General features: G+C 50.7%; 49 protein-coding genes and 1 pseudogene (2 of these 50 cut by a window edge). 25 read left to right on the top strand and 25 right to left on the bottom strand.

Annotated elements, in window-relative coordinates:
- Positions 1–765 carry the 5' portion of a GNAT family N-acetyltransferase gene (locus tag AC27N8_RS05780; RefSeq protein ID WP_487064864.1) on the bottom strand. 42 nt of this gene lie to the left of the window's left edge, so only the first 765 of its 807 coding nucleotides appear in the window; the start codon lies at positions 763–765; the stop codon falls past the left edge of the window.
- A gap of 496 nt (positions 766–1,261) precedes the next feature.
- On the opposite strand from AC27N8_RS05780, the gene AC27N8_RS05775 reads away from it, so the two are divergent.
- Positions 1,262–2,716: an APC family permease gene (locus AC27N8_RS05775; protein WP_487064862.1), complete on the top strand. Its 1,455-nt coding sequence runs from the start codon at positions 1,262–1,264 to the stop codon at positions 2,714–2,716.
- A 127-nt stretch (positions 2,717–2,843) separates the two neighbouring features.
- On the opposite strand, the gene chrA is transcribed toward AC27N8_RS05775, so the two are convergent.
- The 5 genes from chrA to AC27N8_RS05750 form a co-directional block, all read right to left on the bottom strand.
- On the bottom strand, positions 2,844–4,052 hold the full coding sequence (gene chrA / locus AC27N8_RS05770; RefSeq protein WP_487064860.1) for a chromate efflux transporter: 1,209 nt from the start codon (positions 4,050–4,052) through the stop codon (positions 2,844–2,846).
- 52 nt (positions 4,053–4,104) lie between these two features.
- Entirely contained in the window at positions 4,105–4,869 is a 765-nt protein-coding gene (locus AC27N8_RS05765) for a HesA/MoeB/ThiF family protein (protein WP_487064858.1), read from the bottom strand.
- Positions 4,870–4,871: 2 nt separating this feature from the next.
- On the bottom strand, positions 4,872–5,681 hold the full coding sequence (locus AC27N8_RS05760) for a HesA/MoeB/ThiF family protein (protein ID WP_487064856.1): 810 nt from the start codon (positions 5,679–5,681) through the stop codon (positions 4,872–4,874).
- 176 nt (positions 5,682–5,857) lie between these two features.
- Positions 5,858–6,043: a hypothetical protein gene (locus AC27N8_RS05755; protein WP_487064854.1), complete on the bottom strand. Its 186-nt coding sequence runs from the start codon at positions 6,041–6,043 to the stop codon at positions 5,858–5,860.
- Positions 6,044–6,076: 33 nt separating this feature from the next.
- On the bottom strand, positions 6,077–7,237 hold the full coding sequence (locus AC27N8_RS05750; protein WP_487064852.1) for a hypothetical protein: 1,161 nt from the start codon (positions 7,235–7,237) through the stop codon (positions 6,077–6,079).
- Positions 7,238–7,720: 483 nt separating this feature from the next.
- Between AC27N8_RS05750 and AC27N8_RS05745 the strand changes: the two genes are divergently transcribed.
- From AC27N8_RS05745 to AC27N8_RS05720, 6 genes are all read left to right on the top strand, one after another.
- A complete protein-coding gene (locus tag AC27N8_RS05745) occupies positions 7,721–8,182 on the top strand; it encodes a hypothetical protein (RefSeq protein ID WP_487064850.1) in 462 nt (153 codons plus the stop codon).
- A 101-nt stretch (positions 8,183–8,283) separates the two neighbouring features.
- A complete protein-coding gene (locus AC27N8_RS05740; RefSeq protein ID WP_487064848.1) occupies positions 8,284–8,556 on the top strand; it encodes a MoaD/ThiS family protein in 273 nt (90 codons plus the stop codon).
- A gap of 184 nt (positions 8,557–8,740) precedes the next feature.
- Positions 8,741–9,898 carry a molybdopterin-synthase adenylyltransferase MoeB gene (gene moeB / locus AC27N8_RS05735; RefSeq protein WP_487064846.1) on the top strand — a complete coding sequence of 386 codons (1,158 nt, stop codon included), beginning with the start codon at positions 8,741–8,743 and terminating at the stop codon, positions 9,896–9,898.
- Positions 9,899–10,142: 244 nt separating this feature from the next.
- On the top strand, positions 10,143–10,646 hold the full coding sequence (locus AC27N8_RS05730; RefSeq protein WP_487064844.1) for a MarR family winged helix-turn-helix transcriptional regulator: 504 nt from the start codon (positions 10,143–10,145) through the stop codon (positions 10,644–10,646).
- 221 nt (positions 10,647–10,867) lie between these two features.
- Positions 10,868–12,130, top strand: a complete 1,263-nt coding sequence (locus AC27N8_RS05725; RefSeq protein WP_487064842.1) for an ROK family transcriptional regulator — start codon at positions 10,868–10,870, stop codon at positions 12,128–12,130.
- Positions 12,131–12,368: 238 nt separating this feature from the next.
- Complete coding sequence (locus AC27N8_RS05720) at positions 12,369–14,339, top strand: RICIN domain-containing protein (protein ID WP_487064840.1); 1,971 nt, start codon at positions 12,369–12,371, stop codon at positions 14,337–14,339.
- Positions 14,340–14,477: 138 nt separating this feature from the next.
- Here the strand turns inward: AC27N8_RS05720 and AC27N8_RS05715 are convergent, their stop codons facing one another.
- Both AC27N8_RS05715 and AC27N8_RS05710 read right to left on the bottom strand, forming a co-directional pair.
- Positions 14,478–15,026, bottom strand: coding sequence for a DUF6939 family protein (locus AC27N8_RS05715; RefSeq protein WP_487064838.1), 549 nt, complete (start codon positions 15,024–15,026; stop codon positions 14,478–14,480).
- Positions 15,027–15,132: 106 nt separating this feature from the next.
- Positions 15,133–15,699, bottom strand: coding sequence for a TetR/AcrR family transcriptional regulator (locus AC27N8_RS05710; RefSeq protein ID WP_487064836.1), 567 nt, complete (start codon positions 15,697–15,699; stop codon positions 15,133–15,135).
- 167 nt (positions 15,700–15,866) lie between these two features.
- Between AC27N8_RS05710 and AC27N8_RS05705 the strand changes: the two genes are divergently transcribed.
- The 4 genes from AC27N8_RS05705 to AC27N8_RS05690 all read left to right on the top strand — a co-directional run bounded on the left by AC27N8_RS05705 (position 15,867) and on the right by AC27N8_RS05690 (position 20,068).
- Positions 15,867–16,826: an LLM class flavin-dependent oxidoreductase gene (locus AC27N8_RS05705; RefSeq protein WP_487064834.1), complete on the top strand. Its 960-nt coding sequence runs from the start codon at positions 15,867–15,869 to the stop codon at positions 16,824–16,826.
- A 325-nt stretch (positions 16,827–17,151) separates the two neighbouring features.
- Complete coding sequence (locus AC27N8_RS05700) at positions 17,152–17,361, top strand: ferredoxin (RefSeq protein ID WP_487067909.1); 210 nt, start codon at positions 17,152–17,154, stop codon at positions 17,359–17,361.
- A gap of 5 nt (positions 17,362–17,366) precedes the next feature.
- Positions 17,367–18,758, top strand: a complete 1,392-nt coding sequence (locus AC27N8_RS05695) for an NAD(P)/FAD-dependent oxidoreductase (protein WP_487064832.1) — start codon at positions 17,367–17,369, stop codon at positions 18,756–18,758.
- Positions 18,759–18,802: 44 nt separating this feature from the next.
- Complete coding sequence (locus AC27N8_RS05690; protein WP_487067908.1) at positions 18,803–20,068, top strand: cytochrome P450; 1,266 nt, start codon at positions 18,803–18,805, stop codon at positions 20,066–20,068.
- Positions 20,069–20,138: 70 nt separating this feature from the next.
- Here AC27N8_RS05690 and AC27N8_RS05685 read toward each other — a convergent pair whose 3' ends face one another.
- Positions 20,139–21,701: an FAD-dependent monooxygenase gene (locus tag AC27N8_RS05685; RefSeq protein ID WP_487064830.1), complete on the bottom strand. Its 1,563-nt coding sequence runs from the start codon at positions 21,699–21,701 to the stop codon at positions 20,139–20,141.
- Positions 21,702–22,009: 308 nt separating this feature from the next.
- On the opposite strand from AC27N8_RS05685, the gene AC27N8_RS05680 reads away from it, so the two are divergent.
- The 3 genes from AC27N8_RS05680 (at position 22,010) to AC27N8_RS05670 (ending at position 23,919) form a co-directional block, all read left to right on the top strand.
- The gene (locus AC27N8_RS05680) at positions 22,010–22,651 is read left to right on the top strand and encodes a hypothetical protein (protein WP_487064828.1); all 642 of its coding nucleotides are present in this window, start codon (positions 22,010–22,012) and stop codon (positions 22,649–22,651) included.
- A 126-nt stretch (positions 22,652–22,777) separates the two neighbouring features.
- Positions 22,778–23,305 carry a helix-turn-helix domain-containing protein gene (locus AC27N8_RS05675; RefSeq protein WP_487064827.1) on the top strand — a complete coding sequence of 176 codons (528 nt, stop codon included), beginning with the start codon at positions 22,778–22,780 and terminating at the stop codon, positions 23,303–23,305.
- Between the two features lie 71 nt (positions 23,306–23,376).
- On the top strand, positions 23,377–23,919 hold the full coding sequence (locus tag AC27N8_RS05670) for a transposase (protein WP_487064825.1): 543 nt from the start codon (positions 23,377–23,379) through the stop codon (positions 23,917–23,919).
- A gap of 30 nt (positions 23,920–23,949) precedes the next feature.
- Here AC27N8_RS05670 and AC27N8_RS05665 read toward each other — a convergent pair whose 3' ends face one another.
- The gene (locus tag AC27N8_RS05665) at positions 23,950–24,819 is read right to left on the bottom strand and encodes an IS5 family transposase (RefSeq protein WP_487064823.1); all 870 of its coding nucleotides are present in this window, start codon (positions 24,817–24,819) and stop codon (positions 23,950–23,952) included.
- A 256-nt stretch (positions 24,820–25,075) separates the two neighbouring features.
- Between AC27N8_RS05665 and AC27N8_RS05660 the strand changes: the two are divergent.
- Positions 25,076–25,950: pseudogene (locus AC27N8_RS05660) on the top strand (IS5 family transposase).
- Positions 25,951–26,020: 70 nt separating this feature from the next.
- On the opposite strand, the gene AC27N8_RS05655 reads toward AC27N8_RS05660, so the two are convergent.
- From AC27N8_RS05655 to AC27N8_RS05645, 3 genes are all read right to left on the bottom strand, one after another.
- Entirely contained in the window at positions 26,021–26,629 is a 609-nt protein-coding gene (locus AC27N8_RS05655) for a hypothetical protein (protein WP_487064821.1), read from the bottom strand.
- Between the two features lie 123 nt (positions 26,630–26,752).
- Entirely contained in the window at positions 26,753–27,550 is a 798-nt protein-coding gene (locus AC27N8_RS05650; RefSeq protein ID WP_487064819.1) for a hypothetical protein, read from the bottom strand.
- A 131-nt stretch (positions 27,551–27,681) separates the two neighbouring features.
- Positions 27,682–28,524 (bottom strand): hypothetical protein, encoded by an 843-nt coding sequence (locus tag AC27N8_RS05645; protein WP_487064817.1) that lies wholly within the window; start codon positions 28,522–28,524, stop codon positions 27,682–27,684.
- Positions 28,525–29,462: 938 nt separating this feature from the next.
- On the opposite strand from AC27N8_RS05645, the gene add reads away from it, so the two are divergent.
- Positions 29,463–30,452 carry an adenosine deaminase gene (add, locus tag AC27N8_RS05640; protein WP_487064815.1) on the top strand — a complete coding sequence of 330 codons (990 nt, stop codon included), beginning with the start codon at positions 29,463–29,465 and terminating at the stop codon, positions 30,450–30,452.
- Positions 30,453–30,482: 30 nt separating this feature from the next.
- On the opposite strand, the gene AC27N8_RS05635 is transcribed toward add, so the two are convergent.
- Positions 30,483–31,973, bottom strand: coding sequence for an AlkA N-terminal domain-containing protein (locus tag AC27N8_RS05635; protein ID WP_487067907.1), 1,491 nt, complete (start codon positions 31,971–31,973; stop codon positions 30,483–30,485).
- Positions 31,974–32,174: 201 nt separating this feature from the next.
- Here AC27N8_RS05635 and AC27N8_RS05630 point away from each other — a divergent pair, with 201 nt between their 5' ends.
- The 4 genes from AC27N8_RS05630 (at position 32,175) to AC27N8_RS05615 (ending at position 35,517) form a co-directional block, all read left to right on the top strand.
- The gene (locus AC27N8_RS05630) at positions 32,175–32,678 is read left to right on the top strand and encodes a methylated-DNA--[protein]-cysteine S-methyltransferase (protein WP_487064813.1); all 504 of its coding nucleotides are present in this window, start codon (positions 32,175–32,177) and stop codon (positions 32,676–32,678) included.
- A 120-nt stretch (positions 32,679–32,798) separates the two neighbouring features.
- Positions 32,799–33,683 carry a cytochrome c oxidase assembly protein gene (locus AC27N8_RS05625; RefSeq protein WP_487064811.1) on the top strand — a complete coding sequence of 295 codons (885 nt, stop codon included), beginning with the start codon at positions 32,799–32,801 and terminating at the stop codon, positions 33,681–33,683.
- A 106-nt stretch (positions 33,684–33,789) separates the two neighbouring features.
- Complete coding sequence (locus AC27N8_RS05620) at positions 33,790–34,746, top strand: oxidoreductase (protein WP_487064809.1); 957 nt, start codon at positions 33,790–33,792, stop codon at positions 34,744–34,746.
- Between the two features lie 159 nt (positions 34,747–34,905).
- The gene (locus AC27N8_RS05615) at positions 34,906–35,517 is read left to right on the top strand and encodes a TetR/AcrR family transcriptional regulator (RefSeq protein WP_487064807.1); all 612 of its coding nucleotides are present in this window, start codon (positions 34,906–34,908) and stop codon (positions 35,515–35,517) included.
- 167 nt (positions 35,518–35,684) lie between these two features.
- Here AC27N8_RS05615 and AC27N8_RS05610 read toward each other — a convergent pair whose 3' ends face one another.
- The 4 genes from AC27N8_RS05610 to AC27N8_RS05595 all read right to left on the bottom strand — a co-directional run bounded on the left by AC27N8_RS05610 (position 35,685) and on the right by AC27N8_RS05595 (position 43,879).
- Complete coding sequence (locus tag AC27N8_RS05610; RefSeq protein ID WP_487064165.1) at positions 35,685–35,861, bottom strand: hypothetical protein; 177 nt, start codon at positions 35,859–35,861, stop codon at positions 35,685–35,687.
- A 140-nt stretch (positions 35,862–36,001) separates the two neighbouring features.
- Positions 36,002–37,330 (bottom strand): zinc-ribbon domain-containing protein, encoded by a 1,329-nt coding sequence (locus AC27N8_RS05605; protein ID WP_487064805.1) that lies wholly within the window; start codon positions 37,328–37,330, stop codon positions 36,002–36,004.
- Positions 37,331–37,677: 347 nt separating this feature from the next.
- Positions 37,678–42,423 (bottom strand): beta strand repeat-containing protein, encoded by a 4,746-nt coding sequence (locus AC27N8_RS05600; protein WP_487064803.1) that lies wholly within the window; start codon positions 42,421–42,423, stop codon positions 37,678–37,680.
- A 496-nt stretch (positions 42,424–42,919) separates the two neighbouring features.
- On the bottom strand, positions 42,920–43,879 hold the full coding sequence (locus AC27N8_RS05595) for a hypothetical protein (protein WP_487064801.1): 960 nt from the start codon (positions 43,877–43,879) through the stop codon (positions 42,920–42,922).
- A gap of 497 nt (positions 43,880–44,376) precedes the next feature.
- On the opposite strand from AC27N8_RS05595, the gene AC27N8_RS05590 reads away from it, so the two are divergent.
- The 4 genes from AC27N8_RS05590 (at position 44,377) to AC27N8_RS05575 (ending at position 47,670) form a co-directional block, all read left to right on the top strand.
- Positions 44,377–44,709 carry a hypothetical protein gene (locus AC27N8_RS05590; protein ID WP_487064799.1) on the top strand — a complete coding sequence of 111 codons (333 nt, stop codon included), beginning with the start codon at positions 44,377–44,379 and terminating at the stop codon, positions 44,707–44,709.
- Positions 44,710–44,737: 28 nt separating this feature from the next.
- Positions 44,738–46,213, top strand: a complete 1,476-nt coding sequence (locus tag AC27N8_RS05585; protein WP_487064797.1) for a cyclic nucleotide-binding domain-containing protein — start codon at positions 44,738–44,740, stop codon at positions 46,211–46,213.
- A gap of 29 nt (positions 46,214–46,242) precedes the next feature.
- Positions 46,243–46,947, top strand: coding sequence for a hypothetical protein (locus tag AC27N8_RS05580; RefSeq protein WP_487064795.1), 705 nt, complete (start codon positions 46,243–46,245; stop codon positions 46,945–46,947).
- Between the two features lie 147 nt (positions 46,948–47,094).
- The gene (locus AC27N8_RS05575; RefSeq protein WP_487064793.1) at positions 47,095–47,670 is read left to right on the top strand and encodes a GNAT family N-acetyltransferase; all 576 of its coding nucleotides are present in this window, start codon (positions 47,095–47,097) and stop codon (positions 47,668–47,670) included.
- 37 nt (positions 47,671–47,707) lie between these two features.
- Here AC27N8_RS05575 and AC27N8_RS05570 read toward each other — a convergent pair whose 3' ends face one another.
- Complete coding sequence (locus AC27N8_RS05570) at positions 47,708–48,043, bottom strand: hypothetical protein (protein WP_487064791.1); 336 nt, start codon at positions 48,041–48,043, stop codon at positions 47,708–47,710.
- Between the two features lie 111 nt (positions 48,044–48,154).
- Positions 48,155–49,198 (bottom strand): LacI family DNA-binding transcriptional regulator, encoded by a 1,044-nt coding sequence (locus tag AC27N8_RS05565; protein WP_487064789.1) that lies wholly within the window; start codon positions 49,196–49,198, stop codon positions 48,155–48,157.
- Positions 49,199–49,423: 225 nt separating this feature from the next.
- On the opposite strand from AC27N8_RS05565, the gene yicI reads away from it, so the two are divergent.
- Complete coding sequence (gene yicI / locus AC27N8_RS05560) at positions 49,424–51,790, top strand: alpha-xylosidase (protein ID WP_487064787.1); 2,367 nt, start codon at positions 49,424–49,426, stop codon at positions 51,788–51,790.
- 219 nt (positions 51,791–52,009) lie between these two features.
- Here yicI and mgtA read toward each other — a convergent pair whose 3' ends face one another.
- The 5 genes from mgtA to AC27N8_RS05535 all read right to left on the bottom strand — a co-directional run.
- On the bottom strand, positions 52,010–54,583 hold the full coding sequence (mgtA, locus tag AC27N8_RS05555; protein WP_487064785.1) for a magnesium-translocating P-type ATPase: 2,574 nt from the start codon (positions 54,581–54,583) through the stop codon (positions 52,010–52,012).
- Between the two features lie 52 nt (positions 54,584–54,635).
- Entirely contained in the window at positions 54,636–55,670 is a 1,035-nt protein-coding gene (locus AC27N8_RS05550; protein ID WP_487064783.1) for an NAD(P)-dependent oxidoreductase, read from the bottom strand.
- Between the two features lie 63 nt (positions 55,671–55,733).
- Complete coding sequence (locus tag AC27N8_RS05545; RefSeq protein WP_487064781.1) at positions 55,734–55,976, bottom strand: hypothetical protein; 243 nt, start codon at positions 55,974–55,976, stop codon at positions 55,734–55,736.
- Complete coding sequence (locus AC27N8_RS05540; protein ID WP_487064779.1) at positions 55,973–56,296, bottom strand: hypothetical protein; 324 nt, start codon at positions 56,294–56,296, stop codon at positions 55,973–55,975. The genes AC27N8_RS05545 and AC27N8_RS05540 overlap by 4 nt, the downstream gene beginning before the upstream one ends.
- Positions 56,278–57,671 carry the 3' portion of a phosphoketolase family protein gene (locus tag AC27N8_RS05535; protein ID WP_487064777.1) on the bottom strand. The gene runs 988 nt beyond the window's last position, so only the last 1,394 of its 2,382 coding nucleotides appear in the window; the start codon falls outside the window, past its right edge; the stop codon is at positions 56,278–56,280. Before AC27N8_RS05535 ends, AC27N8_RS05540 begins: the two co-directional genes overlap by 19 nt.

The following is a 57,671-nucleotide window of genomic DNA, read 5'->3' as shown; positions in this document are numbered from 1 at the left end:
GACAATCTCAAATCCCAATTTGGCACATATAGGTGCAGATGTTGTCTTGACTGCATGGATGATGGCGCTTGTCGCTCCCAGGGAGCGTGCATCTTCTAACCGCTTTGCTACCATGGTGGAGTAGATACCTTTTCCTCGATGATCTGCAATGGTAGCGGCTCCCCCCAATGTGATCACACTTTTATCGTTATCCAGGAGGGAGAGAGAAAATGCAATTGGCTCATTGCGCTCTGGTGCGTAGGCAAAATAGATTTTGATCTGTGCTCCAAGAGCCCTATGTAAGGAGCCTAAGAGACTGGCGACCTCTTCTGTGATAGTGGATCCGTATGCGCGTACTACCATAGAAACATTTGCATCCCAATCAGCGGGCGTTACCTGCTCTATGCGAATTTCCGGATTAACTGCTATCGGAATATTTAAATCACGCAATACCATCCCCCACATAGCTTGCTCTTTGACGTGGGTGAATCCTGCGGAGACAAGATGGTTTCCTAGATCGGTGGGCTGACTCGTTGGTCCCACCAACCACCCAAATACCTTTCCCTCCTGTCGATATCGTGCAATCACATTCTGAATTCCGTCATCTACATTTGCCTCAGTGAACGTAGCCATCCCAACCATATTTGTGATAGGGCTCTGGGTGGTAGATATGCGAGCTTTCACGCCAGGTAGTGATAGAGGCCAGATTAATCCATCGAGATAGGTCTCCAGTCCTACGCTGGAACAAGTTTCATCGATTTTTTTTAATAATGTGATGTCGTCCATTGTAGTTATGCTCCAACCGTGAAGTACTAGATTAGTAGAACGAAGTTATCGGACTACTAAGAATAATCATTTTGTATGCTGATAAAGTAACGCATCATAGTTTTGTTTGTCAAGATAAAAACGGATAAATAAAAATATAAGGTCTTGAGCATATTATTTTATATAAAAAAAGTATAAAAGCGCATATGCATTGATAAAAGGATGATTTGAATTGTTTTTATGTCAGATATAGCAGTGCTGCAAGCATTTTTACTGCATTCCAGGCTGCATGATTGGATATTTCTGGAATTATTTGCATAAGGATGAGCTCTTGTGGCACTATTGATTTATACTATTTTGCAATAGATCATGATGTACTGTACTGGTATTGTCGGCACGTGATTGAAAATGCATCGTCTTAATTGAGATGTGTCAGGTCGGTAAGAGGGATTTTATTTGTTTTGTAGTCGGCGCTTGTTCTGGATGAGATGCAGGATAAGCAGAAACGAGGAGTGGCATGGATACGCATGAGAAATTCTTCCCTATCCCCTCGGATGACGAAAAGAAGACTGTTTCGGATGGCTCCATACGCCTTGAGCAGGGAGTATTGAAGCTGGTCGATATCGCTACCTCGACGATGGCTAATATTGCTCCAGCTATGAGCTTTTTTTTCAGCTCGGCACTGATCGTGTCCGCTGCTGGTATCGCTTCGCCGCTTACTATCGTGCTGGCGGCGCTGGCGATTGCTCTGCTGGGGAATACGCTGGCCGAATTTTCGCGCTCAATTCCTTCAACTGGTTCCTTTATTACCTTCATTGGCAAGACGTTTGGTCCAGTGATGGCTGTCACCACGACGATCGTGATTGGCATCGGGTACATTGTGGCGATGTCTTCGGTGGTCGTGATCTCGGGCGGTTGGACACAAATTATTTTTCAGCGTTATGTCGGGATCGATATCCCGTGGCAGTTGTTGTCCTTGCTCTTTGTAATCCTGGTCTTTTTATTGATGGTCCGAGGAGTGCATCTGTCAACGCGTTGGGCGGGCTACTTCTTTGTGCTCGAATTTGCTGTCCTGCTGCTTGTCTCAATCATCATCCTGGCGACGAACATCACGCATCTGTCGCTGGCTCCTTTTAATCCGGTGAATATGAAGGGCGGATTGCAGGGACTTGGCCTGGGCTTTCCGATCGCTGTCTATATGTTTGTCGGCTGGGAGAACTCGGCTTCACTGGCTGAGGAGACGAGCGATCCTCGGCGCAACGTGCCGCGTGCTATCTTTGCCAGTGTGCTGCTGATGGCTCTGAGCTATATCCTCTTTACTTACGCCATCGTTGTGGCTTTTAATTACAATGTTGATGCCCTGACGTCTGCCGAGGTACCGTTTGTGACTGCGGCAGAGAAGATCTCGGCTATCCTGGCCATCCTGGCGTACATCGCGGGCTTCACCTCGACCATGAGTGCCATGATTGCAGGTTCAAACTCACAGGCTCGCCTGATCTTTAACGCGGCTCGCGAAGGGATGTTGCCAGCCATCTTAGCCCGCCTGACTCCTCGGACACACACTCCATGGGTGAGCTTCTTGCTCTTCTTTGTGATCAGCCTGGGGATTGTCTATATCTTCGGCTGGACGGTGCTCCCTGTGACATTCTTTGGCGAGATCAGTACGCTGGGGACGATCTTGATTGCTCTGACCTATCTGGTGACAAATATTGCCTTGCCATTTTACTATCGGCGTTATCATCCCGACCAGTTTTCGCTCGTCAAGCATCTCATCTTGCCCGTGCTGGGCATCATCGCCATCGGCTTCCCGCTGTGGGGACTGGTTGAGCCTGGACAGCCAATCCCATTTAATCTCTTTCCCTGGATCAGCCTGGGCGTGGTCCTGGTAGGGCTCATCTACGCGTTTATCCTGACGCGTCGAGATCCTGATCTTGGCGAACGCGTTGGCTCGATCGTTGCGGATCGCGAATAGCTAGCCGCGCTCAAATCCCTGGTTGGTATCGTGCCTTTTTTCATCAATAACTACTCCTATGTTATGGGGAGTAGTTATTTTCTGCCTGATACATAGTTTCGACTGGAATAGAGTCTTTTTGCGCTTGCTAGCTATGCAAGAACAGAAAGAAGTGCAGCATTCCCAGGCCAAGGGCGCTGAGAATTAAAAACGCGGGATGAATTTTCCAGCGTGACTGAAGTAATAGAATCAGACTTATCGCCGCGATAGAGAAGGTCCATATGTCGGTGATGGCTGTCTGTCCAAGCATAAGTGTTGTGGCAATTAGCAGACCAATGACGGCGGGTGTTACGCCCTTCAAAAATCCATGCACCTTTGGCGAGTGCCGATACTTGATCAGGATGGGGGTCAGCGTCGACATCAAGAGAAACGAAGGAATAAATACGCCTGCGGTCGCCAGGAAGGCTCCGGGGAAAGCTGCCTGACGATAGCCAACAAAAGTCGCAATCAATAAAAACGGTCCGGGAGTAAGCTGTCCCAAAGCCACACCATCGAGAAGTTGTTGAATGCTGAGCCAGTGCAGACCATTAACCAACTCCTGTTGTAAGAAAGGAATCATAATGAAGCCACATCCAAAGATTAAAAAGCCAATCTTTAAAAATTCCACGAACAGCAGCATGGCACTTGAAAAACCATCAAACAATATTTGGAGAGGGAGTAGGAGAGGAAGAAACATGCTGTGCAATGTGACTGATGGCGTGGAAGGCTTGACTGCTGGTGCTGGAGGGAGTGGAGTCTGCTTCCCATAGAGAATGATCCCGAGAGAGCCTGCACCCAGGATAATGATGACTAAGTTAAATTCATAGGGAAAGATAGCGGCCTGCATCAGTAAAAAGGCCGCGAGCGCGATGATCCAGCCAATGACGCTCTTGCGCGCATCTTTGCTGATATCGAAGAGTGTATTCAAGATAATCGCAATAATTACTGGAGAAACCCAGAGAAAACCGGTTGCGAGTGTGGTGGAAATTCCATACTGAAAGTAAGCCCATGAGAGAGCGAGCATGAGGAGAAAGCCCGGTAGGAGAAAGCAGAGTCCACTGAGCAAACCGCCTAGCGGGCCGATATAGACATAACCAATGTAGACAGCCATCTGCATTGCCATTGCGCCAGGCAACATATTTGCCAGAACAAGACCATCTTTGAACGATGCTAACGTTAGAAACTTCCGTCGGTAGACGCAAGTTTCTCTCATCAGGCTCAACGAACCGAGTCCCCCGCCAAAACCTATCAGACCGATGTAGAGAAAAACCACGAACACCTGTTTTAAGCGATACATGAGACTCGATTCTTCCCACATGATCGTATCCTCCTGCGACAAAAAGCGTCTTGCCTCTTTGATATTCAGCACATTAGCGTTCACTACAAACGGGACAATCGAAGCGACGTTTAATTTGAAGATGGCGTGTCATATTATTTTGGAGGTCAAGAAACCAGAGCACATCTTTTAAGGGAGTTCCAAAGTTGCTGGCGATCTTGATCGCCTCCATGGCGGCAACGGCACCGATCATATCCGAGCAGGGACCAAAGACGGGAAAAGCCTGGATCGAGTTCCAGTTACTCGGTTTTTCGGGATAGATACAAGCCAGACAGGGGGTTTCACCAGGAATAATTGTCGTGACATATCCCTCGGTGCTGTACATGGCAGCCATGACGAGCGGTTTATTCTGGCGAATCGCCTCTCGATTTAGCAAATAGCGTTCCTCAAAAAGTGGTGCCGCATCCACAATCAGGTCTGCCTGCTCCACCAGAGCAACGACATTGCGTTCATTGATATTATCCGCCAGGCCGGTCAACTTGAGCTCAGAATTCATAGCTTGTAGCCGTTCGAGAAAAACATCCATACAGGGACGGCCGATGTCGGCTTGCATGATCAATGGCCAGCGATTGAGATATTCTGGAACGATTGATCCGCCGTGAGCAAGCACAAGTTGACCAATCCCGGCGTGAGCCAGGCGCATAGCTACCGTACCACCAACGCCTCCCACTCTTGATATCAGAACGCGCTTCTGCTTCAGGAGTTGCTGTCCTTGTAGGCCAAAGCCGGGAATGCGGATTTGACGTGCATAGCGCTCAAGTTCGAAGGAACTGATATCGACCAAAGAAAGATCTCTCATGTCTATTCGACTCCCTGCCGGGGTGTTGCGACAAGATGGCTACAGACTGAGCAATCGCTGCGACGTGTGATCTGCATCTTGCGAAACGTATTGGTTGTGAGGTCGCCATAAAAAAGCTGATTTGTCAGGAGTTGGCCGCAATCGGTGACTATCTTAATAACCTCCATCGTTGCCAACGTGCCGACAAATGCCGCGCTTGGAATGATCACAGGGAATCCCTTGATCTGCCAGGAGGAGGGGGGCTTGGGATACAGGCACGCCAGGCATGGTGTCTGGCCGGGAAAGATTGTCGTAAGGTAGCATTCGAGGCCGAACATCGCCGCCATAATAAGTGGCTTCTTTTGTTGTACCGCCTCCAGATTCATCTGATAGCGTTCTTCAAAAGCAGGTGACGCGTCCACCACAATATCTGCCTCGTTTACCAGACGCGCAGAGTTTGAGGCATCAATGTTTTCAGTTTCAATGATAACGTCAACGTCGGGATTGACACGTTGGAGCATGTCACGGAATGCTTCTACTCTGGGACGGCCGATATCCTGGCGAAATGTGAGTAGCATCCGATTCAAATTTTCAGGTTCCACGATTCCATCATGGGCGAGCACCAGGCGACCAATCCCAGCGCGTGCCAGTTCCAGTGCTACCGTTCCACCCAGGCCACCTGCACGTGATATCAAAACAGAAGTATTTTTGAGACGCGCCTGACTCTTAGCATTAAAACCTGGTAGAGATAGCTGTCGCTCATAGAGTTGGTATTCAAAAGCAGTTAGATCTGGCAATTTTTTTTCAACGTCTGCCCCATATGCATGTATCAATGTAATGGATACTCCTTACTTGCACATATGCAGAGGAGATGCCTGACACGAGAGCATGACCGGGCATCTCCCTCCCACTATCAGTCTTTACAGCAAGGTACTTGTTTCACATATAAACGCAACAGCGTTTATATGCTTTAAGCTTTTCAAGAAACGTTCAAACGATGCGGTCGTCTCTATGCCTGGGACGTGCAGCTGGCACATGCCGGAGAGACTACTGCAAGTAAACTGGGGCTGACGAGCATCATGGCGCGATTGCCATCGAGCTCTTCCAGATCAAAGGTAAAATCCTTCGCGCTGGTCGTATCGAAACGTGAAGACTCCTCATGCACATCTACTGTGCGCTCATTCGTTGGATGCATAAAACACCTCCTTGAGTGTTCATAACTGCTGCCTCAGAAAAATCGAGACAGAACAAAAACGACAACTTTAAAAAGAAATTCGCCTGCCACAAAACAGATCCAGAGTGTGAGCAAGACATTTAATGCGCCGTACGTGGCCAGAATAAACTGTTGATGCCATGCTGACTGCTCTGGTGGTCTGCCCGAGAACAGGCGAGAGAATGTGTGCCAGAGATACTGATAGGCTTTGCGATCAAGATTGGGAATACGTAACCAATCAGAGAAAGCAAAGTAGCCATCTGTGCGGAAAATTGGAAACAGATTATAGAGTGCGGTGAGTATACCAGCCACCATCAATGCGGCCGCCCATGGCTTCAGGGCATCTCCTGGGGGAAGCACTTGCCACAGGATTGTTCCCAGTGAGCCGCATAAAAAAGAGGCCAGTGGGCCAGCCAGACTGACTGCGACCCGTGCCCAGCGGGAACTTAAACGCCATACCTCGCCGATCTCGACATAGCAAAAAATGCCTGCCCAGGGGCAAACGGCCACGCCAAAATAGCCAGGCTGGCGTCCGAAATGCTGGAGCGTCAGTCCATGAGCTGTTTCATGTAGAATCATGGTAAAGAAAAGCATCAGCAAAAATTGTCCCCAGGTGACCAGAGAAACTTCTGCATAGAGTTGCATGACCTCCATCATGACCCCTTGATTCCATCCACCCTGCCACAGCATCCAGCTTGCCAGCAGTCCTAGCAGACAATATCCGGCCAGAGCCAACGGCGAAAATAACCAGGATGCGGAATTTGTGAGTGGTTTCAAGAGAGGTTCCGTCGGGAAAAGCCGCCAGCGTCTGGTAAAACGCTTTGGCGCGATCAGATCTGCAAGGCGAGAAATCTTGCTGGCTCCAGGATCGGTAGTTATCTCTATACTGCTCTGAAAAAAGCCCTGTCTGGCGAAGCGATGTAGCGCTGCCTCCAACTGCTCCGGACGCAAAGCAATGTGTGTCTCCTGAGCGTACTGCACTAGCAGATCGTTTGTCGTATGCTGTCCATCGCAGAGGCAGAGGAGTGCATATAACGACGCTCCGCATTGCCAGTAGCGTTCGAGCGCGGGATCCTTGATCAGGTAGCGAAGGGTATCCCCGTCTTGCTGCTTCTCGATAATCAGATCGGAGCGCAAACATGGATGAGCAACTACCCTTTCTGAGAGCGCCATCATGAAATACAGCCTTTCTTGAAGCCAGAATATCTTACGAAATTTCCATGCCAGGTCAGTTCATACCTGTTTGGTACAGCAACGCTTTTTTTATTGTACCATATGATTGTTGCAAAAATCAATAGTTGCGTCATGCAATTGTTTGGGGAGAGAAATAAAGATCCAGAGTATAATCTATAGATTTCTATTTCAGCTTTCTCTCCTAAAGTAAGGAAAAATGAGCACTACCATTTGTACTGATTACACAGGTAATAGATAAACATACCAATAAACTATTGATTTTCACAAAAAACTAGAGTACACTTCCAGGTATAAATCTTTGACCATTAGGATACAGTCCTAAGTAGAAATACTAAGCGATCCCAAAAACTAACCCCTCGCATTTGTGTCAGTTATTATATGTCAATATATCTAGTAGCATTTTGTCTTTTATAGATGTGTAGAAGCATAAAATAGCCTTGCTCTCGCTAAACTAAGGAGAGGTTTATGCAAGTGAAGCAGCTACATTTGTTGAGGTGGAGTATTGTTCTGATGCTGTTTGGCTTGATTGGCTTAACTGCTTGTATCGGCCAATCGCCCTCGTATCAGGATGTAACTATCACGCTGACCGGGAAAGCCATCCAGTCTTCACTGGATACATTTGATGTCAATACGGCCTATAGATTCACCGTGACCAATAAAGGGAAAACGAGTAGTGAATTTCTCATTATGCCTCCTCCCAGTCATACTCAGCAGACGCCTGAGGAACATCTGTATACTCTTGCTCTCGCGAGCGTACGCTCTATTGCCAGTGGAGAGACAAAAACGCTCGATTTTACTTTTACTCATAGTGATGTAATGCGTTACAGTACAGGTATGGATATGCGTGGATTTGAATTCGCCAGCCACTTACCTGGACAGTATAAGGCAGGTATGAAATTACCTATTTCCCTTGTTCCAAGCCAATAAGCCGTTTTCCATACAGTAATGCTTGTTTTCATTGTTATATACTCATTAATTGCCATGCTTATGCGAGTAGTGATGCTTGATTATCAGGAAGGGAGATCCTTATGATTAACATACTCATACCGAGCTCAATGCGTGAATTAACCGACGGTCAACCGATGTTGCAATCGACAGGTGAGACTATTATGCAGCTCTTTGAGCAACTGGAGCATCGCTGTCCAGGACTCAGTGCGCGTTTATATGATCAAAAAGGCCAGATTAATCCTTACATAGCTGTCTTTGTGAACGGTCAATCGATTCGCGATCTCCAGGCACTATCAACGCCTTTGAAGGATCACGACGAAGTACAAATTATCCCCGCTATCGCTGGGGGGTGATCCCTTCCTCACACCCGCATCCTGCTCACCCTGATTGAAAGTGCTTACTTTCAGTTATCCATCTCTCATAGATTGCATCTTTTCTGTTGAGACAGTTTGGAACATGATACATGTATCTCATTTTGTATGCTGTGATTTTGCTATTCCGCTGTATATAGCGCGATAAGGAGTACTCCAGATAATCATGGATAGCTTAATACAGATGAGCATGAGCACGAGCGAAATTGCTCGATACAGTCGCCATCTCCTCCTGCCGGAGGTTGGTATGGCAGGCCAATTAAAATTAAAGCGAGCGAGCATGCTTTTAATCGGCCTGGGAGGACTGGGCTCTTCCCTGGCTCTCTACCTGGCGGCAGCCGGTGTTGGCCGTCTGGGCCTGATCGATAGCGATGTGGTCGATGAGAGTAACTTGCAGCGGCAGATTCTTTATTCCACTGACATGGTGGGACAGAAAAAATCGCAGGCAGCGCGTGATCGCCTGACGAAACTGAACCCTTTTATCCAGATTGACACGTATGAGACGCATCTTTGTGCGGAAAACGCGCTAGAGATTCTCTCCCCTTACGACATCATCATTGATGGTACTGATAATTTTCAAACGCGCTATCTCACCAATGATGCATGTGTCTTGCTGCACAAACCGAACATCTATGGCTCAATCTTCCGCTTTGAAGGCCAGATTGCTCTCTTTGGCTTGCCGGATGGCCCTTGTTATCGCTGTCTTTATCCTGAGCCTCCTCCACCCGGACTCATGCCCTCGTGTGCTGAAGGAGGAGTACTGGGTATTCTCCCAGGTATCGTGGGATTACTTCAGGCAACCGAAGCCATCAAGCTCGTGCTTGGACAGGGAAAATCAATGGCGGGACGCCTGCTCTTTTTCGATGCACTTCAGATGCGTTTCAGCGAAATGAAAATTCAGAAGAGCTCTACCTGTCCTGTCTGTAGCGCTCATCCCAGTATCACCACGCTGATCGATTATGACGCTTTTTGTCAGATCGATACGCCTTCTGAACCCCCTTCTCTGCATGAAAACATTACGCCGCAGGCTCTCCAGCAAGCCATGCAGCTCGGACAACCAATCACTTTGCTCGATGTCCGCGAAGCTCATGAGTGGGATATCTGTCATTTACCCGCTGCTCAGCTTATTCCGCAGCATACGCTTCCCGCTCACTTACACAAACTTCGTCAGGATGAAGATATAGTTGTCTATTGTCGCAGCGGTGTACGTTCCGCCAAAGCCATGAAGCTCTTAAAAGAGGCTGGCTTCCCGCACGTGCGCAGCCTGGATGGAGGGATTTTGCGTTGGGCACAGGAAATTGATCCTCAGATGCCTACCTATTAAATCAGTAGCGTCTTAAATCAGTAGCGTCGCACGCTCGCGTGCGATGTCCCACTCGACGTACGATCAGGCCCCAGCGTGGCGCGCCGAGATCCTGTTGGCTCGTACGAGTCACAGGGACATCGCACGCGAGCGTGCGACGCTACTGAATCGCATCTTTTGTATGATGAATTGTTGAATAGAACAACAATCATATGGTATACTATGCTAAATACTATACTCATCGGGAAAGGGAGAGTACTCGCTCGTGACTATCCAGGAAAAATTATTGCAGCAACAAATTCAAGAATTTACGCGCCGCTTTGGACTACTGGCCCAGGATGTCACGCCTTGTAATTATCCCATCTCGCCTTCACAAGCTCATGTGCTCCAGGTGCTCACGAAAAACGAAAAAATGACGCTGCAAGCTCTGGCTATGCAACTCAATCTGGATAAAAGTACCGCTAGCCGTCTGGTGACGCAATTGGTTAATCTTGAATGGATTGTCCGTACTATCAATCAAGACAATCGCCGGGAAATTCATATTACTTTGACTGATGCTGGACGTGCCATTCAAGATCAAGTACTGGAAGCAAGCGCTGGAAAATACCACAACCTCTACGAACGTCTACCCTCAGAAAAACGAGCGGACATTATCGAAGCGCTAGCCATGCTCAATGAGGCACTCTGGGCTGAACAAACAGCTTCAACGCGAAAAAGCAAGGTCCAGGGTGAGAGCCTGGAAACTTCTACACCCACCTTGATAAAATGAGTATACTGACCTGCTCAATTGAACCCCCGCAGCCTTTCATGGAGAGCTACTCTTCTCTCTTTGCTGATGTCTGTGCATCCCGAATCATACTATTTGAGATGTAAAGGATTGACATGACACATGTCTATGATTATACTTGTTTTTAGAGAGTAGTTAAAATAACTCTTAAATAAAGTTGTTGCGTAGATTGAATCAATGGTTGGAGAGGAATCTTTACCTCTATGGGGCTTAATCTCACCGCGCGTGATCTCAGGCGGATGAACCGTCGTACGGTCCTGCAAGCGATGTTCTCTGATGGGGTCATTAGTCGGCTTGAGTTGAGTCAGCGCTCGGGTCTGAGTACTGGAACCGTGACAAACGTGGTCGCGGAACTGTTAGCGGAAGGCATTATCCAGGAATCAGGATTTGAGGCGTCCCAGGGCGGACGGCGGCGGACGGTACTGACGCTGAATCGCGAGTATGGCTACTTTCTGGGTGGCGAGATCGGGGAGACGGATGTGGCCGTTGAGCTTTTTGATATCACATTGCAGAAGCTTCAATCAGTACGCTATCCCTTGCCGTTAGAAGATAACCATCCGGCTCAAGTGATCCGTTACGTCGTTGACGGCGTGAAATTCTTATTACAGGAAACTCAAATTTCGGCGGAGAAGATCTTAGGTCTGGGACTGGGCTTACCTGGCATCGTAGAACATACGGAGAAGGAATTGGTCTCCGCTCCCGCCTGGAACTGGGAACCGGTGCCTTTGAAGTCAATGTTGCAACAGTATTTTTCATTTCCCTTGTATATCGAAAATGGGGCGAAGGCCATGGCAATTGCTGAGATGCGTCTGAATCCCGGGCTTCCACGCGAGACGATGGCTGCAGTCCATCTTGGTACCGGTGTCGGTATCGGTATTTTCTATGAAGGGAAGCTCTATCGAGGGGCGACAAATAGCGCTGGCGAATGGGGTCATACGATTGTGGCTCTGGACGGGCGTAGCTGTCGTTGTGGACATCAAGGCTGCCTGGAAGCCTACATAGGTGCGCCAGGAATCTTATATCATCTCAGTGAAATCGATGCACAGCATCCATTGCTATCCGGTAGCGATCGCAATGAGATCGGCACGCTCCTGGCTCTGATCGAGATGGCTCGCGCTGGCGATCCCGTTGCCACGCAAGTTATCAACGATACACTCCAATATCTGGGTGTTGGTATCGCCAATCTGATCAACCTCTTTAATCCGCAACGCATCACTATCGGGGGATGGTTGGGGCTGCAATTAGGAGATTTCATCTTTCCCGCATTACATCAAGTCGTCAAACGTTACGCTATCTCGCCCGCACTGGAGATTGCAACGATGAGCTTGAGCACTCTGGGAAGGGATGGCGTGAGTATTGGATCGGCTATTCTCTGTCTGGAGGATTTTATTGAGACTGTCGGAGGTGGCAAAGACGTCCCTTCGCCTGAGACTCTTTTCCCTGTATCGAAGGAGCGCGTTGGATAAGGGAAAATATCCTGTCGCGTATCATCTACTTTCCCATCATTATGAGCCAGCTGAGAAGCGTACTTAATGGTTTCTTTGTGATGGTGGTTATCTAGACAACTTAACAAATGGATGTCCCGTTGAACCGACATCCGGGAAAGGGGCGTGCTGAGAACTTCCCTATGGTAGGGAAAAGATGTCGTGGATTGCATCATCTTAAGAAGTTTGAAGCTTTTCGTAAACATATCAAGGAGGATATATGACTCAGAGATTGAAATCTCGCATTGGTATTTATGCATGTGCCTGTGCTCTCCTGATTATTGCACTGGTCTTCTCAATTTTCCAAAATATGACCGGTGCGCATGCCAGCGGTGAAGTCGTCTCCGTATGGTTGACCACGCCTGATCAGGCCCATCTCCTCGCCTCCCAGGGTAATCAGACCTTTTCTAACACGGTTAGTTCGAATGCGACCACGATTACCGTGAACGAAGGCACCACCTATCAGAAAATGACCGGCTTTGGTGCCTCGATGACTGACGCCGCGGCCTATCTTATCTATGACAAGATGAGTACGGCACAGCGCACAACCTTGATGAATAATCTTTTCAACGCCTCCAGCGGCATCGGACTCGATTTTCTGCGCCAGCCGATCGGCGCTTCGGATATGTCCTTGAGCGAGTATACCTATGACGATCTCTCCTCGGGAACCGACACAAGCTTATCCAAATTTTCGATCGCGCACGATAACTCGTACATCATCCCGGTTCTCAAGCAGGCGCTTCAGATCAACCCCAATATCAGCGTCATGGGCACGCCATGGACCGCTCCCGCCTGGATGAAATCGAATAATTCGATCAATAGTGGTGGCACACTCAATTCAAGCGACTACTCGGTCTATGCCCAGTATCTGGTTGATTTCATCAAGGCGTATCAGGCGCAGGGCATTCCGATTACCTTCCTTTCTCCTCAGAACGAACCTCTCAACACGAACAACATGCCCACCATGAGCTTCCCCGCTGGCAGTGAGACGACTTTTATTGCCAACAATCTGGGACCGGCGCTGGCAGCAAATGGACTCTCAACCAGCATCCTGGGCTGGGATCACAACTGGGATGTGCCCAGTTATCCGACTACGATTATGAGCAACTCGACTGCCAATAGCTACACTCCGGGTACCGCCTGGCACTGTTACGGTGGCGATGCGAGCGCGATGACGACCTTTCATAACTCGTATCCGAGCAAAGACATCTATGAGACTGAGTGCTCCGATGGAACCTGGATCGGCGCGAACTGGCCTACCGGCTTCCAGAATACTATCGAGCTCTTGATCAATTCGACGCGTAACTGGAATAAGAGTGTGGTCCGTTGGAGCATGGCGCTCGATACCAATAACGGCCCTTATGTCAATACACCGGATGCCTGCTCAACCTGTCGGGGAGTAGTCACAATTGATCAGAGCACCGGTAACGTTACCTACAATTCGGATTATTATGGATTGGGTCAGGCCAGCAAATTTGTCACTCCCGGAGCCTCGCGTATCGACTCAAACTCCTTTGGCTCTGGCAACCTTGAAGATGTCGCCTTCAAGAATACTGATGGCTCGAAAGTGCTTGTAGCGTACAACGGCGGCTCGGGTAGTAATACGTTCCAGGTCAAGTGGAACAACGAAGCCTTCTCCTACACGCTGCCAGCGGGAGCAGCAGTGACCTTCAAATGGTCCGGCAGCACGACCGCGACCACTCCAACGGCCACCGCGCCGACCGCGACGCCGACGTCTACCGGGACGGGACCAGTTGTGGGTAGTTACTACTACATCACCAACAAGAACAGCGGTAGCGTCATCGATGATACCAGCTGGTCGACCTCCAACGGCACTGTCATGCAGCAGTGGAGCAAAGTCGCTGGTCAGACTGATCAGCAATGGACCTTTGTCCCTGCGGATACAGGCTATTACTATATCAAAAATCGCTATAGTGGATTAGTCCTCGACGACACGAGCTGGTCGACCTCAAACGGAAACCCGATCCAGCAATGGAGCAATGTCACAGGCCAGACCGATCAAGAATGGCAACTTGTCTCGGGCGGTGGGGGATACTACTATATCCTCAATCGCTACAGCGGCCTGGTGCTCGATGTGACTGGACAGTCGACCGCCAATGGAGCCGTGATCCAGCAATGGGCCGAGGTCAGTGGTCAGGCGAATCAATTGTGGAGTCTGGTACAGGCATAGCCAACTATCAATGGCCTTCACAAGGCTTAGCGATCCTGTTGCTTGAGTAGACGGACGCGTAAGAACAATTTAGATGCTGATCCATTACGAGTGTATGAAGCTTGTAGTGGATCAGCTTGTTTTTACTGCATAAAAACTTTATTGAGGCCAATTTCCTTCGAGATACAATTTAATCAGCCCGGCATGCGAAAGTGGCTTTGTGAGCACATTGATATCGCAATTCGTCTCATAATCGAGCAAAATAATCATTTTATCGTGCTCAATCTGCTTCAGCTCGGCAAGTTGATCTTGTAGATACTGCTCAAGTATCCAGCGATAGCTGGGCAGATAGATAAGATGGCGTGCATCCAGATAAGATAGTAATTGCTCCCCCGCCACCCCCTTGCGATGTCCAAGCACCCTGCCATTTGATCGCACTGAGCGCTTGATACTTTTCATCGTCGTAATGCCAAACTTCCTTGTATCGACATCGGCCTGCTCGAACACCTTCAGCCCCTGCCAGATGCCCTCCACGCTGTGACTGATCCAGCCCTCCGAAAATGGCACCGGGATGGCTTCATGTGGATAAAAAGGACTAAAGCGTACCCATGGTTCAGCGCCGCGTGACGTCACGTCAAAAATGCTGGCCTGTGGATGAAGGCTCTGAAGCTTCTCCAATGATGTCCGCCGATTGTAGATCGCGATCACTTTTTTCCGTCCTCCAACTATACATAATTGCAGATAGGTTGTGTAGATATATAGAATCTGACATGTTTATCTTCTTTTTCTTGCTGATAAAAACGTGCATCAAAACTTATTTTTTGGGTTTGATTGAGGGGCCAGCCATGGCAATGCTGATCTGGACTAGCCAGTCGGCGAGCTGCTCAGGTGAACAGGGCTGTTCCTGCTCCAGCCACCAGGCTACGGCACCAAGACCAGCGTAAGCAAGACAACTGAGTCTCAGATCGACAGGAGACTCATCAGTTCCTTGCATTGTGGGCTGCTGGGCGGAAGCAGAGCGGAAGCGCTTTTCTGTATTCTGGCGGAAGCGTTGCGTGAAGAGAGGATCTCCTTGTGGACCGAGCATCACACGGTAGAAGTCGGCACGTTGCTGGATATGTTTCAGCAAGTTAAGCGGACCTGGTGCATCCTGGCTGGCGGTTAACTCGTAGATCTCGTTCAGATATTGTTCGAGCAGGTCATATTTGTCCAGGTAATGGCGATAAAAGGTTGATCGGTTGACCATAGCTCGTTCGGTAATGTCGCCTACTGTCAGCGATGCAAATCCCTTCTCTGCTGTGAGCTCGATGAAAGCCTGCTGGAGCAGTTTGCGGGTGCGACGGACACGTATATCCTCGCTGGCATCTGACTTTTGCGTCAATTTCTCCTCCTATGTTGGATATGCAACAATTTCAGTTTTTTTGCTGATTGACCCTTATTCTATCTCCTGTTAGGCTGGTTTTGCAACAGGACGTTGACTAAACAACGCTACGATGTGTAAATTTATGAAGAATGTTCTCGAAAGAGAAGATAGAAAGGAATGCATGTATGGAACAAAAGCAAGAAGTCCGTTCTTTACGAGAACGTGTTGGCCTCTCAGTTGCGCCAACAGATCCAGCCACGCTGGTTGCGACTCTGGTCGAGATTGATGGGGCAGGTGTTGATCACATCTGGGTGGGCGGTCCAGCCTGGAATCCAGATCTGCTCACGACGCTGACAGCTGCAGCCATGCGCACAACGCATCTTATATTGGGAACAGGAATTGTGCAAATTTTTTCGCGTCATCCAGTGTTCCTGGCTCAGCAGGTTGCTAGCTTTAACTCCCTGGCCAAAGGCCGGCTGCGGCTCGGTCTCGGCACTTCATCGCCAGTGTTTGCCAAACTTGTCTATGGAGTAGAGATGGAGTCTCCACTGGCCTATTTGCGCGAATATGTTCAGGTACTGCGCCCTCTGCTCCAACAGGGAGAGGTCCATCACCAGGGGCGTTACTTTACGGTTGATGCTTCTCTGCAAGGATCATCGCAAGTTCCCCTGTTCATTGCAGCCCTTGGACCAGTGGCGTTCCGCCTTGCTGGCGAAATTGCTGATGGTGCTCTGCCAGCCTGGTGTCCAATCCCTTACTTGCTCAAGACCGCTCTTCCTGCACTCAGCGCGGGAGCCGCAGCAGTTGGACGCGCCCGCCCACAGCTTGTGGCCCATGTGCCGGTCGTCCTGACTGAGGACCGCGAGATCGCATTCCAGGTTGGACGGCAAGCGATGAGCTTTCCTGCTTCTCTCCCGAACTATCGCAAAATGTTTCTTGCGGCAGGCTTTTCGGAACAAGAGATTACAGCGGTCTCAGATCGCCTGCTTGAAAGCGTACTCGTTTTTGGGAATGAACGCCAGATCAAAGATCGCTTGCTTGAACTGCTCGGAACAGAGATCGATGAGCTGACAATTGGGCATATCCCGGTCTCTGATGCCGCCCGAGAAGGAATTCGACTGGCCGAACTTATTGGTCAATTGTGAATGCCTGCTTTGCGTGTCTGTGGGATGCATCTTTCAGAGTGATCAGAAGTGACCATCGGTAGGAAGCTCAAGGAAGTAAGAAACTCCTCATAAACACATGAGGAGTTTCTTACTTCCTTTGATGTCTCGTTGGAAGTGGTTAAGATGTCACATTTGGCTGCGTCAATTCGTGGCAGGGATACAAGTGCGCTGTGCGCTTGATGGATGGATGGATGAAAGCAAAGAGGGGAACTCTATGGATCAACTATATCGAACATCATCGCCAGTGAAAGAAACGCCATCGGCTCAAAATGAGGGCGATGATGACGGCTCGCGGGCAGGTCGCATGCGTATTGTTGTCGATCTGAATCGCTGCCAGGCGTACGCGCAATGCTGCTTCCTCGCGCCGGAGGTGTTCCAACTGCATGGCGAGGAGGCGCTTGTCTACAATCCCGAGCCAGATGAGGCCAGGCGTGATGAGATCTTACGAGCGGCGGCTGCCTGTCCTGTGCAAGCGATTATTGTTGAGCAGTTCGATGCCCGGGGGATGAGATGAAAGCAATGCCACAATATGGCCGCATGGCGTTACTATCCGACGATGCTCGTATCGTGATCGTGGGAGCTTCACTGGCTGGCCTGCGCGCTGCGGAGCAGTTGCGCAGCGAGGGCTTTGGTGGAAAATTGACGCTGATCGGGGATGAGCCGTACGAGCCGTATGATCGTCCTCCGCTTTCCAAGCAAGTCCTGCTCGGATGGGCTTCGGCTGAGCATACCGCTTTGCCGCATCAGATCAAATTGAATGCCGATTGGAAGCTGGGAGTGGCGGCGGTCAAATTAGATCTTATGACCAAAACTGTTTATCTGGCCGACGGTCAGGAGATCGGCTTTGATCGCTTGCTGATTGCGACCGGCACGCGTGCCAGGCTCTGGCCCAACGAGAAGGAGGCCGCTCTCGATGGGATGTTTATGCTGCGCACGCGTGATGATGCCAGTCGGTTACGCGAGAGGCTGGCGGCCAAACCGAAGCATGTGCTCATCATTGGAGCAGGCTTCACGGGTTCAGAGGTCGCATCGGCTTGTCGAGAACTTGACTTGCCAGTCACTGTAGCTGAGCGTGGAGAGTTTCCTCTTGTAAGTGCGCTCGGTGGAGTAATTGGAGCTGTGGCGGCAGATATGCAGCGCCAGCACGGAGTTGATCTCCGCTGTCAAACCACGGTGAGCGAGCTGATGGGGGATGCTCAGGGACGTTTAAGTGGCGTGCGTTTCTCAGATGAGAGTACGCTTGAGGTTGATCTGGCGGTAGTGGCTCTGGGAGCTGTACGTAATACCGAATGGCTGAATGGCTCTGGGCTGGCTGCTGGCCCTCTGGGAGTGGCCTGTGATGCCGGTTGCCGGGCCTTTGATCTGAATGGGATTGTGACCGACGACATTTTCGTGGCCGGTGATGTGGCACGTTTTCCGCATCCACTCTACAATTACCAGTTGATTGCGCTTGAACACTGGGGAAATGCCGTCACGCAGGCGGAGATTGCAGCCCATAACATGATCAGCCCTGAAGCTGATCGCTGTCCTCACATATCGGTGCCAGCCTTCTGGTCCTCCCAATTTGGCAACAACATCAAATCCGTGGGCGTACCCGGCTTTGCCGATGCGGTGGCGATTGTGCAGGGATCGGTCCGAGAGCGTAGCTTTATCGCCGCCTACGGACACAAGGGTCGTATGGTAGCGGCGGTCTCCTTCAATCATGCCAAATGGTTGCAGTTCTATCGTGAGTTGATAGAGTCGGCCGCCCCATTTCCGCCCGATATGCTCACCGTTGAGGATCGCACACCTGAGCAGTCGGTGCCCGCAGCATTCCCGCATCCGGGAGTGGCCACGCACGATGCTCAGATCATGTTGACCGGCTATGCGCCTAACCAGTGGCGGGCAACTTTTATCTCGCCGCGCACATAATTCACCAGATCAAAGTGTGAAGGAGATCGATGATGACGATGACGATATCTCAAGGGACTTTGCTCAAGCAGATTTTTCAGTATGAAAGCCGTGCTAATCCCTATCCACTTTATGCTCAACTGCGCCAGACGCCGATCTCTCGGCAGGATGACGGTACGTACGCTGTGAGCACCTATCGAGAGATTGTGGCGCTGCTGCACGATCCGCGCATCAGCTCGGACCTGACGAAGCGCACACCTGCTGCCGCGACGGATGCATCTACAGATCCACAAAAAGCCGTCGGGGCCATGTCACCTGATATGGATAAAATGCTCCCTCCCAGCTTTCTCCTGCTCGATCCACCTGAGCATGATCGCGTGCGCCGTCTGGTGATGCGCCAGTTTGGTCCACCGCACAGCCCTGATCGGGTCAATAGCATGCGTCCTGACCTCGTGAAAATGGTTAATAGCCTGATTGACGCCTTTCAGGGACAGCATCAGATCGATATCGTCGAGAACTTTTCGTATCCGTTTCCCGTGACGGTGATTTGTGAACTGCTTGGCGTGCCGCGCCAGGATGAAGCGTTGTTCCATGGCTGGGCCGATGCGATAGTTGGCTCGATCAATGTGGCCGGTGTGGAGGACGGAGAGGCGGCCTGGGCGCAAGGTCTCCAGGCGCGTAAGGATCTGGGCCGCTATATGGCGCAACTGATCGAGTCACATCGAGCGCATCCCGGTAACGACATGCTCTCCGGCCTGGTGACCGATGATGGCCCTGAGGGGAAGTTGTCTATGGGTGAGCTGATATCGACGGCGATCCTCTTACTGATCGCCGGACATGAGACGACTGTCAATCTGATCTCCAATGGAGTGCTCACGCTGCTACGCTATCCCGCAGTGCTTGCCAGATTGAAACGCGAGCCGGGACTTATCGTCGGCGTCGTAGAAGAATTGCTGCGCTATGAACCGCCTGTGCAGCTAGTGCCGCAGCGCACACCTCTGGAGGATATCTCCATTGCCGGAGTGACCATCCCCAAAGGCGTCCCGCTGACACTGGTGCTGGCCTCAGGCAACCGCGATCCACAACGCTTCTCAGATCCTGACATCTTTGATCCCGATCGCAAAGACAACCAGCATCTCGGCTTTAATAGCGGCATTCATAACTGCTTCGGAGCACCGCTCGCCCGTCTGGAGGCTCAGACAGCCCTGACCGAACTTTTCCGTCGCCTGGAAAATCCGCGCCTTGTGGTTGATCCCCCTCCATATCGACAAAACACCGTACTGCGTGGCCCGCAGCATCTGCTTGTAGCCTTTGACAGTGTAAAGCAGTAGTGTAGGGCCTTGCAATTCGCTTGAGCGCGACGTTATTGAGGTATCTCCTGTTGCGAACGCGATGTCACTTTTATCGACCGGTTACCCTGTGCAGATAATCGTTGATCGGCTGCACATCAAAGCCGCCGGTGGTCAGGCCGATATACCCATCAGGGCGAACCAGAATCACCGCATCTCGCCGGATACCATAGAAATGGTAGGCGTAGCCATCGATGTCAAGCAACGCATGATCGGAGGGAACCAGGATGGTGCCTCCACGCGTGATGGTATACGCATGCACAATATCTTTGTAACGATCCGATAGTTGTGGCGCGGCCTGATCTGCAAACGTCAGCAAGGTGAAATGTGTCCCACGAAACAGCTCGAAGAGTCGGCCTTGCCGCCCATCTGAGGAAAAGATGAAGGGTGCCTCGGGAGCGCGATCTCCTGCGCGAATGGCGGTCGCGTCATCAAGATCGCAAGCCAGGGGACCACCTCGATAGCTAATGTCAAGTTGCGAGAGATCAGTATCTCTACTGAACGAGACATCGATAAATTTTTGCGTATTATCAGAATTGGGACGAGCCAATTTCTCATGAGAAATCGTTGTAGAAGCCAGCACGCCCTGGGCCACAGGAAAACGTTCAGCATGGTAGCTATCCAATAAGTCCTCAGGAGCACCATGCAGCACGGCAGCCAGTTTCCAGCCAAGGTTGTAGGCATCGCCAATGCCGGTGTTCATACCCTGGCCACCCGCACCAGAGTGGACATGGGCTGCATCTCCGGCAATAAAGATACGGCCATGGCGATACTGCTCAACCATACGGACGTTTGGTCGCCAGAGAGAGGCCCAGTGCAGATGGCTGATATGGACATTTGGTAGTCCTGCACGTTCGTCGAAAATGCGCTGGCAAGTTTCCAATGAAAGATCGTATGTATCCGAGCTCAGACGCGCCTGAAGCACCCACTGATGGTCATAGCGCATGTGTGTAAAACCTATTAATCCTTCCGGTGCATCCATCCAATAGTGTCCATAGTGAGGGTCCAATCCCTCTACATCGACGCCGGCGTTGAGAAACCACTCCCCTTCCAACGTCTCGCCCAGAAACGAGAACTTACCGAGGTGACGCACGGTGCTGTGTCCCCCGTCGCAGCCCACCAGATAACGGGCTTGGATCGTTTCCATCTCACCGGCATGGACAACCTGCGCCAGTACGCAGTGATCTTGCTGTGTCAGAGTTAGCAGATGACTATCGAACTCTACCAGCACATTCTTCTGAGCCAAACTCTCTTCTAACACGGCCTGAGTACTATTTTGCCCGATCATAAAACTACCACGATAAGGTATATCAACAGTTGGTTGATTCACTGCCTCGGATGCGCGATCAACCTCACGCACGAGTCGCTCTCGCTGATAGAAGCGCATTTGTATGTTCCGCTGACCGCGTACATGAATCTGATCCAGTACACCCAGGTCCTCGAAGATCTCCTCCGTACGCGGCTTCAGCCCTTTCGCACGCACTTCGATCTGCATAGCGGCACCCTGCTCGATAATGCGCACAGTAACACCGCAGCGGGCAAGACTATTTGCCAGGGTCAAACCAACCGGCCCGGCCCCGATAATTAACACATCGATACTCGATTTTTTCTCCATGATCTTCTTTCCTCTTTTTTCAGTGATCGTTCGTTGAGACAAAAAATGTTTGTTTGACTTTCTTTTCTCCGAGCATGAGCGCTCTCTTTACGGTACAAAATGTATCTTATTCGGGATAAGTATACCTGATTTTGAAATAAAGTACAAGATGTATCTAAATGGGCCACTATAAAAGAATGTAGTTGGAGTCAATAATGCAAGGCTCGATGCTACTTTTGGTGCTTGTTCTGTCCATACACAGCACTATATAATAAGTGGATAAATTTGATTGCTGCTGATTGTTGTTAAGAATGTTTGCGAAGGAACGTATGGAAGAACAAGCTGAAGACAATAATGTGTTGACCACATCCTCATCCCAGGATGGAACTGCTACGAGGATCGCGCATATTATCTCTAATATAACCAACCCCTTATTTCTTTTCCTCCCGACGACTCTGCTTATAGTCATATATACAGCGTCCGATATAGGAAGCGCCTTGCTCTGGTGGTTTGTGATGGTAGTTGGAGTTTCGTTTGCCCCTCTTTTATTTATCTGGCGTGGTGTGCGTCGTGGTCACTATAGTGATCACCATGTCAGCCGGCGTGAGCAGCGCCTGGTGCCACTTTTGTTTGGACTCGCATGCATCTTGATTGTCTTTGTCTTGCTCCTCCTGCTTCACGCCTCACGCCCGCTGCTGGCGGTACTGGTCGCGCTCATCCTGGTCTGCAGCATTGCGGTCGTCGTGACGCAATATTGGAAAATTAGCTTACATCTTGTCGGCATGGCTGGCGCTGTGACTTCGCTCGGTTTAATTGTTGGACCCCTCTTCTACTGGCTGGCTCCGCTTGTGATTGTGGTTGGTTGGGCGCGCTGGCAAGTGCGTGCCCATAGTATCTTACAGGCGGTTGCTGGAACTGTCCTGGCCGTCGGCGTGACTGTTGTGGTCTGCAAACTGTTTGGTGTGTTTTAGCTTCCAGTTATGTGCCTGTATTTGCCCATTGACGTAGCGCTGTGCTCTTGTGTCGAACACGGTGAAGGCAGAGAGAAATCTCTCTTCGCCCTAGTGCATTCTCAACAAAGGTAGTCTGAATGTAATATGATAGTATCTATGAAACCTATCTTTATCCGTCCCTTGAGCGAGGACGAACGAAAACAGATCCAGATCGGATTACGTTCATCAGAAGCCTTTGTCTTACGCCGTTGCCAGATCCTTTTGGCTAGCGCACGAGGCGAACATGCCATCGGTATTGCAAACCAATTGGGCTGCAACGACCAAACAGTGCGTCATGTGATCAAAGCGTTCAACGCCACCGGTCTGACGGTGTTGCAAGCGGGTTCCTCGCGTCCGCATCGACTGCGCACAGAGATGAGTACTCAAGCTATCGCCCAACTTCCAGCACTCTTACACCATTCACCTCGCGACTTTGGCAAAGACCAAAGCCTCTGGAGTTTAGAACTCGTGGCCCACGTAAGTTTCGAGCAGGGACTCACCAGCAGGGTGCTCACCATCGAAGGCATCCGCAAAATTCTCAAACGTCTGGGCATCAATTGGAAACGTGCCAAACACTGGATCAACAGCCCCGACACCCACTATCAAGTAAAAAAAACGCCCGTGACCGGTTGATAGCATGGGCGAGCCAGCAATGCTCTTGGGCAATTGGCTTTCTCGATGAAGTCTGGTGGAGCAGGTTTGCTTTGCCATCAGCGCATGCCCGGCAAGGCCACGATGATCCCGTTCACTTCGAAGAACAATCCTGGCAAAAGGACGATCCTGATGCGAGAGCACTGGCCTGTTATGGGGTGCTGTGGCAACGAGGTTCGGCCCATAAGCCCATTCGCGATCAGATGTCGCTGCGTTTTGTCTCGGGACGTCCAGTCAGTGACATCACCACACAATTTCTGGAGTGGTGTTGTGCGCAACTCCAGGCGCAAGGCAAAACAGCATGGTTGCTCATTTGGGGCAACGCTTCATGGCATATCAGCAAGATCGTGCGCACGTGGATTCGTGAGCACAATCAGCAGGTCAAAGTGACAGGAAAAGGCGTTCGTCTTTTCCCTTTTCGGCTCCCAACACAAAGCCCCTGGCTCAATCCCATTGAACCAAAGTGGGTTCATGGCAAACGAGCTGTAGTCGAGCCAGATGGATTGCTCTCTGCTCAGCAATTGGCTCAGAGGATCTGTGTCTATTACCATTGTTTGTACGAGGATCATTTATTTCTTCCAGAAAAGGTGAGTTGAGGATGCACTGAGGGTGTCCGAAAAGGTTTCTCAGGCTGCTTGAGGGTGTCGAGCCCGTGTTTCAGCCACTTTGGCAAGCCGTCTCACCATCAGCCGAATCATCGTCAGAGAGATCATGCTCTCGCTGCTACTCGTCAAGTATTCATAATCCTTACTCATTCTTCGATACCGTCCAATCCAGCCAAAGGTTCTCTCCACCACCCATCGGCGGGGAAGTACGTGAAAGCCCGGAGGAATGATCTCATCCCAGTTGATCACCGCATCCTTTGGAGCCCACACGCCTCGAAGACCAGACCAGGAATGGCGGACAATCTCAACGTCCCATCCCATCTGCTCTTTGATCCATTCTCTTCCCTTGCCAGTATAGCCTTGATCCACCCACACCTTCTTCAAGCGAGGAAACGTCCCTTTGATTGGTGAAAGCAGCAACGGCACGCCTTCTCGATCTTGGATACTGGCCTTATGAACCACGGCTTTGAGCACGAGTCCCGTCGTATCAACGAGAAGATGCCTTTTGCGGCCATTGACTTTTTTGCCTCCATCAAAACCATGTGGCCCGCCTCGTTCCGTCGTTTTTACGGATTGGCTGTCGATGATCCCGGCACTTGGAGTCGCTTCGCGTCCGGCCTGAACACGGCAGCGTTCTCGTAACGTGGTCATCATGTGCTCCCACACACCCACATCGCGAAAAAGCGCGAAGTAGCCGTACACCGTTGAGCGTGGCGGATACTCGCGCGGCAGCATGCGCCAAGCACAACCGCTACGCAGTACATAAAAGATCCCATTGAGGACGGCCCGCATCTCAACCTCTCGTGGTCGTCCACCTGGCTTTCCTGGCGGAATAAGCGGTTCCAGAATCGTCCATTCCGCATCGGTCAGATCAGAAGGATAGATTTCCATGAGCGTCCCAACCTTTCTTGCAAATAGTATACCCTTTCCACATCTTTTCTCTCTTATTCTATCATATCCACCTTTTTTCTTGCATAAAGTTCTCCATCGGTTCTCCAAGCCTTTTCGGACACCCTCTAGGTACCAAAGCGAGTCAACGTAGAGGCTATGTCATAAGCCACGAGACATCGGAGAAAAATGGTAAAAGAGAGAAAAACAAGGAAGAAAAACATGCGGCAGGGATCGTTGTGTCGAAAAGAAGCAGTGTATGAAACGACGATCCTATCCAAGTGATATCAGTGATGAAGAATGGAATATCATTGCACCATATATTCCTCCAGAACAGCGAGGTGGGCGACCCAGAACAACAGATATGCGTGAAGTGATCAATGCCATTTGGTATGTTCTCCGTACGGGTTGTCAGTGGCGGATGATTCCGCATGAATATCCTCCTTGGTCGACAGTATGGCATTATTTTCGCGTATGGCGTAAGGCAGGCCTCTGGGAAAAGATGCATACGGATCTCCGAGAGCGCTTGAGAAGCTCACTTGGACGAGAAGCCACCCCAAGCGCAGTCATCATCGATAGCCAATCGATGAAAACAAGCGCAAAGGGGGGCTCGTGGATATGACAGTGGGAAGAAAATCAATGGACGGAAACGGTATATTGTAACAGATACGCTGGGTTTGATTGTACGAGTGATCGTCCATCCGGCCGATCTGCAAGATCGTGCCGCTGTTCCATTGGTCTTAGAAGGGATGGATGAACGCTTTCCACGCGTCTCTCATATCTGGGTTGATCAGGGGTACAATGGGTCGGGAAAGCGATGGATCGAAGAACATCTTCCTTGGAGTGTGGAGATAGTAAAGCATATCACAAAGGCACGTGGAGAATGGGTTCCGATTGGAGATCATCAATGATATCGCGAACCTGCGTTTTGAGTGGCACTGCATCCCACCTCAGCGGACGGGGTGGCGTGGTGCCCTTCCCCGCCGAGGGGTGGTGGAACGAACCTTTGCATGTTTCACCTTTAATCGTCGATTATATCGTGATTATGAGTTCTTACCTCAAAGTAGCGAAAATTGGATCTATGTCTCTATGATCCATTTAATGACCCAGAGGTTGGCACGAGCCAGCCTCTAAGGCCTTATGACACAACTTCTAGCGCCAGAGTCTCATGTTGCGATTAAGCGAATTGTGCCTGGAGATCATTTCATGCATGAAGACTTTCACCATAGTGTTCCATTGTGCTTCCTTCAGGCACAAGGAGTTTTTTCAAAGCGTGGGTCACTGGTTTGTATAGTGCGAAAAGGGTAAGTGAGAGAACTAACGTAATGAGTATATATGGGAGAAAATCCCCGGGTGTTGACATACCATTATTGCGAAGAACATCGAGTGGAAACCAGAATGAAGCACTTATGCACCATAGTGTTGCTTGCAAGCACCAATAGATCAGACGAACACGCTCAGAAGTAAGGGCAATAAGAAAAGCTCCGATGCTTACATACAATAGCGGACCTGGCAAAAAAGCTCCAGGTAGAAACATTGTGAGTAAATCATTGCCGGGCAAGATGGGATTTGCAGGTAATAATCCTCCAAAGAAGATAGAGATTAACAGTTGCCTTGAATCTCCAAAAATTAATGGGCCGCTATAGTCAGAGGACCTAAATTGTGCTGTAAGGGCGCGAAAAACAAAATACAGCCCATAGAGAAGAATTAATCCTCCCACAAAACGCAGAGCCGACTTATAGGAAACGGATCCGGTGAGCATAAGAAAGTACTCCTTTGCATCAATGCGTGCATTACAATGATATCTTGCCATACAAAAATCCGGTAAGGGTCATGTTTTTCATATGGCATTGAAATAGCTTGTGTCATACGAGGAAAATCTCAAGTAAGATCCTGCGATTTTCCTCGTAATTAGTTCTGTAATAGAACTTCTTTTTTACCACATTGGGGCTGAATAGAAACTTTGATCAGCAGTGCTACTTCCACCTATGATGCAAGAAATACTGCCTGTTCCAAGTCGCCAAAAAAATATTGATTGTGCTTTAGTTGATATAGCTACATAAGCATGTAGATCATTGTTTGCTACTAAATCGTTTACGTTTGGACCTAAAGGACATGTTACTGTAGTACCATTCTCAATTCCTACTCCATCCCAATATGCCGCTGTAACTACTGGATTGAAACCTGTCACTTCTTCAGAGGTAGTAATTACCTGTGCACAATTTGTTGATACATGGTAGTCTACTGCAAAAACTACGTGTGTTCCATAAAAAACATCGCCTGAGCTTGTCTCTGCATCATAACCACACGTAGCAGAGGGCTGGAACTTTTGTAGCGATGGTGTTTCAAGTGCATGTTTTTTTGCATTGACTAACTGTTGTACCTGACTTGACCACTTGACCTCGGCGCTAAGTGATGCATCAGCGGTGAACAATGGAATATATTCCTCATGCTGAGCCCTTGCAATAGAAAGGGGTATGGTTTCTGTCTGTATATATGTACCTGCAGGGCAGTGTGTTGTTGTCTTTGATAGCATAATATGTGTTGTATGTGATTTCACTGTTCTTGTTATCCTACATGTAGGAGATGTCTGGTCAGTAGCAATAATAACAAGGGGATCATTAGTGATACCTGTTGCATGAGCAATTTTTGTACTCAGACTAGTTTCTAAAACAGCGAAGACAATAAAGCACAAGGTAATCAATAACGGCATCTTATGAACTGTTTTGTTCATGTGAATCAGCACCAAACTTCCTTGCTAATTACTTGTCTCTGTATTAAAGGTACAGAGACAAAATAGACGACAATAGATTCATGGAATGAATTCAGTGAGCAAAATATACTCTGTACTAAATTATACTAAAACTAGTTCAAAAGGATATTGCACCAATGAAATTCGGTTGAACTCGTTATATCCGATATCCATTCTTCATAGTAATACCCCTTTGGCTGAGTATCTACATTTATACCATGATAGTAATCTTGCCCTGCTTTGTTGAAGTAAAAAGTACCCCCTGGTACATTATATGTAGCGCTAGCGTATTGATCCCAAATCCAATCATCATTACCTGAATCACCTAATATATATTTGAAGGAATTAACATGTAGACCAGCAGATTCAATAGCTATTGTATTACAATTTGGATTTGGTAGAACGTAAAACGTAACTCTGGAAGTGAGGTTTGCGGTAGCCCAATTTGAACTGTCAGTCAAACTCCAGGTTTGAGTGTATGTTGGCGTACTATCACAGGCTGCCGTAAAAGGCGAAACGACTTGAGCGCCATCGGATTGAAGCTTTAGGGCTGTTTGCTGATTTTTTAGCTGAGTTGCAAGTTTGGTTATTTCTGTATGTGAAGGAGTCGTGGGCAGTATTGCATAGGTCTTATTGAGTGCCAGTGCTTGGGAACGTGAAATGATTTTTGCTTGCCAAACCGAACCATTGGGGCAAGGTTTTGTCTTTGTTATTTGTACTCCTGTATCTGTTTTGTAGGTCATGGTACGTGAACAGTTTGATTCTGGAGTTGTGTCAGTAACAACAAGAACATTAGGATTACTAGAAGTACTACTTGCATGAGCTGGTAATGAATAACTTGGCAGGATAACTAAAAGTGCTATAAAGAAACCAGATGCAAGCCACCTATGAGTCATCCCGAATTTTTTACGGTCTGATAAATTATAGCTTTTGCTATATGTGAAGGGCACTTTCATGATTAGAGTCCTTTCTAATGATTAAAGTGTGGTAACAAACAATTTGATATCTGTTATCAATATAGGGATTTTTCGTTTTTATACTCAAAAATCTTTCTTGAACGTATATCTCACAGTAGTTAACTACTGTGAACATATTAGAAGCCTGGCAATAATTTATCAGTTAAATTTGTATTTTCAGCTAACTGATACCTTGTAACAAAAAAGAATATTTGAGCTTAAAATGATTGACTTGGAATCCGAGAAAAGATTTTTGCGATCAAATTGTGTTGTTAGTGACATGAATGTTGTTTGATATTCCTATGTTATGATGGAGCTTGTTTCTTTCTTTTACCTCCTTTATGAATCACATAAAGAGTATGAATCACATAAAGAGACAAATCATCATATTTATGTAATAGTTATGTGATTAAAATTATCGTTGCTTAAAGAAATCTAAAGCAACTGTTGTTTGTCGAGAATTTTACCATGAACTGATATAATAATACACGAGAATAATTTGACGTGTCAATAGTAAATGTAGGAGTTTCAATCCTTGCAAGTCAATTGTGATATATTTAATATTTCCTGTAAAAAGGTGGTATTTCTCAACACTTCTAGTTAGCTTGGTACGAGTCATTCCAGATTTTTTGCGATATATTTTGTATTTTGAAAGAATCTCTAGAAGTTTTTGCCCCTAAAAGCGAGGGCTTTTCATGGGTGGGGACCAGAGAGGGTGGAAAAGCCTGGGTTGATGACAGGATTGGTAGTTATAGGATGTGCTCTATTACATTGGACAAACCCCACAGAAGTTCCTGCCGCCCTACTACTTTTGGGTTCTCCATGTTGATGTGTATCCGGCCTGGATGTATGGTAAAATGTAATGCTACTGCCTGACGCAAGAGCTTATCTCTTTCACTGATAGCTATGGTGGGTGTGGTAGTGGAAGGATGGTTTGTATGGATTTTCAAAGGTTTCCCAAGGTTGAACTGCATCATCATCTGGATTGTTCCTTGAGCTATGCGGTTGTGCAGCGTCTTGATCCTGCGATTACGCTGGCGGATTTTCAGCGCGATTTTGTCGCTCCTGCAAAGTGTCTGGATCTGGTAGATTTCTTGCGCTATTCTCCGCATCATTTTGCTCTGATGCAGACTCCTGAGCAGTTGCGGCTGGTGACGCTGGATGTACTTGAACAATTGCATCGACAGCATACCGTTTATGCGGAAATTCGCTTTGCGCCTTTGCTCCATACACAGCGAGGGTTATCGCCGGAGGATGTGGTTTCGGCTGTGAACGATGCGACTTCCGAGGCTCGAAGCGAGTGGGGAATTGAGGGACGTATCATCCTTTGTACGCTGCGCCACTATTCTGAGGAGGAGAGCTTGCAGACGGTGAAGCTGGTGGAGCAGTTTCAGGGAACGAATGTGGTCGGTTTCGATCTGGCGGGTGATGAGGCTGGTCGTCCGCTAGCTCCTCATATTCCGGCCTATCGCTACGCCAGGGAGAAGGGACTCCACTATACGGCGCATGCGGGCGAGGCCAGTGGTCCGCAGAGTGTTTGGGAGACGTTGGAATATGTTCGTCCGCGCCGGATTGGGCATGGGGCGCGTAGCATTGAAGATCCTCGCCTGGTTGCGTGTCTCAAGGAGCAGCATATCCATCTGGAGATCTGTCCGAGCTCCAACGTGCAGACCAATCTCTGTGCCACCTATGCGAATCATCCTGTTGATCAACTCTACAAAGATGGCGTCTCGTTGAGCATTAATACTGATAGTTATACGATTACCGATGTAACGATGAGCAAGGAATATGAGCGTCTGCATACCACCTTTGGCTGGATGCCAAACGATTTTCTGCAGAGCAATCTCAACGCCTTAGAGTTTGCTTTTATCCCCGATACTTTGAAGGCTCAGTTGGAGCAGCGTATTCGTGCGGGTTATCAACCATAGACTGCTCCATACTCTTGCGAGCCAGGCTCCTCATGTTGTGCGAGGAGCCTGGGCGACCAGATCGGCGTGGCTGGCCCAGAGATGGTAGGTGACATAGGCACGCCAGGGACGCCAGGCTTCCGCATGTCTGGCCAATTCCTTTGGATTGGTGGTGATGCCATGCAGCTTGAGGGCTTTTTGGATCACCAGATCGGTGCCGGGGAAGGCATCAGGATCGCCGAGCGCACGCATGGCGATGTACGATGTTGTCCACGGTCCGATGCCCGGAAGCTTGAGCAACTGATCGATGGTTTGTTCCCGATCTGCATCGCGATCGAGGATCAGACCTCCTGCGGTTACGGCACGCGCAAGCGCTTGTAGGGCCGCTGCTCGGGTGCGTGGGATTCCCAACGTGGCCGGATCAGCTTGCAGGATCTGTTCCGGTGTCGGGAAATAGTGTGTCAGAGCTCCCTGCGGCTCGGCCAGACGCTCTCCATGGGAGGCGACCAGACGCCCGGCGAGCGTTCTGGCTCCGGCGATCGAGACCTGCTGTCCGAGGATCGCTCTGATGGCGAGCTCGAAGCCGTTGATGGTGCCAGGAATCCTGAGTCCTGGACGCTTTTCTACGAGCGGCGCTATGATCGGATCGGCTCCCAGGATGGCGGCGATGGCGGCCGGATCGGCGTCGAGATCGAACAGGTTGCGACAGCGCTGGACAATCTGGCTGAGGTCGCTGAGATCATCGAGGCTGAGATGCACTGCGAGCGCGTGAACCTCCTGTAACGGCTCAATCTCCACTATCCCTTTTGATCTGGGAAAGGCCAGCGTGCGTCGATAGCGTCCGTCGACGACCTCCTCGATTCCTGGGATGGCACGCTTGCTGAGATAGGCGAGGAGCTCTGCGGCGTTGAATGGTGGACGATATTGCAGGCGGAGCGTGAGACGTCCGTCGGAGGGTCGTCCAGATGGCACGTGTCTGCGCAGCTCCGATGGCGCACAGCCGAACGCTTCCTGCATGGAGTCGTTGAATTGACGAATACTGGAAAATCCTGCTGCGAAGGCGATGGTGGTCAATGATAGATTTGTCTGATCAATCAATAAGCGCGCTGTCTGAGCACGTCGACTCCGTGCCAGCGCCAGGGGTCCAACACCTATCTCGGCAGTCAGTTCACGATGCAGATGGCGCTCGCTGACAGCCAATCGCTGTGCCAGACCAGCGACTCCATCGGTATCGACAGTTCCATCGGCAATCAAGCGGAGCGCACGTGCCACTATATCGGCACGAACGTTCCAATCTGGCGAGCCGGGGCTGGCTTCGGGATGGCAACGACGACAGGCTCGAAATCCTGCCGCCTCGGCGGCCGCCGCGCATGAATAAAAGCGTACATGCTGCGCCTGTGGCGTCCGCGCCGGGCAGATCGGTCGGCAATAGATGCCTGTCGAGGTGACCGCCGTAAAGAAGCGTCCATCGAAGCGAGCATCGCGACTGCATAGAGCCCGGTAGCAGAGATCAAAATCTGAATGAATGTATCTTGTTTCCATGACAGTATCGTACACGAAATCTTCTCCATTCACTAGCGGTTTTCGGACATTGCCGTCGATCCTGATGGCGTGAGTGACGTTGTCTGCTCCATCACAATGTCTGAAAACCGCCAGTCTCTCCTCTCCTGATGGTCTATGATACAGACATGACAAGCGCATATAGCGACTGTGTTGTTTGATAGCATTCATGAGGAACACAGAATGAAAGAACTTCTCCTTGACTCTATTGACTCTCCTATCGGTACCGTTTTGATTGTGGTGGATGATGATAAGCTCTGTTCGCTTGACTACTCCGACTATGAGACGCGTATGATGATGTTGCTCGAACGTCGCTATGGTCCCGTCCATTTCACGCGGACCAGCGATCCAGGCGGAATAAGTCGGCGTGTGCGTGCTTACTTCGCGGGCGATCTGGCGGCTCTTGATGCTATACCTGTCCAGACTGGTGGTACCGCGTTCCAGCAACAGGTCTGGATGGCTTTGCGCTCGATCCCTTCCGGGACGACGCTGACCTATGGAGCTCTGGCGGCTCAGGTCGGCAAACCGACGGCCTACCGAGCAGTTGGGGCGACAAATGCTCTCAATCCAGTGGCGATCGTGCTGCCCTGCCATCGTGTCATAGGGGCAAACGCGGCGCTCACAGGCTATGCTGGAGGATTGGCTCGTAAGCAGTGGCTGCTCCAGCACGAGGGTTACACCGGTTAATTTAATCAGGTCTTCGCCCGATGGCAATTATTCTGTACCTGTCCTACAATATAAGTCATGCAAAGATAATTCTCCCACGGATGCAGATCGTGGGATGCTTTTGAAGGAAGGTACTTTTTTATGCCGACAAGTGTCCAGGAAGCTCAGGGATGGCTCTCACAATGGAACTGGAATCCCGTTGCTCTTATTCTCTTAATCCTCTTTGTGGGAGCTTATTTTTATAGTATTGGACCGCTGCGGCGCAAGTATCAGCTGTCAGACACGGTGCCTCGTGGACGCGTGGCGGCCTTCTTGCTCGGAGTGGTGGTGATTGTGCTCTGTGTGATCACGCCACTTCAGGCGATCGCCCATATCCTCTTCACCGGCCATATGGTCCAGCACATGCTGCTGGCTCTTGGAGCGGCTCCGCTGCTCGTAGTAGGTATCCCTGACTGGCTAGCGCGCTTCTATCTGCGCCCGCGCCTGCTTCTTTTCGTCTGGCGCTGGGCGACGATGCCTTTTATTGCCGCGCTCCTCTTCAATGCCAACATGTGGATCTGGCATGCCCCCTCCGTCATGAATGTGATGATGAATGAATGGGCACATTACCTCTCGTTGGTGCTCTATCTGGTCACAGGACTCCTCTTCTGGACACCGCTCTTTGGTGCTCAGGTGGAGGGACTCTTTTCGCTCAATGCTGCTGGCAAGTTGATCTACATCTTGCTCAGCGACATGCCAATGGTCCTGTTGGGCGCTGGACTCACGTTTACGCCACCGCTCTATCCCATGTACGCGGCCACCGCACACATGCTTGGATGGTCTCCGACGCTTGATCAGCAGCTCGGCGGACTGATCATGTGGATTCCGGGTGGACTTTATCTGATCGTGATGGCCAGCATTGTATTGATCCAGTGGTTCGCGCAGATGGAGAAGCAGCAGCGAGCTGAGGATGCCTCTCTCCTGCTTGAGGAGGAAGGGGAGGAGGAGAGAAAGCAGCCGAGCGCAAGCGTGGACTTCTCGCTCTAAAAGGACGCGGTGCACAATACGATAGCAGACAAGTAAGCAGTCAACCTCTTCGATATGATATTGTTTCATGTAGGAACTATATTTTTATTGTGAGGGGAACCTGCTAATGAGTAAATGGACATCTAACGATATTCCCGATCTACATGGACGTGTCGCTATCGTCACAGGTGCCAATAGTGGCCTGGGTTTTGAGGCAACGCGAGCGCTGGCGGCCAAGGGTGCGCATGTTGTCATGGCCTGTCGCAATCTGGATAAAGGGCGCAAAGCTCTGGAGGAGATTGTTGCCGGTGACGCTGATGCCTCGCTTGAACTGGTCCAGCTTGACCTGGCCTCGCTGGGTGCTGTACGGCAATTTGCCACGAGCTTCAAACGCTCTCATAACCACCTGAACATCCTCTTTAATAACGCGGGCGTGATGGCGATCCCGCGCTTTGAGAGCCAGGATGGATTTGAGATGCAGTTTGCCGTTAACTATCTGTCACACTTTGCGCTCACCGGTCTGTTGTTGCCCATCCTGCTTGCCACACCTCAAAGTCGGATCGTCACCTTATCGAGTGTTGTGCGCCGGTTAGGTAAGATCGATTTCAATGACTTGAATCGGCAGTATTCCTATTCGCGTTGGGAGGCTTATGGGCAGAGCAAGCTCGCCGATCTGCTTTTCGCCTTTGAGTTGCAGCATCTGCTCGCCTCAGCGGATGCGAGTACAATCAGCGTGGCCGCGCATCCGGGATTTGCCCGCACGAATCTGCAATCCACAAGCGCGACCACCTCGAAGGCTGTTGTCGAGACGATTGGTTACAAGCTCTTCATGCCAATCGTGGCGCAGTCACAGGCGATGGGAGCGTTGCCGGAGCTCTATGCCGGAACAGCCTCTGATGTCCATGGTGGAGAACTGATTGGTCCTGGTGCCCCTGGTGGAATGCGTGGCTATCCACGCATCGAGACAAAGGCCCAAAAGGAGTATGATCAATCGGTCGCTACACGCCTCTGGGAGAAATCAATTGAACTGACAGGAGTTGACTACGCTGAACTCAATCAGATAGCCCGCGCCTCAGTGGACTAATCGCTGGAATAACTCCACCATACTTGCCGCCCGTTGCTCGTTCGGGTAGCAAGTATGTAGCTTAATTTCTTTTGAAATTGTGCTATAATATTCCAAAAATTCATAACAGGAGATATGTACGCTTGAGAGACTTGCGTTTTCAACCGTAGCAGCAGAAAGATGATGGTGGAATTGAACAAAGCGAGCCGGAATACACGCAGACGCGGAGACGTGCTGACAGAGAGCATCTATGACGCTACGGAAGAAGTGATGAAAGAAGTTGGCTATGCTAATCTCACGTTTCAACAAATTGCTCGTGCCGCAAAAACGAGCCGCACCGTCATGTATCGCCACTGGGAAACGCCATTTGACCTGATTCGCGAAATTATGCTCTATAAATGGACAGGTGCACTGGGTGGTGCACTGATCGATAGAATAGAGGATACAGGAAGTCTCCGCGGAGACTTGTTGCATTTGTTGACCCTCTATCAAGGCGCTTACGTGGAAGTTGGCCCGGAGATCATGAATGCGTTCTTATTTGAACTAGGTCAGAACAATGAAAAGCTTTTGAAGATTGAGCCGAACGCAGAAACCGCGAATATTTTGATCATGCAGAAATTACTGGGGTTCGCAAAGGCCAGAGGTGAAAAAATAAAGGAGGTCAGTAATACGACACTGACCCTGCCTTTTAATCTGGTTCGGGCGGAATATTTCCAGGGCAAAGGCCCTATTGACGCGAACAGACTCACATTGTGGGTCGATGAAATATTTCTCCCAGTTTTCGCAGCGTAACCCACTCCTCCTTTCGAAGCCATCAAACGCATCCCGCCCTCGGGCACGATGTCCCACTTGATGTACGATCAAGCAGGCCAGCGTAGCTCGTCGAGATTCTACTGTCTCGTACGAGCTACTGGGACATTGCACGCAAGCGTGCGACGCTACTACTCTGCCAAAGATCATCACGCCTCTGTCTCAGAGGAGATATGTTCCCAAAACAGATCCGTGAAGTCGTGGGGTGAGACGCCCACCGACGTAGCGGCGCGGCTCCGCCGTGCTGTCACTTCCCGCACGACACCGTCCCACGTGCCGATGGAAGCAACGCCAACAAGACGCTCCACGGTGGGAAGATTATGCAATGGAACCTCATGAGGAGCATGGTCGGACGAGTCACAGACAGCGCGGCGGAGCCGCGCCGCTACGTCGGTGGGCGTCTCACCCCATGAGGTGCATATCTCAGATGAGAGATCGATGCGATGATCATTGACAGAGCACTACGTTATGGGATCTGGAAGTCAGTTGATGCCTGATTTGGTGCATCGTTGTCGTTGGATGGCAGGAAGACGAGTGTAAAGTCTTTGCTGCCCTGCGGCATGACAAAGGTTAAAGTAGTGGCAACATTTGTCTGTCCGCTTGAAGCGTTCGCGATGAAGTCGGCTGGCGGCGTAGTGGTGGTGCCAGTTTTTAGGCGGATACTTGTGAGGCTACCGTAAAATGCATGTGATGAGTTATTGTTGATAATCATGTTGATGGTGACATACATGGTGCCTTTGTCCGCCTGAGGTCCATTATTGCTGAGCGAGGATGTGGCATCCTTGATGATGAAATCGACTCCTCCATAGGTGAATTGCTTGTTGGGACTCGCTTTTCTGGATGCATATTGGCTTAGATCGGCTTTGCCAGTGAGCGGTATGGCCATCTGTGCTTCTTTGACCGTCCCGATTTTTAATGTGTACTGGTTGACCTGTATATTTTTTGCGATCGGGAAATCGATCCAGTTGTTACGCGTTGTCGAGGCGTCTGGATTATAGCCATGTTGCATCTGGGAGGGGCTAATGGTTGTACCATTGGGGGCGACCAGTTGAAAGGCAGTTGAATAGTCAACACTGGTACCATTGAGCTCGCCTGTCTGTTCTTTCAGGTCCAGTCGGAGTAGTCCCTCGCTGTCTGGTTCGTCATCATCGGTGAAGGAGGGAGCTTGCTGCGCATCTAAGACGTTGATGGTTATTCCTGAGTACACAATGGTTGCATGGATTGGATCGCTGGACTTTTTGATGTTGCTGACCGGCGTGCTCTGGTGGGTGATGTTGTTGATCGAGTTGCTGATCTGATGGTTGGATGACGCTTGACTTACCACAAAACAGATAATTACAGCGGCGATAATGATAATCCAGACAAAGCATCCGGCGATCCAGCTTCCCGCTCGGCGCTCCGCTCTTCTCAACAACATGAAACCTAAGATTGCTCCGATAATTCCTACGCTGTTGTCGTTAGCATTTTGTGGTGCCTGTGCATATGAGGGGATCTGTTGATACGGTTGCTGATAACCGCCTTGCTGATAGGGTCCCTGCCCGCCCTGTCCATAAGGTCGTGGCCCGCCTTGCGGCGTGGGAGGAGGGCCGCCTTGCTGATAGGGTGGATTTCCATACTGCTCGGCGCCCGAGATATTCTGACGTGGTGGCTGAGCATATCCCGAGGCTGGCATGGTGCCATCGATATTGGGAGTAGGATTTGCTCCTTGATCGGCACCACAATTTGAACAAAATCTCTGATTCGCCGGGAGCGATGTCCCGCACTGTCCGCATGCTTTGTAGGGAGGTTGAGACATAGATTCTTCCTTTCGCGTCCTGTTTATTTGTATGCTCTATTGAGCATTTAGCTCTTTTTTGACGGTAGCTATAATATTTTTTATATCATATATAGATGATTTCATATATGAATATGAAATTAAATGAATATATTGTTATTGTGAGATATTCATTACATACTCAACGTTTCTGACTTCATTTTTTTGCGGGTGATTTCCTTGTTTCTGGTGTGGAGTAGATGGCTGGCGTAGTAGAATACTCGGAACATAATCGATGGTGGGTTGGAAGAATTATCGAGAATATATCAATGCGGGAGAGTGTCTCACGAACGTGAGGCGCTCTCCCGCATGAGTCGGATTCAATGACGCTACTTGGTGGCGACGGAGAAGATGTGCATCTGTCCGCCGGTCACGGTGGTGGGTAAGCTGACACTTTGTACGGTTTTGCCGGCGATGATGGTGACCTGTGCATAGAAGATCGCCGGTTTATGTGCTGCTTGAGCTCCTGCTGGTGTGTTGCGATAGGGGGATACCCCAATGGTTGTGTTGCCAAAAGATGGTGGATCGGTGCCATCGCCTCCCAGCGTCCAGTCGCTCATGCCTAACGTAAAGGTCTGCTTCGTGCCATCGGTGTAAGTGATGGTCGCTGTTCCGCTGGCGGAGCCTCCAGTGGATGCGCCGAGGAAACCGATCGTTGTGGTGCTGGTACCGTTTTGCTGGCGGATAGGCAAGACTTGTCCGTTGGCGACGTAGTTATTGGGATTCCCGGCGGTTGCTCCGGGCCAGGTAAAGTTGATGCTATTGACGCTGACAATGCCTCCAGGTGTGATGCCGATCTGGCTCAGGGCCTGCCTGGAATAGCTATTGGCCCCATCAAAGCTGCCTGCAGATGGATTGGCATCATCGCTGGTTCCGACGTTGGTGTAGGGAGCGGCGGGATTGGTAGTCGTGCTTTTGGTGGAGATGGCAAAGATATGCATCTGTCCACCGGTCATCGTCGTTGGTAAGGTGACGCTCTGGACCGTTTTCGTGGCGTTGGAGAGCGTTACATCGGAATAGAAGACGTCTGGAGCATTGTTCGCATCCTTACCCGACGGCGTGTTGCGATAGGATGTGGCGGCCACAATTTGATTGCCAAAGGACGGACTATTGCCTCCTCCACCCAATGTCCAGTCGCTGAATCCCAGCGTAAAGCTCTGGGTTGAGCCATCGGTATAGGTGATCAGCGCGGTCCCGCTGCTATTGCCATTGATAGCGGCTCCCAGGAAGGCCAATGTTGTAGCGCCGCTGACAGGTGTAAGTGAGATGACCTGTCCCTTGGCGGCATAGTTATTGGCCGATCCTACGGCGACGTTGGGCCAGATGAAATTGACGCCGTTGAATGTGACGGTTGCTCCAGGCGTGATATTCGTTTTTGTCAGAGCTTGCGCCGAGTAGCTATTCACGCCGTCGAAGTTACCAGGAGCGGTATTGCTATCGTCACTGGCTCCGACATTATTGTACTGTACGGTCGTGGTTGGTGTTGCGGTAGGGATCGGCGTCGGAGTGGGTGTCGGTGTGACGGTCGTTCCCGTACCGGTTGCTATTGTAAAGACGTGCAGCTGTCCACCTGTGGTCGTGGCGGGCAGGGTGACACTTTTGATCGTCTTTCCTGCCTGCAAGGTGACCGAGGCGTAAAAGATGGATGGCTTGCTCGTCGTTTGTTTTCCCGTGGGTGTGTTGCGATAGGTCGTTGTGGCGACAATTTGATTGCTAAAGGAAGGAGCATCGGTTCCATCGCCGCGTGTCCAATCGCTCATGCCCAGGGTAAAGGTCTGCGTGGATCCGTCGGTATAGGTGATCGTAGCGTTCCCGCTGGCGGGTCCACCGGCGGCCGCTCCCAGAAAGGCGAGCGTGGTAGCATTGGCGACAGGCGTGATGGGGAAGACCTGTCCATTGACGACATAGTTATTGTTGGAGCCGGCCGCGACGTTGGGCCAGGTGAAATTGATGCCATTGAACGTCACGATGGCTCCAGGCGTGATGTTGAGCGTCGCCAGGGATTGAGCTGAATAGCTATTGGCTCCGTCAAAGTTGCCAGCAGATGGATTGCCGTCATCGCTGATGGCGATGTTGTTGTACTGTACGGCTGGCGGATTGGGTGTCGGCGTCGGTGTTGGATTGGTGGTTGGCGTCGGTGTTGGAGTCGGCGTTACGACTGTACCTCCACTGGTGGCGACCGTGAAAATGTGCAGCTGTCCACCTGTAATCACCACGGGCAAGGTGACGCTTTTGATCGTTTTTCCCGCCTGCAAGGCGATCTCAGCATAAAAGATGGATGGTTGGACTGTCGCTTGCTGCCCGTTCGGTGTATTGCGATACGCGGTCGTGGCCGCGATCTGATTGCCAAAGGAGGGAGCATCATTGCCGCTCCCGCCGCGCGTCCAATCACTCATGCCCAGAATGAAGCTTTGCGTGGAGCCGTCGGTATAGGTGATCTTGGCGCTGCCACTTGCCGGTCCGCCAGTGGCGGCACCCAGAAAGGCGAGCTTGGTAGCGTTGGTGACAGGTGTGATCGGTAAGAGCTGTCCATTGGCGATATAGTTATTATTGGTGGCGGATGCGGCACCGGGCCAGGTGAAATTAACGCCGTTGTACGTAAAAGTGTGTCCTGGTGTAATTCCCACCGTGCTTAAAGCCTGTGCGGAGTAGCTATTGGTGCCATCAAAGTTACCATTGACAGGGGCTGTATCATCGGTCGTGCCAATATTGTTGTAGACAGCGGGCTGTGGGACATTCAGAGTCGAGACTGCGAAGACGTGTAGCTGTCCCTGATTGACCGAGGACGGCAAGGTGACACTTTCTACCTGCTTGCTGGATTGTAGTGCCACATCTGTATAGTACAGGTAGGTGTTGGCATAATTGGTACCACCTCCTGAGTTATAGTAGGTCATCTGCGATTGAATGGCGTTGCCTGGATAGAGTGCCGAGTTATTTCTATTGCGTAGCCAGTCAGTGAATCCTAGCGTAAAGTATTGTTTACTACCGTCGGTATAGTTGATGGTGGCGACGCCGGAGGAGGGTCCGTTGCTGGCTGCTCCCAGGAAGCCCAGCAGGTTTGCATTGTCCATCGGAGTCACCGGGATCGTTTGACCGTTGGCGACGTAGTTGTTGTTGAAACCAGGCAAAACATTTGGCCAGGTAAAGACCATCTTATTGCCATTGTAGAAGGCGTTATCGCCAGGATTGATACCGACATTTTGCAGTGCCTGAAGTGAGTAACTGGCGTTTAAGCCATCGAAATTACCCGTTTCTGGAGCTGAGTCGCTACTCACGCCTCGATTGTTGAAGGTCACAGGTGTTGGCGTCGCTGTCTGTGTCCCTGTCGTTATCGGAGGATCGGTTGGATCCAGCCCAAAGATGGTCAGGGTATCGGATGTGCCGACAAAAACCTGTCCATTGGCAATGGTCGCCGTTGAGAACTTTACATAGCTATCCAATGCATCACGCGCGGCATTCTCATTGCTATTGTAGAGCTCGGTGGCGAGATTATTGGCATCATAGGCACGCAGGACGCCGGTTGGATCGATAATCCAGACGATACCGGTGCCAGCCTGAGTGCCGTTTGCAGAGGTACTCGGATTTCCACCTGTAAAGCCGAAGCTTGTGGTTGTCTGAGAGGTGGCTGTAGTCGAGAGTGTCCCGTTTGCCTGCAATTTAAAGGCCTTGGTCGAGCTGCCCGCACCGGGAAAGTAGACGTATTCGCCATTGGGACCATGATAGTAGCCGGGATTGCCATAGATGCCGCCAACGGTGCCTGGCAAAAATTCCTGCACCACTTTGTCGATATCGTTGCGATTTGGCTCGGTGGTATCGCAGTTCAAATTGGGATCGGCCGTATATTTGCCAAGATTATTGGTGTTCAGCACATAGAAACGTCCCTCTTTACCACCCGTAAAGAGTTCATTGTAGGATGGCAAGATCAAAGGTCCGCCGGAACTGAGATCGGCGTCCCGATACTCCAAACAGGAGGCATTGAACGGTGTGAAGTAATCGGTGAGTTGCAACTGAGCATTGAGCTTAATCACCGAGTCACCGGCATCAGCTCCACCTGTATCGAGGTCGGCGTCGCCGTTGCCGGTTGAGACATAGAGGTTGCCTTGCAGATCGGCAGCTACCGATCCGCCCGCCCCCCAGATACCGTTGCCGGTGCCGTTTGGTGAATCGTTATAGATCTCTTGCTGCTGTAATGTGGTGCTATTGTATGTATAGCCAAACATCCAGCCATGATAAGGACCGTTGTCACAGAACGAGCCGAAGGGGATGTAGATCTGTCCATTCACGACGGTGAGCGCGGCTCGTTGACGTTGATGGACGGGCAGGAAATTAACGACTCCATTAACTGATCCATCGCCGACACCAGGTGTTGAGCCACTAATCACGGTGGGACTGCCTTGTTTGTCCTTGCCGGTGGTGATGTCGACAGCGTGCAGGCGGTAAATCAGATCGCCGCCTTCGTTGGTGAAGGCGACCAGATACATCGTATTGGTGCCGAGATCGATATACGGTGTGCCGGTGATACCTACTTCAGGAATCATATCGCTACATCCGACATCCGTATACGCCACACTTGTCGCGCCATTGGTTAGATAATTTGTCTCCCAGAGCGGATCAAGCGTTGTTTTCGAGTCTGCATCGAAGGCGTAGACTTGATCATGCTCGGTGGCGACGATGACGACGTTGTGGCTGACTCCGTTGATGACAAGATTGGGCACGTATAATGGTTGAGCGTAGACTTGCCCCTGCACCGGATAGGTGACGCGTTTGCCAAAAGTCGAAGCGTTGACATTGCTGGTATTGAGAATCGTCTCGTGGGCATTGAGTCCTGTACGCTGCTGATCATTTTTGAAGGTCAAAACGGCTGTGTTGGCTGGTGCGGCCGCTGCGGCCATCGCCAGCGCACTGCTTGAGTGCGAGATGAGTTGAAATAGGAGTGTTCCGCCGCTCGTCATAAGAAGCATGAAGATACCAAGCAGCGAATAAATGCGAGAGGTTTTTGTGAGTCGTTGACCGATCAATACTGAGAAATGCTTTGTGGGTGCTGATTTATCTCGCTTGCGCACACGTAATTGCATCCTGCGTCCCCTTCATATAGATATATGTAGATTTAGATGTCTATGGCATTGAAGCATGACACTATGGTTATCAGTAAAATGAGTGCTTGAGGCGGTACAAGCTACAGATGGATGGAAAACTGGCAGCGATAGATTATAGGTGCTATCTTATAGAGTGTTTTCCCTTGTGATGCGTGCCTCCATGATAAATCCTTTTAAAGTCTCTTTTTTATAGTCAAAAGATATAATGCTTCCATGCGCTTATACATTGTAAAAGATAGTATAAGAGTGCCTGCTTTTGGGATATATCGGATATATCAGGTATATAGGGTAAAAATGTGAGTAGAAGTGCGCCATGGACTTGTCAGGGAAGGGGCTTTCCTCTTCGTCCTCAGCTTTGGGGATGTATAGCTCTTCCTCGAGCTAAGTATACACGATTTTCTTTAACTATGCGATTCTTTGTATACTAATGGCAGAGCAGTTTGCTATGAAACTGCCCTGCCTGCATGTGAATACGCTAATCTGTGACAGTGAAGTGTACGACTTGAGCGAGCTTACCGTCACTACAAGTCGATGTATGACACCAATACAGCTCGGCAGCACCAACATCGGTAGGCTTATAGTAATCGGCGCTAAAGTAGCCATTAAAGTTATCGCTGCCAATTTTCAGAGGATCATCCTTCAGTACGCTCTTCGAACCAATATAGAAGCGTACATTGATATAATCTGCCTCTTTTGACGCATCAAAATTTTTGGGATTGAGATCAAACGTGACATAGATCGATGAGTATGTCTTGAATGTCGTGCTGGTCTTTCCCTTGACTGGCGCTAACGTTTCTTTATCGATGGCCGTGGCTGTCTGTGGATTAATGATAATCGCAGCCGCTTGAGGATCGATGGGCGTGCCCGAGGGCGTGCTTACCGTTGCTGTTGTTGGTGTTACATTGACGGCGGTTGCTGTTGACTTGTTGTTGTTGTTGTCTGTCTTCGTGCCTGCCTGTGATCCAATATACGCGAGTACTGATGTTCCAATACATAAGACGACCAGTGCGATGGCGATAATTCCGATGATCAGTCCAACACGCGATTTGGGCTTTTGCGTTGGCGGAGCATATCCTGTTATCTGCCCCGGGTAGGGAGCATTAGCACCGTATGGGACTCCCGGCTGACTGTTCATCGGGGCTCCATATGACTGCTGGTAAGGCTGATTGTAAGGAGGTACTCCTTGCGCCGGATAGGACTGATTATAAGGCGATGATGACGACTGTTGATACGGTGGTGGCGTTCCATACGTTGGCGGTGGTGGTATCGCTTCCGTGGGACTGGCATACGATGCCTGAGCTGGATTGATATCAGTCGTGCTGGCATACTGAGTGGGCTCATTGTATCCCTGTGCACTCGCATCGACCATGTTCCCACAGGTTGGACAGGCACGAGCATCCAGGGGCAAAATTGATCCACAGAACTTACATGGCATTGGGTTTCTCCTTATGCTAATAAGATTGATACTTATGGTTTTCAAAGCTAAAGGTCAAAATAAGTACCCTCGAACGTATATATATGCAGATGAAAGAATAAATCCAGGTACCTATGCCGTTTCAAAGATCTTACATTTAATATATAACGTTATTCTAATCGTAATATTAAAAAAAAGCAATAAAATTAGCTCTGATTTCTTTTCTCCCTCGTGAAAGTGTGGATATAATACAAGAAATCAAAAAATTCGTTTTATAAGTGACTGCTTGCTTAAATGATCGATTAGTACAGGGATTTTATGCTCATAATGCACAGAGCATATCCTCTCCTCTGCCTGAGGAGAGGATATGCTCTGCTTTTTTGCTGTCCAAAAAGAATAATAGCGTAACGGGTTTGAAAATCAAAGTAAATTCTCATCGGATAATACATGTTAAAATGCATATTTGGATACGTCTATATTGTGGAAGCATGAATGGCTGATGTTAAGGAGGAATGTCTATGCGACCTGACGATCCGGGTGGAACATCGAATAGTGGTAAGATAAATTATCCTACAGAGCGTATGCGGACCACAGCGGGGAAGATGATAGCCAATGCCAATACTGCCCTGACTCAACATGAGGCCCATTGGTCAAGGATCAGTGGTTTTGTCGAAAGTTTTCCAGGCTTTATGCAAGAGCCAGTCTGGGCGGTTCTGCGTCCCTATGAGAGTCGCCTGCGGGCTTCTTTCCAGTGGCAGATGGATTTTGCGAAGACGTTGGCTCAGTCGGCCAGTGAGATGGAGAATACTGATAAAGATATCGCTCAGTACTTCGATGGATATGATAAGTGAGTACGCTAGTTGAGAAGGTGAATGTTGGATGGATCCTGTTTCTGTCTTAAAAGAATGGGTCGCCCCGATTACAGAACCCTTAAGTGGTTTTCGCTCAACGACGCAGTTACTGGCGACCAATCATCAATCATCGGTGAGCACCTTTGATGATCTACTGCGTGAGCTAACTGAAGGAGACGATGCTTTTAGCGGACCAGGGGCGGATACCGTGACGACTCTGGGCGAAGACTATACCCTTTCCGAGTTTTCTCTCTCGGGGAGTGTTGGAGAACTGGCTGGCCCCCTGCTTGAATCCTCTGAAGCGTGTGAAGCGGCCTTCAACAGTATCATAGAAGCCTCCTATGCGGCGGCTTCTGAAGTATCCGACGCGGGACCCCTCATGGACGCCACAGAAGTCCTGGTTGTGACGGATATTGCTCAGGGCGGCGTCGATATCCCTGAGGACCTGCTGACCGCAGGCGTTGCGCTGATAGATCTTGGAACGCTGCTGGTGATTCTGATCCAGTTGGCGGCCGCAATCTTCTTCGCCTGGCTGACCTGGAAAGAGGTGATGAATTCGATCGCAGGTACCGCTCAGCCCAGCCTGCCAAAAGATCCTCAGCCAGTCCCGCCGATGGCCAACAATCTCAGTCCCGAGGTGCAGAAGTGGGCCAACGAGTATCCAGATGTCCCCATCGAATATATCGAATGGGTTCTGCGTAAGAAGGGCCTGACCGAGGCGCAGATACGTGCCTGGCTCGATAGCTTCCGTCAGTTGCGTAAACAGTATCCCAATGTGCCGCCAGAATTTATCGTGGCCTTGATGATCAAGGGCCATTTCCCGGCTGAGGTGCTCAAAGACATCTTAGCACACTATACGGCGAAGCCAATCACACCCGCTCAGATGACTGCGGCTGAGCAGGCGTTATATAATAAGCTCCTTCAGGAGTTCCCGGACGTCGATCCGAACTTCTTGAGTCGCTTGATTGCGGCTCGCTGGGTGAACTCGTTGAGCGAGAGTCAGATACGCACTTTTTTAAAAGAGCATTCAAATGATATTGGTTATATCACGATGCTGTATGCTCAATTGCAGGATATTCCTGGTGTAGATCGTGTTCTAAGAGATATGGCTAATGGGGTGCTGGAAGTTTATAAGGGATCGTTATACCAACTTAAGTGGGGCTTTTCTGTCAAACCAGATCTGGATGAGTTAGAGGTAATGATATTAGATCCGGCTGATGGCAGATTTAAAAAGGCGGCCGATGCTAGATTAAAAAATGGCACGATTGTGGTAGATGTGAAGTCGTATAATTGGTGGGGGAAAAGTTCTTCGTACGCTAGTAAAAAAGGCAAAGAGTTTGCTCAGCAAATAAAAGAGACATATCTGAAGAAATTTCCGGGCGCTCAGATTGAGTATATCTTTGACTCAGATGGTGGTCCGGTACCTGAAGAAGTTGTTAAGGCATTAAGAGAGGCTGATCCTGATATTATCATTAAAGGCTTCCCTGATGGGACTACGTATTAATAGAAGAAGTGAGACAAAAGGAGAAAATAATGCCTGATTTGATCACAGTTAGTTTCTATATGCGTACTGGCGATGATATCTATAATGTTGAGCTGTTGCATGCTTTTTTGACGCGTCTTTCTGAACAAGGGCATTATCTTGCTGGATCTGATCGTGAGGCCGTTATTGATTCTCAGAGTCTCTTTGTACCTACTGTTATGCCAGCGTTGTGGCAAGATGTGGAAAAGTTTACCAAGCAGCGAAGTATTGATGAACTGTCTGTGTTGGTTCGCTCCGTTCCAAAGGATGATTCGTTTTACCTGTTTAAATGTTCACTTACTTTCTATGCCCGGGATAGCCAAATAGATGTGACTATGGTTGATGATACAGATGGTGTTGAGGATCTTCTGCATTATCTGGATATACTACAACTCGTTTATACAATTTGGCATCCTCTCTATGGTTATCAAGATGATCCTACGGGCGATGTAACCTCGCTAGAGGAGGTACGTCAGCTTGATATTACCTGGCTATATAGTATTAATCTGTTTGGGCCAGAAATAGTTGATCATCTGGGGCGTGAGCGTGTCCTATCAACGCCTGCATGGCTAATGAAGTCACTTGACGATGCGGGCATACTGCTTATCCCCATGCTTTATCGCAGCGGTGGGCGCGATGAGGAGTATGGGTTTAGTCGGCGTGAAGCGGCACAGCATCTGGGCCTGACCTACGAATTGCCCGATGAAGAAGACTAGTGCCATTAACGGCTTCTTTTGTTTTCTCTAAAGGGTGTAGACCCTTCGCTGCTGTTTAAGCGACGCGCTGGAGAAAGAGAAAGATGAAAAAAGAACGTCAGGGCTACAAGATCTGATTGAAGTAGAAGAATGGAGTCACGCGTGAGCATGGTAGAAAACGATACAACTCAGGATTTTTTACAACAGGATATTATACTGCGAAATGCCTCCTCCAATGATATTGAGGCTATTGCCTCCCTCCATGCTGATAGCTGGCGCCGGCACTATCGGGGCGCATTCAGTGATGCATTTCTTGATGGTGAAGTGGTTGTTGAGCGCAGAATGATCTGGAGCGAACGGCTAACTGCCACCAACGCGAATTCCTTTACTCTTGTCGCTGACAACAATGGTGAGGTGGTTGGTTTCGTACACATGATTCTGGATGAGGATCCAGAGTGGGGGGCATTCTTGGACAACTTACACGTGACCTACCGGCTCAAGCGATGTGGGATTGGTCGCCGTTTGCTGACGGCAGCAGCATGTGAGTTGACACGACGCCGACCGACCGATACACGGTTCTGTCTTTGGGTAATTGATCAGAATGCAGCATCAGTGGCGTTCTATAAAGCATGCGGAGGTAAAGATGCTGAAATCTCTCTCCATGAGCATGGGCCGTTCCCTGGCGGGAGCTGTGTACTCAGCCACCGCATGGCTTGGTCTGATGCTGCTGTATTGTGGAGATAGCTGCTACTCTCCTTTTGGTAACAGCGCTTAGATAGCGTTACCGCTGCTTGCTTAAGGAAGGGGGCAGAATTTGCCAGTCGTCGCTATTAGGGGTGAGCAGATGCTGATACATTGCAGGAAAGCAGTCCACCACATTACTCAATAGTGTAACGTCAGAACCATCGATGATCCAGGACCCATCAGTGTCTCGCCGCACGCCATTCAGATAGCGAACGCCACCGCTTGCAGCGGTCAGCATCCAGCGATGCCGATGTTGATATTGCACCAGTACACGCATACTCTGCTGCCTGGATTCGATCAGGATGCGCAACGCACCAACCACGCGATAGGCACCTTGCTCCTGACTCGCTTCGACCGCTTGTGCCAACTTCAAAAGATATTCCTCATTCGAGCCAGATCGATTACTCAATGATTGTATATTCAATGATTAAGTATAAAAGAGAATGTATGAAAAATCAACCTGCTGAAAACCTCGAGTGTGGTATTACGCGTCTCCAGCTTGCAGGGTGCGCTGGCTGAAGCCGCAGGATTCTCGAATGATGAGCTCGGTTGGCAGAATAATATGTTCCACTGCGTCGTTACCGTTCTCTAGCTGGTCGATGAGCATCTCGGTGGCTCGGATGCCCATTTCGATGCAAGGTTGGCGGATCGTTGTCAGTTCGGGAAAGATCATGGTGGTTTGAGGCAGGTCGTCGAAGCCGACGATAGCGAGGTCGTTGGGGACGGCCAGACCACGCTCCTGCGCTGCTCGTATGACTCCGGCGACCATCATGTCATTGGAGGAGAAGAGGGCGGTGGGAGGATTGGCTAGCTGCAAAAATTGTTGTGCGGCATGATATCCGCAGGCGGTCGACCAATCTCCGTCGGCGATCAGTGCGGGATCGATCGGTAGTCCGGCCCGGCTGAGGGCGTTCTTGTAGCCTTGCAGGCGTGCTCCTGTGCAGATGTCTTTTTCTAATCCCTTGATCATGGCGATGCGTTGATGTCCCAGTTTGATCAGGTGGCTGACAGCGCTATCGGCGGCTTCGACGTTGTCAACGTCAACGTACCTGGTGTCTTCGTGCTCTGGATCATGTCCGATGCGGACGTAGGGAATGTTGATCTCTCTGAGCATGGCTGGACACGTCTGATCTCCTTCGTCGCTGATAAAGACGATGCCGTCGAAATGACGTCCGCGCAGAAGCGTGAATAATTTTTCGTCGCCCAGATCCTGGCGGCCCATAAAGAGCATCGAGTTGTAGCCCTGCTGTGAGCAGACCTGACTGACTCCCTGCCCCATCAGTGCGAAGATGGGATTGCCAAACAGGTTGTAAACGTTGTCGGGGAGAATTAGCCCGATGGTGCGTGTGCGCTGTGTGACCAGGTGACGCGCCGCCGCTTGTGGGGCATATCCATGACTACTGATTACTTCCTGAACGTGATCCCTGACCGATGGGCGGACACTCGGCTGTCCATTGAGAACCCGTGAGACCGTTGAACGAGAAACTCCAGATAATCTGGCGATATCTTCTATCGTTAAGTGCGACATCGAGACCCCTTTGCATGTAGAGAGTGACCAGACGTTTACTTTTGAGGTATGGTTAGGTACAATAATAGTCTGTGGGATCGCTCTCATTGTGTTGTTATCAACGAGATTACTTGATTGTAACCTCTACTGTCAAGAGGATTTTCTTACCTGCCCAGAGGTAGAGAGATGAGCTAACTATCCTACGGCTACAAATTTCATTTTCAACGTTGAAGAAGGGATGGCTTCATGGCTGATCAGGTTCCATTGCTCCCATATAATGTTTACATGTCGGAGGCTGCGCCTCTGCCGGTACGTCAGGCTGGGGATGAGGGTGGTCCGGATTTCATTGTCGAGGCGCAGGTGACGGATCTGCATGCGCAAGGAGTGGTTTTGCAGGGGAGAACGGTTTCTGGGGCGCTGATGTCGATCGCCGTGACGCTGGTTGCCGAGGGGATTGCTCGTGTCTGTCTGGAGGATGAGGTGCGCAACCCGGCCCGTATCCGTCTGGCCCATGACTTCCTCCCGCTGGCACATCCCATCAGTATCGAGCGCACCGGGCAGAGAGTCTGCCTGTGCAGCGCAGCGCTCACGATCGTGATCGATTTGCAACCTTTGCATATCAGCTACTATGGAGCCGATCAGAAGCTGTTACTTTCTCAAAACTATACGGAAGTGACCAATATTCGCATGAAGCTGACCGTATTGCCCTATGGAGTCAGCCGGGTTGATGGGAAGCGCGTCGCCTTCCATGATACCTTTACGGCTGAGCCCGATGAGCATTTCTTTGGTCTGGGCGAGAAGTTTACCGATTTCGATAAACGTGGGCAGCGTATCACGACCTGGAATCTGGATTGTGGTGGGGCTTTTAGTGAGCGTTCCTATAAGAATGTGCCCTTTGTGATGAGCACGCGCAAGTATGGCATCTTCGTCGATAGCCTGTCGGCTGTGGACTTTGACATGGTGGCGAGCAATACGGGAACATTCAGCCTGATCACTCCCGACAGCGCCCTCGATTACTATGTGCTGGCAGGTCCAGACCTCAAAACGATTATCACCAGATACGCATCGCTGGTCAGCTTTCCCATCCTGCCGCCGAAGTGGTCGCTGGGCACGTGGATCTCGTCCGGCTTCCAGCGCGATAGCGCCGCCGAAGTGCTCAAGCGCGCTCGCCTGATCCGCGAACACGAGATCCCTTGCAACGTCCTGCATCTCGACTGCTACTGGCAGCGCTTTGGACGCTGGTCGGAACTGTTGTGGGATGAGGAGCTGTTTCCTGATCCAGCCGGACTCCTGGCCGAGTTAAAATCTCTGGGCTTCAAAGTTTGTCTGTGGAGCAATCCCTACATCGGCATCGAGAGCGAGCGCTTCACCGAGGGCAGCGCAAAAGGATACTTTCTCAAGAATGAGCAGGGCGAGACGTATGTTGTTGACATGTGGGGCGGCTTCCATCCGCCGGTTGGAGTCATCGACGTCACGCATCCGGAGGCTATCGAGTGGTTTAAAGAGATGCTGCGCGAGCCTCTGCGCAACGGAGTCGATGTCTATAAGACCGACTTCGGTGAAGGTATCCCGCACGATGCTGTTTGTTATAGCGGCATTCCGGGAGATCATCTGCACAACCTCTACGCCTTGCTCTATAACGATCTCGTCGCGGAGGTGACGACCGAGGTCACCGGACACGCGGGCATTGTCTGGGCTCGCTCGACCTACGCTGGCGGACAGCGTCATGCGGCCCAATGGGGTGGTGATGCCAATTGTACCTTTGTGGCGCTGGCGGCTACGCTGCGCGGCGGCCTGAGTATGGCGATGTGCGGACATGCTTTCTGGAGTCATGATATTGGAGGCTTTACCGGACATCCAACTCACGAGCTGTTCATGCGCTGGACCCAATTCGGCCTGCTCTCGCCGCTCACCCGAGCGCATGGCAATACCACCCGCCTCCCCTGGGAATTTGGTGCGGATGCGCTCGACAATTTTCGTCAGTACGCTCGCCTGCGTTATCGCCTGCTCCCTTATATTTATACCTACGCCTCAATTGCTTCGCAGACCAGCCTGCCGCTTCTGCGACCGATGGTTCTCGAGTATCCCGACGATCCCGCGACCTTCACCATGGATTTGCAATATATGTTTGGATCTGAATTGCTGATCGCTCCCATCTACAACGTCAGCGCTGAGCGAACGATCTACCTGCCTGAGGGACGCTGGATCGATTTCTGGACGCACGAAGTCCTGATAGGTTCGCGCTCGATCCACGTCCAGCCGGAACTGACAACCTTGCCCATCTATGTGAAAGCCGATGCACTCATTCCGACCAGCGAGCCGATGCAGGTTATCAGCGAAGAACCCTTTGAGCATATCACCGTCGACGCCTATCTGCTCGACAAAGGCAGCTTTGAGCTGCACGATACCGATGGCCGGACGCGTATCTTCGCCGAACTCGTCAACGATCAGCTACGACTGCTCATCGACGGTGCCAGGAGCGACCTGTCTGTACGCTTGATTGTTCTTCAGGGACAGACAGCGGTGTCAAAAATTATCATCAATGAAAACGTACACCATGCCTGGCATCACGAACAGGACGGGTCTATTTTGATACCATCGATACACGCTTGAGTGGTATATTTGTGAACATCAATCATTCACACTCGCCGGCTATAGCGTAGCAATCCTCGCCGAATCGTAGCGTCCAATACTGTTACGTTAAGGAGCGAGGGAGCGGCCACCGTTTACAGCGCCTGTAAAGCTCGCATTATGCTAAGAGAATATTTTTGTCGAAACATCCAATTTTGCGTGTGTATCTAACGTATACCTTTTTATTCCCTTGTTACTTTATCACGTATAGCGGCGCATCAGGCGGCGCTTGACCACCTCGACGAGCAGCAGATAAAGCGCCGTCATAGCGATCAAGAAGATGAAGTAGAGCGGCGGCAAGGGCACGAAGCCGAGTGGACCCGCGAGCGGCGTGTACGGGAGTACGAGGCCGATGACTACGATCAGGCATGTTGTGATCATCAGCGGGCGGCTGGGACGGCTGCGCAGCGGATTCCCGGCGGTGCGAATAATAAACAGGACAAGTGTCTGTGTGGCGAGCGACTCCACGAACCAGCCGGTATGGAAAAGCACATCGCCGGCATTGAAGACGCGGAGCAGAATAAAGAAGGTTAAGAAGTCAAACAGCGAGCTGATCGGCCCAATGATGAGCATGAAGTTGCGGAACAGGCTGATATCCCAATGCTGCGGCCTTTTGACGTAGCTGGCATCCACATTATCGGTGGGGATAGTGATCTGGGACAGATCGTAGAGAAAGTTGTTAAGTAAGATCTGTGTTGGCAGCATAGGGAGGAATGGTAGGAAGACATAGGCTCCAGCCATGCTGAACATGTTGCCGAAGTTTGAGCTGGTGCCCATCAGCAGATATTTGATCACGTTGCCGAAGGCTTTGCGCCCTTCGAGGATACCATTGTGCAGGACATGCAGATCCTGTTCGAGCAGGATAATGCTGGCGGCATCCTTGGCGACGTCGACGCCGGTGGAGACCGAGATGCCGACGTCTGCGGCGTGCAGTGAGGGGGCGTCGTTGATGCCATCGCCGATATAGCCGACGACGTGCTTGCGACTCTTGAGCGCGAGGATGATGCGGTTCTTTTGTGCCGGGGAGACGCGAGCAAAGATATTGACCTCCTCGACGACCTGGGCCAGCGCGGTATCGGTCATATGCTCCATCTCGCTGCCCAGCACGATCCGGCTGCTCATCAACCCCACCTGCTGGCAGACATGGCGCGTGACCAATTCGTTGTCACCGGTGACGATCTTGACCTGCACGCCATCGTCTTTGAGCGCCTGGAGCACCTGAGCCACATCGGCTTTGGGAGCATCGGCGAAGGTCAGGAAGCCACAGAGGACCAGATCGTGCTCATCGTTTTTGTGATAGCTATCTTGTTGGGGCAGTGTGCGATAGGCGACCGCAAGGACACGGTATCCCTGTGTGCTTAAATCGCGATACATCTGCGCATATTTTTCGCGCATCTCGTCACTCACGCCCGCCATTGGTCGGCGTTCGCCGTCGATCTCGTAGGAGGCGCAATTTTTCAGGATGCTTTCAGGTGCTCCTTTGGTGATCAACTGGATTTCGTTCTCATGTTTTACGACGACGGAGAGGCAACGCCGCTCAAAATCGAATGGGACCTCGCCGACTTTGCTGTAGGCACTCACATCGACCGCGCCGTGCTGTAAAAGAGCCGCGTCGAGCGGACTCTTGATGCCGGTCTCATAGGTACTATTCAGATAGCCAAGGAGCAGAATGCGCTCAGAGGTTTGTCCTTTGAGATCGAGATATCCTTCGAGCTTTGTCTCGCCGCTGGTGAGTGTGCCCGTTTTGTCGCTGCAGAGCGTATCGATGCTGCCGAAGTTCTGGATCGATTCCAGGTGCTTGACGATCACTTTCTGCTTCGCCATGCGCAGAGCGCCGCGTCCCAGAGTAACGGTCGTGATCATCGGTAAGAACTCGGGAGTGAGTCCCACGGCGAGCGAGATGGCGAAGAGCATGGTTTCGAAGGGGGGATGATGTCCAAGGACGCCGATCAGGAGAATAAACAGTATCAGGAAGAACACGGTCTGCATGATGAGATGACCGAAGCCTTTGATGCCGCGCTGGAACTCGGTCTCGGGCGCTCGACCAGCCAGGCGTACGGCGATATCGCCAAAGGCTGTCGAGCGTCCGGTGGCGACCGTCAGTGCAGTGCCGCTGCCGCTCACGACCGAGGTGCCGAGAAAGACGCAGTTATGGACTTCAGCTGAAGTTTCGCCTGGCACATCGATATCATCGGCGTGCTTGTCGACGGGCAGGGATTCGCCGGTCAGCGCGGCCTGCTGGATATGCAGGTCGGTTGATTGGATCAGGCGGGCATCGGCTGGCACCAGATCTCCAGCGGCGAGCCGGATAATATCTCCTGGTACGAGATCGCGGCGTGCGAGCTCGATCCAGGAGCCATCACGTAGCACCTCCGCCGTCGGAGAGACGTTTGCTCGCAGTTGCTCGACCGCGTTTTGTGATTGATAGGTCTGGACAAAGTTCAAAATATTGCTGAGTACCACAATCGCAATGATGATGCTGGCATTGATCCTGTCTCCCAGGATCGCTGAGACGATGGCCGCAAAGAGCAGAATGGCGACCAGCGGATTCAAGAACAGGCGCAAAAACTGCACAACTGTTGAGCTGCGCTTCACTCCAGTGGTATCGTTTGGACCGTACGTAACCTGTCGCCGGTGTGCCTCCGCGCTTGTAAGTCCCTGCTCGCTACACGCGAGCTGCTCGAACAACTGTTTTAATGGGAGGGTGTGAGCGACCACTTTCCCTTCATCCCCATCTGCGATGGTTGTCTGTGAGACGGTTGAGCCTTCTTGCATAAAAGCACTCCCAATATTTTACTTAGAACCTTTTTGCCAACCGCTGCAACCTCTATGATGATTTGCTGCCGACGAGGTTCTGTGGATGACCCTGAGAAAAAGTCTGAACGTTCTCAATGGTTGTATCCAGTATACGCTGTAATGCCTCCTCAGTGTTGAACGCGATGTGTGGTGTGATTATGACGTTGCTGCGTTTCTGAAGTGCCTGATGCTGTATGAGGAGTTTGAGCTTTTCTTCGGCCCCAGACTCATGCAACAGCTCTTCTTCATGCTGTAAGAACTCTTCACCTTCCAGTGTATCCAGTCCCACGCCGGCCAGAATTCCCGTATCTAACGCCCATGCCATCGCTCGAGCATCTACCAGCGAGCCGCGAGCCGTATTGATCAGGAATGATCCATGTTTCATCAGAGACAACGTTTCTCGATTGAGCATGTGGAACGTCGCTGGCGTTGCGGGCGCGTGTAGCGTGACAATGTCGGATTGCGCAAGGAGCTCCTCCAGGCCAACATAGTTAAAGTCCAGGACTTCCGAGTAGTGGCGCTGTGGAAAGACGTCATAGGCCAGCACATTCATCCCGAAGCCCTTCGCGATGTGGATCACATGGATACCAATGGCTCCTGTCCCGACCACCCCAAGCGTCTTGCCAAAGAGATCGATGCCTCTAAGGCCCTCCAGTGTATAATCGCCATGCTGTGTCCTTATCGATCCAGTGTTAACCTTACGCGTAAGTGAGAGCATCAGGGCAAAAGTGAATTCAGCCACCGCGTTTTCGCCATAGCCGGGCACATTTGCCACCGCGATCTCGCGCTCTCTTGCTCGCGCCAGATCGATGTGATCATAGCCAGTTGAGCGCGTCGCAATCAGCCGCAGTCGGGGCATATTATCCATCTCGACGCGTCCTACCATCGAGTGAATAAAGGGGATAAGTATTTCGACATTCGCTATCTCTTCGGGTGTTGCATCGGAGAGCGGACCAGGAATGGTCCGCACGGCAAACGCATCGCCAAATGCCTGTATGATGAATTGCTGCTCTTCTGGCGTGACCTCGGTCGCCAAAATGTGGGGCTTTTTCGTTAATGATTCCATGCTATCCTCACTTTCTTTCTGGCACCAACAGTGCCTGTCTGCCTATGATTCACGCCCTCTGAGCTATGGGAAGAGTGTTAATTGGGGCAGTCTTGTATTCACTTCGAGTCGCTTTAACGCTTGCCAGACATCATTAACTAATTCGGTCGTCAATGCGTTCTGGGTAAGAGCGAGAGCTGCGCTATTCCACGCCTTATTCCACTCGCACGTGGAGAGAGCATCCCTTCTGAGATTATTTTCTGTATATTCTCTGAGATAGATATCTAAGCGTCTGGATAATTGTGCTTGCGTTATGTCATCGCTCATATTATACCTCTTATCTCTTCGGAACGATGGTTGATCCCTTGCACGAGGCGTCCAGGCCAGCAGACGTAGCGGCGCGGCTCCGCCGTGCTGTCACTTGACGCACGAACACGTCCCACCGTGGGGAGATCGCTCAATAGCACCTCATGAGGAGCGTGGTCGTACGAGTCACAGACAGCACGGCGGAGCCGCGCCGCTACGTGGGTGAGCGTCTCACCCCATTGTGAATGTGCATCTCCAATGCAACATCGGCGTGATGACCGTTGACAGAGCAGTAGCGGCGTGACTCTGGTGTACGTGCAGGCTAATCGGACCAGACCCAATCACGCACCTCGGGCAGATCTTCAAAGTTCTCCCTGACGTAATTGTGGTGCTTGCTCAGGATGTCGTTGCATTCGGCGATGAGCGGTGGCGTCAGGGCTTGCAAGCGTGTGGCGCGGCGCATGGCTTCAATACAGAGCTGATAGCGACTCATGCCGTTGAGGACAACCATATCAAACGGAGTCGTGGTTGTGCCTTCGGCGTTGAAGCCACGGACGTGGATGCGTTCGGCGTTCGGACGTCCATGGATCAGCTCATGGACCGCTCGTGGATAGCCATGGAAGGCAAACACGACGGGTTTATCTGCGGTAAAGTGTTCGATGAAGGTGGCGTTGTCCATGCCATGCGGGTGCAGGTAGGATGGATAGAGCGTCATCAGGTCGACGACGTTGACGACACGTACCTTTAACTCAGGGATATGCTGGCGTAGCCACCAGGCGGCCGCCACTGTCTCCAGTGTAGGAACATCCCCGGCGCAAGCCAACACGACATCTGGCTCGACCAGATTATCATTGCTGGCCCATTTCCAGGTGGAGAAGCCACGTGCGCAGTGAGCGATTGCGTCCTCCATGTTGAGCCATTGGAGCTGAGGCTGCTTATCGATCACGATCAGGTTGACATAGTTGCGACTGCGTAAGCAGTGGTCGGCGACGGATAGCAAGCAGTTGGCATCGGGCGGTAAGTAGATACGTGCGACAGTTCCCTTACTCGACAGGACGACGTCGATCAAGCCAGGGCCTTGATGGCTAAAGCCGTTGTGGTCGTTGCGCCAGCAGGTCGATGTCAGCAGGAAGTTGAGCGATGCAATGGGCTTACGCCAGGCTCGCTTTGCGCCCTCCTGTAGCCACTTGGAGTGCTGGATGGTCATAGAATCGGAGACCATCGCAAAGGCTTCATAGGTTGGGAAGATACCATGGCGTCCGGTGAGCAGATAGCCTTCAAGCCATCCCTGACAGAGATGTTCGCTGAGCACCTCCATGACGCGTCCGTCGGGCGAGAGATGATCGTCGCCGGGGATGATGGTCCCGGTCGAGCAACGGTTCTCGACTTCAAACACATTGCCGAGGCGGTTCGAGTTGGTCTCGTCAGGACAAAAAAGCCGGAAGTTCTGCTGCTGAGCATTGCGTGTAAAGATGTCGCGTAACATCATGCCAAACTGGCGTGTTGACTCGTACCGCTCTGTGCCTGGCTTTTGCACGTCGATGGCATAGTCGGTGAAGGCAGGCAGATCCAGATCTACCAGCAGCTTGCCTCCATTCGCATTCGGATTGGCTCCCATGCGGCGATCTCCGAGCGGGGCGAGTTCGGCCAGCTCGGGCAGGAGTTGTCCTTGCTCGTCGAAGAGCTCTTCTGGATGATAGCTACGCAACCAGCTCT

Source organism: Dictyobacter sp. Z7_2 (assembly GCF_057551105.1).
This window is presented reverse-complemented; position numbering and strand designations above follow the sequence as displayed.

What these genes read in the sequence shown, in the direction of transcription:
- AC27N8_RS05775 (WP_487064862.1), top strand. Translation starts at nt 1,262, where the DNA reads ATGGATACGCATGAGAAATTCTTCCCTATCCCCTCGGATGACGAAAAG.
- chrA (WP_487064860.1), bottom strand. Translation starts at nt 4,052, where the DNA reads ATGTGGGAAGAATCGAGTCTCATGTATCGCTTAAAACAGGTGTTCGTG.
- AC27N8_RS05765 (WP_487064858.1), bottom strand. Translation starts at nt 4,869, where the DNA reads ATGAGAGATCTTTCTTTGGTCGATATCAGTTCCTTCGAACTTGAGCGC.
- AC27N8_RS05755 (WP_487064854.1), bottom strand. Translation starts at nt 6,043, where the DNA reads ATGCATCCAACGAATGAGCGCACAGTAGATGTGCATGAGGAGTCTTCA.
- AC27N8_RS05750 (WP_487064852.1), bottom strand. Translation starts at nt 7,237, where the DNA reads ATGATGGCGCTCTCAGAAAGGGTAGTTGCTCATCCATGTTTGCGCTCC.
- AC27N8_RS05745 (WP_487064850.1), top strand. Translation starts at nt 7,721, where the DNA reads ATGCAAGTGAAGCAGCTACATTTGTTGAGGTGGAGTATTGTTCTGATG.
- AC27N8_RS05740 (WP_487064848.1), top strand. Translation starts at nt 8,284, where the DNA reads ATGATTAACATACTCATACCGAGCTCAATGCGTGAATTAACCGACGGT.
- moeB (WP_487064846.1), top strand. Translation starts at nt 8,741, where the DNA reads ATGGATAGCTTAATACAGATGAGCATGAGCACGAGCGAAATTGCTCGA.
- AC27N8_RS05725 (WP_487064842.1), top strand. Translation starts at nt 10,868, where the DNA reads ATGGGGCTTAATCTCACCGCGCGTGATCTCAGGCGGATGAACCGTCGT.
- AC27N8_RS05720 (WP_487064840.1), top strand. Translation starts at nt 12,369, where the DNA reads ATGACTCAGAGATTGAAATCTCGCATTGGTATTTATGCATGTGCCTGT.
- AC27N8_RS05705 (WP_487064834.1), top strand. Translation starts at nt 15,867, where the DNA reads ATGGAACAAAAGCAAGAAGTCCGTTCTTTACGAGAACGTGTTGGCCTC.
- AC27N8_RS05700 (WP_487067909.1), top strand. Translation starts at nt 17,152, where the DNA reads ATGCGTATTGTTGTCGATCTGAATCGCTGCCAGGCGTACGCGCAATGC.
- AC27N8_RS05695 (WP_487064832.1), top strand. Translation starts at nt 17,367, where the DNA reads ATGCCACAATATGGCCGCATGGCGTTACTATCCGACGATGCTCGTATC.
- AC27N8_RS05685 (WP_487064830.1), bottom strand. Translation starts at nt 21,701, where the DNA reads ATGGAGAAAAAATCGAGTATCGATGTGTTAATTATCGGGGCCGGGCCG.
- AC27N8_RS05680 (WP_487064828.1), top strand. Translation starts at nt 22,010, where the DNA reads ATGGAAGAACAAGCTGAAGACAATAATGTGTTGACCACATCCTCATCC.
- AC27N8_RS05675 (WP_487064827.1), top strand. Translation starts at nt 22,778, where the DNA reads ATGATAGTATCTATGAAACCTATCTTTATCCGTCCCTTGAGCGAGGAC.
- AC27N8_RS05665 (WP_487064823.1), bottom strand. Translation starts at nt 24,819, where the DNA reads ATGGAAATCTATCCTTCTGATCTGACCGATGCGGAATGGACGATTCTG.
- AC27N8_RS05655 (WP_487064821.1), bottom strand. Translation starts at nt 26,629, where the DNA reads ATGGCAAGATATCATTGTAATGCACGCATTGATGCAAAGGAGTACTTT.
- AC27N8_RS05650 (WP_487064819.1), bottom strand. Translation starts at nt 27,550, where the DNA reads ATGAACAAAACAGTTCATAAGATGCCGTTATTGATTACCTTGTGCTTT.
- AC27N8_RS05645 (WP_487064817.1), bottom strand. Translation starts at nt 28,524, where the DNA reads ATGAAAGTGCCCTTCACATATAGCAAAAGCTATAATTTATCAGACCGT.
- add (WP_487064815.1), top strand. Translation starts at nt 29,463, where the DNA reads ATGGATTTTCAAAGGTTTCCCAAGGTTGAACTGCATCATCATCTGGAT.
- AC27N8_RS05635 (WP_487067907.1), bottom strand. Translation starts at nt 31,973, where the DNA reads ATGGAAACAAGATACATTCATTCAGATTTTGATCTCTGCTACCGGGCT.
- AC27N8_RS05630 (WP_487064813.1), top strand. Translation starts at nt 32,175, where the DNA reads ATGAAAGAACTTCTCCTTGACTCTATTGACTCTCCTATCGGTACCGTT.
- AC27N8_RS05625 (WP_487064811.1), top strand. Translation starts at nt 32,799, where the DNA reads ATGCCGACAAGTGTCCAGGAAGCTCAGGGATGGCTCTCACAATGGAAC.
- AC27N8_RS05620 (WP_487064809.1), top strand. Translation starts at nt 33,790, where the DNA reads ATGAGTAAATGGACATCTAACGATATTCCCGATCTACATGGACGTGTC.
- AC27N8_RS05615 (WP_487064807.1), top strand. Translation starts at nt 34,906, where the DNA reads ATGATGGTGGAATTGAACAAAGCGAGCCGGAATACACGCAGACGCGGA.
- AC27N8_RS05605 (WP_487064805.1), bottom strand. Translation starts at nt 37,330, where the DNA reads ATGTCTCAACCTCCCTACAAAGCATGCGGACAGTGCGGGACATCGCTC.
- AC27N8_RS05600 (WP_487064803.1), bottom strand. Translation starts at nt 42,423, where the DNA reads ATGCAATTACGTGTGCGCAAGCGAGATAAATCAGCACCCACAAAGCAT.
- AC27N8_RS05595 (WP_487064801.1), bottom strand. Translation starts at nt 43,879, where the DNA reads ATGCCATGTAAGTTCTGTGGATCAATTTTGCCCCTGGATGCTCGTGCC.
- AC27N8_RS05590 (WP_487064799.1), top strand. Translation starts at nt 44,377, where the DNA reads ATGCGACCTGACGATCCGGGTGGAACATCGAATAGTGGTAAGATAAAT.
- AC27N8_RS05585 (WP_487064797.1), top strand. Translation starts at nt 44,738, where the DNA reads ATGGATCCTGTTTCTGTCTTAAAAGAATGGGTCGCCCCGATTACAGAA.
- AC27N8_RS05580 (WP_487064795.1), top strand. Translation starts at nt 46,243, where the DNA reads ATGCCTGATTTGATCACAGTTAGTTTCTATATGCGTACTGGCGATGAT.
- AC27N8_RS05575 (WP_487064793.1), top strand. Translation starts at nt 47,095, where the DNA reads ATGGTAGAAAACGATACAACTCAGGATTTTTTACAACAGGATATTATA.
- AC27N8_RS05565 (WP_487064789.1), bottom strand. Translation starts at nt 49,198, where the DNA reads ATGTCGCACTTAACGATAGAAGATATCGCCAGATTATCTGGAGTTTCT.
- yicI (WP_487064787.1), top strand. Translation starts at nt 49,424, where the DNA reads ATGGCTGATCAGGTTCCATTGCTCCCATATAATGTTTACATGTCGGAG.
- mgtA (WP_487064785.1), bottom strand. Translation starts at nt 54,583, where the DNA reads ATGCAAGAAGGCTCAACCGTCTCACAGACAACCATCGCAGATGGGGAT.
- AC27N8_RS05550 (WP_487064783.1), bottom strand. Translation starts at nt 55,670, where the DNA reads ATGGAATCATTAACGAAAAAGCCCCACATTTTGGCGACCGAGGTCACG.
- AC27N8_RS05545 (WP_487064781.1), bottom strand. Translation starts at nt 55,976, where the DNA reads ATGAGCGATGACATAACGCAAGCACAATTATCCAGACGCTTAGATATC.